A 55,866-nucleotide genomic window follows, 5' to 3' on the forward strand; every position below is an offset into this window, starting at 1 on the left:
TTTTCAGAGGGCCTACATGGTGAGTGTTGATTCCCCTCCAGGTCGCAGCGAACTTCCGTACGCGCGCACGCTCCTGCTGCCGGCCATACTGATGGCCGCGGCCACCGGGGCCGCCGTCGCCCTGGTGACGGAACCGGCCCGGCTCGCCGTCGGCCTCTGCGGCGTCCTCGCCACGCTGCTGGTGATCGTGGCGGCGTCGGAGACGGTGCGCCGCGGCCGTGCGCTGCGCACCCTGCGTGCCGAGCACGCCCGTCACACCGCGTATCTGGAACACCGGGTGGCGAGCCACCACGAGGAGATGGTGCACCTCGGCGAAGTGGTCCTGCCGGACATCCTGGACTTCATGCGCACGGGGAGCACACCGGAGGAGGTGATGCGCCGCCTGCCCGAGGTCAACCCGGCCTACGCCGAACTCGGCGAGCCCCAGCGCAAGCTGATCCGGATGGTGTGCGACATCGTCGACCACCAGGACTCCATGCGCGAGTCCGCCGAGCGCTCCTTCGTCGACATCGCCCGCCGCGTCCAGGCGATCGTGCACCAGCAGAACAAGGAACTCCGTGAGATGGAGGAGGACCACGGGCGCAACCCCGAGGTCTTCGACGACCTGCTGCGCATCGACCACGGCACCGCGCTGATCGGCCGCCTCGCCGACTCGATCTCCGTCATCGGCGGCGGCCGGCCCGGACGCCAGTGGCCCCAGCCGGTGGCGCTCTACAGCGTGCTGCGCGGCGCGATGTCCCGGATCCTCCAGTACGGCCGGATCAACCTGGCCTCCATCGCCAAGGTCAACATCAAGGGCACCGCCGTCGAACCGGTCATCCACGCCGCGGCGGAGCTCCTCGACAACGCCACCCGCTACTCACCGCCCGGCGCCAAGGTGCACGTCACGGCGACCGAGGTGCAGAGCGGCGTCTGCATCGAGATCGAGGACGCCGGCGTCAGCCTCAGCGAGGAGTCCCGGGCCCGCATCGAAGGCCTGCTGGAGGACGCCAAGCGCGGCACCGACGTGCAGGACCTCGCCCACCATCCGCGTCTGGGCCTGTCCGTCGTCGGCCGGCTGTGCACGCAGTTCGGCATGGACGTCTCGCTGCGCGCCTCCGCGTACGGCGGGGTCCGGGCCATCCTCATCGTGCCGAGCAAGATGATGACGACCGAGCCCGGCGTCGGACTCGCCCACGGCATCGGCGCCACCTCGATCCCCACCCCCGGCCCGGACGCCCTGCCCGGCCCCGAGCGCCGGCCCAAGAAGCGCCGCCCCACCAGCCCCCGTATCCCGGCCGGCGTCTCCCTGGAGGACGACGTTCCCGAGGTCACCGAGTGGACCGCCGGCGGCCTGCCGCAGCGCCGCAGCCGGGTCAAGATGCCGCTCAGCCAGCGCCTCGCCGAACAGGCGCAGTGGGAGCGGGAGGACGCCGAGCGCGAGGCCCGTCTGGCCGCCGAGCGGGTCCGCAAGGGCATCCCGGCCCCCGCGGCCCCGGAGCCCGCGCAGGAGGAGACCGAGCAACTCCCGCCGGGCCACTGGATCGGGGCCTTCTGGGAGGGCCTCAAGCAGTACCCGGGCATCACCCAGGCCCACCAGCAGTCCAGCAGCAACGAGCCGGCCCATGCCCCGGCCGACGACGAGGGGAACCTCAAGTGATCGAGCAGCAAGGCAAGTTCGACTGGATGCTCAAGGATCTCTATGACGGTGTTCCGGGCATCGAGATGATCGTGGTGCTGTCCGCCGACGGTCTGCGCATCGCGCGCTACTCCGGCGATCCGGACGCCGCCGACCGGGTCGCCGCCGCCTGCGCGGGCCTGCAGAGCCTGGCGGGCGCGGTCGCCCAGGAGATCCCGACCAGCGACGGCGACATGAAGATGGTTCTGATCGAGATGAACGGCGGCTACTTCTACCTGATGGCCGCCGGCCCCAACGCCTACCTCGCCGTGCTCTCCGACGTCCGCTGCGAGCCCGGCCGGATGGGCCTCAGCATGGCGGACCTGGTCGCCCGGATCGGGCCCCATCTCACCAGTCCCGCCCGGCGCAACGGGCAGACCGTATGACTCCTCCCCAACGCCAGAGGCGATCCCCGGGGCAGCAGCCGTCCGCCGCGGCCTCCGCCCCCGATCCGCCTCCCAAGGAAGGCGCGACACCCAACCCCGAGCGGCTGTTCGTCATCGGCGGCGAGGGGGGCGGCGAGCGCGCCGACCTCGACCTGGTGACCCTCATCGTGGCACGCGCCGAACCGCCGGTGTCCGCCACCCCGGAACAGGCCGCCCTGCTGCGGCTGTGCGTCGCCCCGCTGTCCGTAGCCGAGCTGTCGGCCTACCTGAGCCTGCCGTTCAGCGTGGTGTCCGTGCTGCTCACCGACCTCCTGGCCACCGAACTGGTGCAGGCCCGCGCCCCGATCGTCCGCCAGAAGGTCGCCGACCGAACCCTCCTCGAAGCGGTGATGCATGGACTTCAAAGACTCTGACACGATCCCGGGCCCGAGGACGGAGGACCGGCTGCCGCACACGGCCGAGGCCGCCGTGAAGATCGTCATCGTGGGCGGCTTCGGAGTCGGCAAGACCACCATGGTCGGCTCGGTCAGTGAGATCAGACCACTGACCACCGAGGAGACGATGACCCAGGCGGGCATCGGGGTCGACGACAACTACGGTTCCGCGTCCAAGACGGCCACCACGGTGGCCATGGACTTCGGCCGCATCAGCATCACCGACGAACTGGTGCTGTACCTCTTCGGCACGCCCGGCCAGGAGCGCTTCTGGTTCCTGTGGAACGGCCTGTTCGAAGGTGCCCTCGGTGCGGTGGTGCTCGTCGACACCCGCCGCCTGGAGGTCAGCTTCGACGTCATGGGGCGCCTGGAGGAGCGTGGCGTGCCCTTCGTGGTGGCCGTCAACACCTTTCCCGACGCGCCCCGTTATCCCGTCGCCGAGCTGCGGACGGCCCTGGACCTGCCCGAGGAGATCCCCATCCTCGACTGCGACGTACGGCGCCGGGCCTCCAGCCGCGACGTCCTGCTCACCCTGATGCGCTTCCTGCACGCCCTCGCCATGAAGGGCGCGCTCACCTGACCGGGCGCGGCCGACCCCACCCGGACCCCCACCCCTGAACCCACACCTCTGTTGCGGAGCGACACTGTGACGCCTGAACGCCACTCCCCGACCGGAACGGGCGAACCCCTGCTCGAACCGCCGCCCGGCTGTCCCGCGCACGGCCTCGGACCGGGCGGACTGCACCGGCTGCACGAGGCGGACGACCTGGAGGAACTGTACGAGAAGCTGCGCGAGCAGCACGGACCGGTGGCGCCGGCGCTGCTCCACGACGACGTGCCGATGTGGGTGGTGCTCGGCCACGCCGAGAACCTGCACATGGTGAGCACACCCGCCCAGTTCTGCCGCGACAGCCGCATCTGGACGCCGCTCAACGAGGGCATGGTCAAGCCCGACCACCCGCTCATGCCTCACATCGCCTGGCAGCCCATCTGCTCGCACGCCGAGGGCGAGGAGCACAAGCGGCTGCGCGGTGCCGTCATGGGCGCCATGTCCGGCCTCGACTACCGGGAGCTGCGCCGCCACATCAAGCGCTACACCCAGCGCCTCGTCAACCGGTTCTGCGAGGAGGGCCGCGCCGACCTCGTCGGCCAGTTCGCCGAGCACCTGCCGATGGGGGTGATGTGCCACCTCCTCGGCATGCCGGAGGAGTACAACGACCGGATGGTGGAGGCGGCGCGGGACACGCTCAAGGGCACCGACACCGCCATCGCCAGCCACGCCTACCTGATGGAGTCCCTGGGACGGCTCAGCACCGAGCGCCGGGAGCGGCCCGAGGACGACATCGCCGGCCGTCTCGTCACCCATCCGGCCGGGCTCAGCGACGACGAGGTCAGGGAGCACCTGAGGCTGGTGCTCCTCGCCGCCTACGAGGCGACCGTCAACCTCATCAGCAACGTGCTGCGCGTGGTGCTCACCCACCCGGGCTTCCGCGCCCAGCTCAGCGGCGGCCAGATGACGGTCTTCGAGGCGGTCGAGCAGTCCCTGTGGGACGAGCCGCCGTTCAGCACCGTCTTCGCCTACTTCGCCAAGCAGGACACCGAGCTGGGCGGCCAGCGCATCCGGGCCGGCGACGGGCTGCTGCTCGGCATCGCGCCCGGCAACGTCGACCCGCGCATCCGTCCCGACCTGGCGGCGAGCATGCAGGGCAACCGCGCCCACCTCGCCTTCGGCGGCGGCCCGCACGAGTGCCCCGGCCAGGACATCGGGCGGGCCATCGCCGACGCCGGCATCGACGCGCTGCTGATGCGGTTGCCGGACGTCCAGCTCGACTGCGCCGAGGACGAGCTCCAGTGGCGGTCGTCGATCGCGTCGCGGCACCTGGTGGAGCTGCCGGTACGGTTCGAGCCCAAGGCGCAGCAGGACATCAGGCAGCAGCCGAGCCACGCCCCGGCCCCGGCCCAGCGCACCGCCTGGCACGTCGGCACCCCGCGCCCGGAGGAGCGGCTCGCGCCGCAGGCCCCGCCGCGACAGCCCGAGCCCGTGTCGGTGGCGGCCGCGCAGCCCCAGCCGGTACCGGAGCCTCCCCGGCCGCGCGGTGCCTGGCAGCGCTTCCTGCTCTGGTGGCGCGGTTACTGACGGCCCGCCCAGTCCCCGTACGCGGTCCAGGCGTCGAGGGACCGGCCGCTGCGGAAGCGGTGCTCCCGCCCCGTGACCGGATCGGTGAAGCCCAGCTCTCGCGCCAGCAGTTGCAGCGGGCGCCGGAAGTCACCGGCCGGCACGGCGGCGGTCACCTCGGGGTAGAGGGGGTCGCCGAGGATCGGCACGCCGAGCGAGGTCATGTGGACGCGCAGCTGGTGGGTCTGCCCGGTGCCGGGCACCAGCCGGTACCGCCCCAGCTCCCCGTCCGGTCCCGGACGGTGGGCGATCAGCTCGACGCGGCTCACGGCGTTCGGCTCCCCCTCGATCTCCTGCGCGGCCAGGACCCCGCGCACCTTGAGGATGCGGCTGCGTACGGTCCGGGGGAGGGCGAGCGCGGGTTCGTACGGCGCGACGGCCTCGTACTCCTTGTGCACCCGCCGGTCACGGAACAGGCCCTGGTACGCGCCGCGCTCCTCGGGGCGGACCGTGAACAGGACGAGGCCGGCGGTGAGCCGGTCCAGGCGGTGCGCGGCGCCGAGCGCCGGGATGCCCAGCTCCCTGCGGAGCCGGGCGAGCGCGGTCTCGGTGACGTGGCCGCCGCGCGGAGTGGTGGCCAGGAAGTGCGGCTTGTCGACGACGACGATGTGCTCGTCGCGGTACACGATCTCCAGGGGGAACGGGACCGGCACCTCGGCCGGCCGGTCGCGGTGGAACCAGACGAACAGCCCCGGCTCGTACGGCGCGTCGGCCGGCACCGCCCGTCCGTCCGCCCCCACGAACAGCCCGGCGTCGAACATCCCGTCCACGACGTCGGCGCCCGCACCGGAGAGCCGCTCCGCCAGGTGCTCCCGCACCGTGGACCACGGCCCGGTCGGGGGCAGCCGCACCCGCACCGGATCGATTCCGTCGCGCTGCGGAAGGGGTGAGGGCGGGGGAGGTGTACGGCGTCTCATCGTCTGCCAGCGTACGAGGCGCCGGGCGGCACCGGAAAACTCCCGGCCAGGCGTCCGGAGTCTTGGCAGGATGCGGACCATGCCCTATCTGACCCGCCCGGTGCTGCCCGCCGGCACCCTCTCCCGTGACCCGCAGCCCACGATCCCCACCGGCGACGGACTGGTGCTGCGCCCCTGGCGCACCGAGGACGCGCCCGCCGTCCACGCGGCCTTCCAGGACCCGGTGATGCACCAGTGGCACATCCGTACCGCCGAGTCCGAGGAGGAGGTGCGCGGCTGGATCGCCGAGTGGCAGCAGGCCTGGGAGCACGAGCGGGCCGTCCAGTGGGCCGTCGCCGACGCGGCCGGTGAACGGCTGCTCGGCCGGGTCGCGCTGCGGGAGATACAGCTCGGCGACGGGGTGGCCGAGGTCGCCTACTGGACGACGGCGGCGGCCCGCGGCCGGGGCGTCGCCGCCCGCGCCACCCGGACGCTCGCCCGCTGGGCCCTGGACGGGATCGGCTTCCAGCGCCTGGAACTCAGCCACGCCGTCGCCAACGAGGCCTCCTGCCGGGTCGCCCGGAAGGCCGGTTTCGCCCTGGAGGGCACCAAGCGCAGCGCCCTGCTCCATCCCGACGGCTGGCACGACATGCACCTGCACGCGCGCGTACGCGGGGACTGAGCGCCGTGTCTCCCGGAATCCGGCGCGGGACGATCCGCCGGTGCTGCGCGCTGTCCTCGCCACGCGGCCGCCGGGCCGTGCGCCGGTCGCACCGGACGCCCTGCACGCCGGACGCGTCGAGCCCGTGCGGGCCGGGCGGTGCCATGAAGCGTGCGCCGCGCGACCGCGCCGGCAGGACCCCCGCGGCGAGGCGCCGTGCGGGGTGTCACGCGGCCGGAGCGGCGCCTTCCTGCTCGGCCTCGATACGGGCGTTCCAGTCCCGCTTGGAGGCCTGCCAGCCGTCCTCGTTGTGGCCGAGGCGCCAGTAGCCGGAGATGGAGAGGTCCTCGCGGGGGATCGCGCGCTCCACCCGCAGCAGCTTGCGCAGCTCCTTCACGCAGGCCGCCTCGCCGTGCACGAAGGCGTGCACCCGGCCCTCGGGGAAGTCCAGCGCGCGTACGGCCTCGACCAGGGCCTGCCCCACCGGACGGCCCCCGCGGTGCAGCCAGACGACCTCCACGTCGGAGTCGATCTTCTGCTCCTCCTCAGCGCCCTCGACCTCGATGAACGCGAAGGCGCGGGTGCCGTCGGGCAGTGCCTCCAGGGACCGGGCGATCGCGGGCAGCGCGCTCTCGTCACCGGCGAGCAGGTGCCAGTCGGCGGCGGGATCGGGGGCGTAGGCGCCACCGGGGCCCATGAAGCGGACGGTCTCGCCCGGCTGGACGCGCCGCGCCCAGGGGCCGGCCAGTCCCTCGTCGCCGTGGATCACGAAGTCCAGGGTCAGCTCGCGGTGCTCGGCGTCCCACTGGCGCACGGTGTACGTCCGGGTCACCGGCCACTGGTCCCGGGGGAACTCCTCGCGGATCCGCTCCATGTCGAAGGGCTCCGGGTAGGTCACGCCCTCGGCGGCGAACAGCAGCTTCACGTAGTGGTCGGTGCAGGTGTCCGCCGGCAGCCCGGCGAGCCCCTCACCGCCGAGCACCACCCGCTGCATGTGCGGGGTCAGCCGCTCGGTGCGGACGACCTGGGCGGTGTGCGGCGTGCGCGGCGTGCGTCCCGCTCGGTCTGCCATGACGGCCTCCCTGCTCCCTACGTGAGGGCATCGCGACTTAGGCTTACCTAAGTTAGCATCCCCACCCTCTTCGCCGCCTCGTGGACGGTGTCCCCGGGACCCGCGTACCCCGGACACGGCGTGCGGCCTCCCCGGCGGGCGGTCCGGTTCGCCGTACGCCCTGACGGCTCGGGCGCACGGCGGGCCCGGCTCAGCCCGCGAGCGTCGCCAGCAGCCGTTGCAGCGAGCCGCCCAGGCCCCAGCGGGCCGCGAGGCCGTCCAGTGCCTCGGCGTCGCGCGGGGCGTCGGGCAGCGTCGTGTCGACGTCCGGCAGCGGGACGTCGTCGGCGACCCGGACGACCTTCGGGGCCACGGCGAGATACGGTCGTGCCTCGGTCAGCCGCCTGCGCTGCGAGGGCGTGAGCTTCGCCCCCGGGTCGTCCACCGCGGCCTGGATGCCCGCCAGGTCGCCGAACTCGGCGAGCAGCTTGGCCGCCGTCTTCTCGCCGATGCCCGCGACGCCGGGCAGGCCGTCGCTCGGGTCCCCGCGCAGCAGTGCCAGGTCGGCGTATCCGCGGCCGTCCACGCCGTACTTCTCGCGCAGCAGGGCCTCGTCGGTGAGGGCGAGGGTGCCGACGCCCTTGATCGGGTACAGCACACGCACGCCCCGGGCGTCGTCGACCAACTGGTACAGGTCCCGGTCGCCGGTGACGATGTCCACCGGGCCCGTCGCCCGCGCGGTGTAGGTGCCGATGACGTCGTCCGCCTCGTACCCGGCCACGCCGACGCGGGCGATGCCGAGCGCGTCCAGGACGGCCTCGATGACCGGTACCTGCGGCGAGAGCGTGTCGGGCACCTCTTCGGTGTCCGGGCCCTGCGGGGTCTCCTCGGCCACCCGGTGCGCCTTGTAGCTGGGGATCAGCTCCACCCGCCAGTGCGGTCGCCAGTCGGCGTCCATGCAGGCGACCAGCTGGTCGGGCCGGTGGTCCTTCACCAGGCGGTCGATGAAGTCGAGGAGTCCGCGCACGGCGTTGACGGGCGTCCCGTCGGGGGCCCTCACCGAGTCGGGCATCCCGAAGTAGGCGCGGAAGTAGAGGGAGGCGGTGTCGAGGAGCATCAGTCGTCCGGTCACGCCTCGCATCATGCCGCAGGCGGTGCAGGTGCACGGTGGAGGCCGTGTGAGCTGGGTCACTCCTGTGTTTGGGTCGGGGGGAAGGGGGCAGGCGCGCTCCCGGGCCGAAGCTGGTTGATGCATTCAACTGTTAGCGGGTCTTCGGATCGATGAGTCCTCGGACCGACGGGCTCCCGTGTCGACGGGCGCCCGCTCCGACGGTTCCTTGTGCCGACGAGTCCTCGTGCCCCTGTCCCTGCCCCCGAGCCAAGAGGTAAGCGTGTCAGCGAGGCTAGAGGCCGAGAACCTGTACAAGGTCTTCGGCAGAAAACCGGACCAGGCGGTCGAACGACTGCGCCAAGGAGCCGACCGGGAGGAACTGCGGGCCGACGGCACCACGGCCGCCGTCATCGACGCGTCCTTCACCGTGGAGCCCGGCGAGATCTTCGTCGTCATGGGACTGTCCGGGTCCGGGAAGTCGACGCTGCTGCGCATGCTCAACGGTCTGCTGGAGCCGACCGCCGGGCACGTCCGCTTCGGCGGCCAGGACCTGACGGAACTCGGCGACCGCGGACTGCGCGAGGTCCGCTCCCAGCAGATCAGCATGGTCTTCCAGCACTTCGCGCTCTTCCCGCACCGCAGCGTCCGTGACAACGCTGCCTACGGCCTCGAAGTGCAGGGCGTGCCCCGCGCCGAGCGCGAACGCCGCGCCGACGAGGCGCTCGCCCTGTGCGGCCTGGCCGGCTGGGAGAAGTCCTGGCCGGACGAGCTGTCCGGCGGTATGCAGCAGCGCGTCGGTCTGGCCCGCGCGCTCGCCACGGACGCCGACCTGCTGCTCATGGACGAGTCCTTCAGCGCCCTCGACCCGCTGATCCGCCGGGACATGCAGGACCAGCTGCTCGACCTGCAGAAGACCCTGAAGAAGACCATCGTCTTCATCACCCACGACCTCAACGAGGCCATGCGCCTGGGCGACCGCATCGCCGTGATGCGCGACGGCAGCATCGTGCAGATAGGCACCGCGCAGGACATCCTGATACGCCCCGCCAATGACTACGTCGCCTCCTTCACCCAGGACGTCGACCGCTCGCGCGTCCTCACCGCCCGCGCGGTCATGGAGACCGACGTGCGCGGCGACGAGGCCGACTGCACGTGCGAGACGGCGACGCCCGACACGCCGTTCACCGAACTGTGCGCCATCAGCGCGCGGGTGCCGCACGCCGTCGCCGTCGTGAAGGACGGCGACCTCGTCGGAGTGGTCCCCTCCCGTCGCCTGGTCGGGTTCCTCGGCGACGAGCAGGCCGAGGCCGGCACCTGCGACTCCCCGCGCGACAAGGGCGGCGAGAAGGTGATGGCCCGTGCCTAGGATTCCGCTCGGCGACTGGGTCAACGACGCCGTCGACTGGCTGCTCGGCCACGTCTCCTGGCTCTTCGACTTCCTCAAGACCGTCTTCACCGGCACCTACGACGGCATCAACGCCGTCCTCCAGGCGCCCGAACCGCTGCTCCTCGTCGGCATCTTCGCGATCATCGCCTTCTGGCTGCGCGGCACGGTCGCCGGTGTCCTCACCTTCCTGGGATTCGCGTTCATCATCTCCATGGAGCTGTGGGAGAACGCGATGATCACCTTGGCGCTGGTGCTGGTGGCCACCATCATCGCGCTCGTCATCGCGGTGCCCGTCGGCATCTGGGCGGCCCGCTCCGCCCGGGTCAGCGGCCTGGTGCGGCCGGTGCTGGACTTCATGCAGACGCTGCCCGCGATGATCTACCTCATCCCGGCGATCCTGTTCTTCGGCACCGGTGCCTCCGCGGGCATCGTCGCCACCCTGATCTTCGCGCTCGCCCCGGGCGTGCGCATGACCGAGCTGGGCATCCGCCAGGTCGACAAGGAGCTGGTCGAGGCCGCCGAGGCCTTCGGCACCACTCCGCGCAACACCCTGCTGCGCGTCCAGCTCCCGCTGGCCCTGCCGACGGTGATGGCCGGCGTCAACCAGGTCATCATGCTCGGCCTGTCCATGGCGGCGATCGCCGGCATGGTCGGCACCGGCGGCCTCGGCGGCGACGTCAACGAGGCCATCGGCCAGCTCAACGTGGGCCTCGGTTCCGAGGCCGGTGTCGCCATCGTGATCCTGGCGATCTACCTGGACCGCATGACCAGCGCCCTGGGCACCCAGGTCTCGCCGCTGGGCCGGCGCGCCGCCGCCAAGGCGCGGGCCGCGGGCGGCCTCAAGATCTGGTCCTACCGTCCCCGCCCGCAGGTCGCCGTGGTCGGCGTCGTGATCCTGGCCCTGGTGGCCGGCGGCATGGGCATGTTCGGCGGCTCCGGCGACTCCGAGTCCGTCGCCGACGGCAAGAACGTCGGCCAGGGCAAGAAGGTCACCCTCGGGTACGTGCCCTGGGACGAGGGCGTCGCCTCCACGTTCCTGTGGAAGGAGATCCTCGAACAGCGCGGCTACGAGGTCGAGGCCAAGCAGTTCGACGCCGGCCCGCTCTACACGTCGCTCGCGCAGGGCGACATCGACATCGTCACCAACTCCTGGCTGCCGACCACCCACGAGCAGTACTGGAAGAAGTACGGCGACCGGCTCGACGACCTCGGCTCCTGGTACGACGAGACGTCGCTGGAGCTGACGGTCCCCGCGTACATGAAGGACGTCAACACGCTGGCGGACCTCAAGGGCAGGGCCGGCCTCTTCGGTGGCAAGATCACCGGCATCGAGTCCAGCGCCGGCGAGATGGCCCTGCTGAAGGACAAGGTCGCCAAGGCGTACGGCCTCGACAAGGAGTACAAGGTCGTCGACAGCTCGACGCCGGCGATGCTGGCCGAGCTGAAGCGGGCCATGAGCAAGAAGGAACCGATCGTCGTCACGCTCTGGTCCCCGCACTGGGCGTACAACGACCTGGACCTGAAGAAGCTCGAGGACCCGAAGGGCGCCTGGGGCGAGGGCGACGGCGTGCACACGCTGTCCCGCAAGGGCTTCGCCGGCGACGACCCGACGGCTGCGCAGTGGATGAAGGACTTCACGCTGGACGAGAAGCAGCTCACCAGCCTGGAGGCCGAGATCAACAAGGCCGGCAAGGGCAAGCAGCAGGACGCCGTCCGCACCTGGCTGAAGAGCAACCCGGGGCTGGTCGACAAGCTCGCCCCGGTGGAGGGCGCCGCCGGCGGCACCCCGGCCGAGGCGAAGCGCACCCTGGACGTGGCCTGGTTCCCCTGGGAGGAGGACGTCGCCGTCACCTACCTGTGGAAGAACGTCCTGGAGCGCCGCGGCTACAAGATGAACCTGAAGCAGATGGACGTCGGCCCGGTCTACACCGGCCTGGCCTCCGGCGACCTCGACCTCAACTTCGACGCCTGGCTGCCGCACGCCCAGAAGAACTACTGGGAGAAGAACAAGGACAACCTCACCGACCTCGGTACCTGGTACGAACCGACCTCCCTGGAGATCGCCGTCCCCTCCTACGTGAAGGACGTCAAGTCCCTCGCGGACCTCAAGGGCAAGGGCGACCTCTTCGACGGGAAGATCATCGGCATCGAGCCCGGCACCGGTGAGATGCAGCTCGCCAAGAACGAGGTGCTGCCGGGCTACGGCCTGGAGGACGAGTACGAGATCGTGGACGGCTCCACGCCGGCGATGCTGGCCGAGCTGAAGCGCGCCTACGCCAAGAAGGAGCCGGTCGCGGTCACCCTGTGGTCCCCGCACTGGGCCTACAGCGACTACGAGCTGACCAAGCTGAAGGATCCCAAGAAGGCCTTCGGCGAGGGCAACACGATCCGCACCATCTCCAGCAAGAAGTTCCCCGAGCAGTACCCGCAGCTCACCGAGTGGATCAAGGACTTCCGCATGACCGAGGACGAGCTCGGCACCCTGGAGGCCGAGATCAAGGACCGCGGGCAGGGCCACGAGGAGGAAGCCGTCGCGGCCTGGCTCGAGGAGCACCCGGACATGGTCGGCCGGATGACCCCGCAGTAGCACGTCGGCACGACACCGGCCCGGCACCGCCGTACCGGCCGCCCCGAGGGGTGGGTCCCGCCGCGCTCCGTCAGGAGACGCGACCGGACCCACCCCTCGGTCGGCTCCGCCGGGGCACGGCAAAGATTTGGCCAACCACGGAGCGCCACCCCCTGCCCTGGCCTTGGCACGCCGGGGCCGCGGGGGCTGGCGGGAACACGGAGGGCCGCCCGCGCCTTGAACCGGTAAGGCGTCCGCGACCGCGGACGGGCGGGCCGCGCGATGGCGAGAACTGTGAGGTCGCGGCCACCGCACCGTGACACCGATGTGACGGCCGCATGAAACGGTTTGCCGAACATGCGTAGGGTGCAGAGAACTCAACAGGAGAACGGTGCCCGGTCCGGGGCGCCGCGGTGGTACGGAGACGGGTGAAGGAGGGAGCCGGAGCGATGGGCGACCACAAAGATCAGCACCTGCGGGTGGGCGCGGCCGTGCGGCGTCGGCGCCGGGCCCTGGAGCTCACCCTCGCCGTCGTCTCCGAGCGCAGCGGTCTGTCCGTGCCCTTCCTCAGCCAGGTCGAGAACGACCGGGCGCGGCCCAGCCAGACCTCCCTGGAGAAGGTGGCCGACGCGCTGCGCACCACCGCCGTGGAGCTGCTCGCCGCCGCCGACCCCGCGTGCAGCGTGGACGTGGTGCGGGCCGAGGACCCCGATCCGGAGCTGGCGCCCCGGGTGCGCTCCCTGGTGCGCGGACACCACCAGATGCACGCCTCCGAGTTCACCGGCGACCATGACGCCGGACGCGAACTGCAGTACCGCAACGACCAGTTGATGTTCGTCACCGAGGGCGCCGTCGAGATCGAGGCGGAGGGCCGCGCGTACCGGTTGGGGCGAGGCGACACGCTGTACCTCACCGGTGGGGTGCGGCACCGGTGGCGGGCCACGGTGCCCGACACCCGGCTGGTCGTGGTCGCCGTGGCCGAGCACATCGAGGCGGTCCGGGAAGGGCCCCGCCGGTGAGGCCGTGCCGGTGAGGGCGGTCTCCCTGGTCCCGTCGCTGACCGAGGCCGTCGCCGTGACGCTCCCGGGCGTGCTGGTCGGGGCCACCGACTGGTGCACGCACCCGGCCGGGCTCGACGTCGTCCGGGTCGGCGGCACCAAGAACCCGAAGACCGACCGGGTCCTCGCCCTCGCACCCGACCTCGTGGTCGCCAACGAGGAGGAGAACCGTCCGGCCGACCTGGACACCCTGCGCGCGGCGGGCGTCGAGGTGCTGGTGACCGAGGTACGTACGGTGCCGCAGGCCCTCACCGAACTGGACCGGGTGCTGACGGCCTGTGGCGCGTCGTCCCGGCCCCGGTGGCTGGACGAGGCGGAGGCGGCCTGGGCGGCGCCGCCGGCCGCCTTCCGGGAGGGGCGCCGCCGCGCCGTCGTGCCGGTCTGGCGCAGGCCCTGGATGGTGCTGGGCCGCGACACCTTCGCCGGCGACGTGCTGGCCCGCCTCGGCGTCGACCACCTGTACGCGGGGCACGCCGAGCGCTACCCGAAGGTGCCCGTCGAGGAACTCCGGGCGGCCCGCCCGGACCTCGTGGTCCTGCCGGACGAGCCGTACCGCTTCACCGCCGAGGACGGACCCGAGGCCTTCCCCGGCCTGCCCTGCGCCCTCGTCGACGGCCGGTGCCTCACGTGGTACGGGCCGTCCCTGGCCGAGGCGCCCCGGGTGCTGGACGCGGCCCTGCGAGCAGCGCGCCGCTGACCACACCGCGCGCGGTGTGCGCGGCGGCGACGGCCCAGGCGACGACCAGGACCCCGTACAGGACGACGGTGAGGGCGTCGTAGGCGGCCAGTCCCGTGTGCCGGGCCAGCGCCTCGGAACCGGTGACGCAGGTGCCCACCGGAAAGGTGAACGACCACCACGTCATCGAGAACCGCATGCCCTCGCGCCGGGCCCGCACGACGTGCGCGGCGGCGAGCCCCAGCCACATCAGCGCGAAGCCCAGCACGGGAACGCCGTACAGGACGCCGAACACCTCGAATCCCGTGGCGTACGGGCCCGGGAGGACCCCCGGGGCCACCTCCGCGAACTGTCCCACCGCGGTCGTCGACTGCCCGAGCGGGCCCAGCACCAGGAAGAGTGTCGGGGTCAGCGCGAGCGGCAACGGACCGCCGGTGAGCAGCCGGCCGAAGATCAGGGGCAGCATCACCAGCGTCGCCAGCAGGCTCATGCCGAACAGGGCGACGCAGGCGAGCAGCAGCGTCGCGCGCGGCTGTCCCGGCGGAAGGTGCGGGACCAGGAGCGGTCCGACGGCCGCGGAGACCATCGGCGCGACCAGCGGCAGCAGCCACACCGGGTAGGCCTGACCGGGCTCGATCCGGTGGCGCACCGCCATCAGGTACGGCACGACGACCGCTGCCGCGAGCCCGACGACCGTACCGGAGGTGAACAGCACGGCGTCCAGGGCGACCGCCGCCGAGGTGCCGATCCAGTCCCGGCCGACCGTCAGGGCGCCGCCGCCGACGGCCAGCAGGGCCATCGCCAGGCAGCCGTAGAACGGGGCAGCGGCGGGGTCGAGCAGATGCGTCCGGGCCTGGTCCCAGTGGTGGTACCAGTGCAGTGAACGGGCCACGAGCAGCGCCGCGAGGAGGACGAGGGACAGGGCCCAGAACGCGGTGCATACGGGGCGCAGTCCGGGTATGCGTCCCGGCAGCGCGACTCCGGCGCTGCCGACGATCGCGGTGCCCATGACGCAGGAGTACCAGTTGGGCCCGAGATGCCGGACGGCCGGGACGGGCCGGGCAGGGGCCGTGGTGGGGGAGTGGGGCTGGGCGACGGTGACCATGCGTCCACGATCATCGTGGCCGAAGCCGCTGACCAGGGACCATGCTTCTATGAGGGCATAAGCTGGGGTTATGGGCAGGAGCAGTGCGGAGGCTGAGCAGGCAGGTCGGGGCGGACCGGGCGCGCTGGCACACCGGGTGCCGGATCTCGGCGCCTTGGAACTGCTGCTGGCGGTGGCGCGGCTCGGCAGCCTCGGCGGGGCGGCGCGCGAGCTGGGCATCACCCAGCCGGCCGCCAGCAGCCGCATCCGGTCGATGGAGCGCCAGCTGGGGGTCGCGCTGGTGGACCGTTCGCCGCGCGGCTCGCGGCTCACCGACGCCGGGGCTCTGGTCACGGACTGGGCGCGCCGGATCGTGGAGGCCGCCGAGGCGTTCGATGCGGGAGCGCAGGCGCTGCGGGACCGGCGGGACTCGCGGCTGCGGGTGGCGGCGAGCATGACGATCGCCGAGTACCTGTTGCCGGGCTGGCTGGTCGCGCTGCGCACCCAGCTGCCGGACACCGCGGTGTCGCTGCTCGCCGGGAACTCCGCGGCGGTGGCGGAGCGTCTGCTGTCCGGCGAGGCCGACCTGGGCTTCGTGGAGGGCGTGAGCGTCCCGGCGGGCCTCGACTCGGCCGTCATCGCCCACGACCGCCTGATCGTCGTGGCGGCACCGGGCCACCCCTGGGCCCGTCGCCGGCGCCCGCTGGAGGCGGCGGAGCTGGCCGCCACCCCGCTGATCCTGCGCGAGCAGGGCTCCGGCACCCGGCAGGTCCTGGACGCGGCGCTGGGCGGCCTGGCCCGCCCCCTGATCGAGCTGTCGTCGACCACCGCCGTCAAGGCGGCCGCGGTGAGCGGGGCCGGTCCCTCCGTCCTCAGCGAACTCGCCGTCGGCGAGGAACTCACGACCCGGCGCCTGGTGAGCGTGCCGGTGGCGGACGTCGCCCTGGCCCGCGACCTGCGGGCGGTCTGGCCCACGGGCCACCGCCCGACCGGCCCGGCCCGGCACCTGCTGTCGCTGACGCGGGCGTAGGCCGCGCGGGCGGCCGCGGGGCCCGGCGGCGGGCGCGGGGCCCGGTGGCAGGCGAGAAACCTGGTGGCAGGCCAGGACTTGCGGCGCGCGCCGTGGGTGCCGCCGCCGGGGCGGTGCGCTCCCGCCCGTGCGCGCCGGGGGAGCCGTCTCCGGAGGCGTACCGTCTCCGGGGAGTGCCGTCGCCGGGGCCGGGTGGCTCAGCCCGACGCCGCCGCGTTCACCAACGCCGCCATCACCCGCACGTCCTCGCCCATCTCCGGGTGCCACTGCACGCCGAGGACCCAGCCCCGGCCGGACGGCAGTTCGAGGGCCTCGACGGTGCCGTCCGCGGCGTGGGCCGAGGGGACCAGCCCGGTACCGAGCCGGTCCACCGCCTGGTGGTGGTAGGTCGGCACGAACACCTCCTCGGGCACGACACCGGCGTACAGCGTTCCCGGCACCGGCGTGACCGGGTGGCCGCCGAAGACCCCGACCGCCTCGGCGTGGCCCTCGATGTGCTGGACGAGGGTGCCGCCCAGGGCGACGTTCAGCAGCTGCATGCCCCGGCAGACGCCCAGCAGGGGGACGCCCGCGTCCAGGGCCGCCTCGATCAGCGCCAGTTCCCAGGTGTCCCGGGCGCGGGCGGGCGGTCCGGTGCGCGGGTCCCGTTCGGCGCCGTAGCGGACCGGCTCCACGTCCGGGCCGCCCGCGATCACCACCCCGTCCAGGCGGGCGACGGTGGCGGCGGCCCGCTCCGGCGCGTCCGGCGGGAGCATCACGGCCAGCCCGCCCGCCCGCTGCACGAGCCGCGGATACCCGGCGGGCAGCAGCGCCGCCTCCAGCTCCCACACGCCCCAGCGCGCCCCGGTCTCCAGGTACGTGCTGACGCCGACCAGCGGCATGCCCGCCATCCGACCTCCTTTGTCATGGCTCGTAATGGCTCGCTCCCATACCTTTGCCGGGCCCCGGTGTCACGGCAAGACGCGGACGCGCGTCAGGCCAGGAACCCGCGCAGCAGCGCCGCCGTCCCCGCGCAGTGCTCCCGCGCGATCTCCCGCGCCCCGTCGGCGTCCCCGTCGAGCACCGCCGCCACGAGCGCGGTGTGCTGCCGCTGCGAGTGCTCCAGGTTGCGCACCAGCAGCGGGATGCAGTCCAGCAGGTCGTTCAGACCGGCCCGGACGGCGGCGTACTGCCCGGCCAGGGCCGGTGAGCCGGACAGCTCGGCGAGGGTGAGGTGCAGCCTCGTGTCCAGCCGCCGGTAGGAGGCCAGCGGCGCGTCCCGCGTGCCGGCCAGCGCCTCGCGCAGCCGCGCCGCCCGCGGCTCCGTCAGCCCGTGCGCCGCGCACAGCCCGGCCGCGCCCACCTCCAGCACCTCCCGGAAGCGCAGCACGTCCTCGATGTCGACCCCGGCGACCCGGCGCCGCAGCTCGTCCTCGCCGCCGGCGTCGGCCCTCGCCCGCACGAACGTTCCGCCGTACCGGCCGCGCCGGGCCTCCACCAGCCCCTGGTCCTGGAGCACCCGCAGCACCTCGCGGAGCGTGACCCGGCTGATCCCCAGCCGCTCCGCCAGCTCCCGCTCGGCCGGCAGCCGCTCGCCCCCGGACACCAGGCCCAGCCGCACGACCTGGAGGATCTGCTCCAGTGCCTCCTCGAAGCCGTTGCCCGCCCGCACCGTCCGCAGCACCGGCGCGAGCCGGTCCGTCACGCTCCCCCCGTTTCCCTCCGGCATGCGGCCGCGCCCCCTTCCCAAGCAATGGTCGTCCGCAATACCTTATGGCTCCCGGTCACAAGGAGGCTCTCCCCGTGCCAGACCGCACACCCCCACTCGGGGTCGAGGAACTGCACGCACTCGTCGCCGGCGGTGAGATCGACACCGTCGTCCTGGCCTTCCCCGACATGCAGGGACGCCTCCAGGGCAAGCGGTTCGCCGCGCGCTTCTTCCTGGACGAGGTCCTCCGGCACGGCACCGAGGGCTGCAACTACCTCCTCGCCGTCGACGCCGACATGAACACCGTCGACGGCTACGCGATGTCCTCCTGGGACCGTGGTTACGGCGACTTCGCCATGCGCCCGGACAAGGAGACCCTGCGCCGCCTGCCCTGGAACGAGGGCACCGCGATGGTCGTCGCCGACCTCGCCTGGGAGGACGGCTCACCGGTGCCCGCCGCGCCCCGCCAGATCCTGCGCCGCCAGCTCGAACGCCTCGCCGGACACGGCCTGAGCGCGCTGGTCGGCACGGAGCTGGAGTTCATCGTCTTCCGGGACACCTACGAACAGGCCTGGGACGCGAACTACCGCGGGCTGACCCCGGCCAACCAGTACAACATCGACTACTCGGTCCTCGGCACCGGCCGCGTCGAGCCCCTGCTGCGCCGCATCCGCAACGAGATGGCCGGCGCGGGCCTCACCGTCGAGTCGGCCAAGGGCGAGTGCAATCCCGGCCAGCACGAGATCGTCTTCCGCTACGACGAGGCCCTGGTCACCTGCGACCAGCACGCCGTCTACAAGACCGGGGCCAAGGAGATCGCCGCCCAGGAGGGCATGTCCCTCACCTTCATGGCCAAGTACAACGAGCGCGAGGGCAACTCCTGCCACATCCACCTCTCCCTCGCCGACGAGAGCGGCGCCGGCGTCATGGCCGGGGACCGGGAGGGCGGCATGTCCGAGGTCATGCGGCACTTCCTGGCCGGGCAACTGATGGCGCTGCGCGAGTTCGCCTTGCTCTACGCCCCCCACATCAACTCCTACAAGCGGTTCCAGCCGGGCTCCTTCGCCCCGACCGCCGTCGCCTGGGGACGCGACAACCGCACCTGCGCCCTGCGGGTCGTCGGACACGGCCCTTCCCTGCGCTTCGAGAACCGCCTCCCCGGCGGCGACGTCAACCCGTACCTCGCGGTCGCCGGCATGGTGGCGGCGGGACTGCACGGGGTCGAGCAGCGGCTGGAGCTGCCCGAGCCGTGCCCGGGCAACGCCTACGCCGCGGACTACGCGCACGTGCCGACCACCCTGCGCGAGGCCGCCGAGCTGTGGGAGAACAGCGCCCTCGCCAAGGCCGCCTTCGGGGACGAGGTCGTCGCCCACTACCGCAACATGGCGCGGGTCGAACTCGACGCCTACGGCGCCGCCGTCACGGACTGGGAGCTGCGCCGCTCCTTCGAACGCATGTGAGGCCCCACGTGTCCCACCAGGCACCCGCAACAGAGGCAACGGGGGCACAGGACCTGCGGGTGCTGAACCCCGCCACCGAAGAGGTCGTCGCCACCGTCCCCGCGGCCACCGCGGCCGACGTCGACGCCGCCGTCGCACGGGCCGCGCGGGCGCAGCCGACCTGGGCCGCCCTGGCCCCCGGCGACCGCGCCCGGCTCCTGCGCCGGTTCGCCGCCACCGTCGACGACCACCTGGAGGAACTGGCCCGCCTGGAGGTCCGCGAGGCCGGGCACACCATCGGCAACGCCCGCTGGGAGGCCGGGAACGTCCGCGACCTGCTCGACTACGCCGCCGGGGGAGTGGAGCGGCTCACCGGCCGGCAGATCCCGGTCGCCGGCGGCCTGGACGTGACGTTCCTCGAACCGCTCGGCGTCGTCGGCGTCATCGCGCCCTGGAACTTCCCCATGCCGATCGCGGCCTGGGGCACGGCGCCCGCGCTGGCGGCGGGCAACGCGGTCCTCCTCAAACCGGCCGAGACGACCCCGCTGACCGCACTGCGCCTGGCCGAACTGGCCCTCGCGGCCGGGCTTCCCGACGGCCTCCTCCAGGTGCTGCCCGGACACGGGGCCGTCGCGGGCGACGCGCTCGTCACCCACCCGGGCGTCGCCAAGATCGTCTTCACCGGGTCGACAGCGGTGGGCCGACGGGTGGCGGCCAAGGGCGCGGCGCTCCTCAAACCGGTCACCCTGGAACTCGGCGGCAAGAGCCCCAACATCGTCTTCGCCGACGCCGACATCGAGGCCGCCGCCACCGCAGCGCCCCTGTCCTTCCTCGACAACTCCGGCCAGGACTGCTGCGCCCGCACCCGCATCCTGGTCCAGCGCACGGTGTACGACCGCTTCCTCGGCCTCCTCGCCCCGGCGATCGAGTCCGTCCTCGTCGGCGACCCGGCCGACGAACGCACCGACATGGGCCCGCTCATCTCCCGGGCCCAGCTGGAGCGCGTCCGCTCCTACGTCCCCGAGGGCGCCGACGGCATCCGGGGCAAGGCCCCCGAGGGCGGCCCCGGCTTCTGGTTCCCGCCCACCGTCCTCACCGGCGTCGACGCGCACGCGCGCGTGGCGGTCGAGGAGGTCTTCGGGCCCGTCGCCGTCGTCCTGCCCTTCGAGGACGAGGCCGACGCCGTCCGCCTGGCCAACGCCACCGAGTACGGGCTGTCCGGCTCGATCTGGACCCGGGACGTCGGCCGTGCCCTGCGCGTCTCCCAGGCGGTGCGGGCCGGGAACCTGTCCGTCAACTCCCACTCCAGCGTCCGCTACGGGACGCCGTTCGGCGGGTTCAAGCAGTCCGGTCTCGGCCGCGAACTCGGCCCGGACGCGCTGACCGCCTTCACCGAGACCAAGAACGTCTTCATCAGCACCGTCCCGTAACGTCCCGTCGAGCACGGAGGACTCCGCACAGTGAGCGAAGACATCGTCTGCCGCAGGCTCGTCGGCCGTACCGCCGTCGTCACCGGGGCCGGCAGCGGCATCGGCCTCGCCTCCGTCCGCCGGCTCGCCTCCGAGGGCGCGCACGTCGTCTGCGGCGACGTGGACGAGACCCGGGGCAAGGCGGCGGCCGACGAGATCGGCGGCACCTTCGTCAAGGCCGACGTCACCGACCCGGATCAGGTCGAGGCGCTGTTCGCGGCGGCGCACGACACCTACGGCAGCGTCGACGTCGCGTTCAACAACGCCGGCATCTCGCCGCCCGACGACGACTCCATCCTGGAGACCGGCCTGGAGGCGTGGAAGCGCGTCCAGGAGGTCAACCTGACCTCCGTCTACCTGTGCTGCAAGGCCGCCCTCCCCTACATGCGGCGCCAGGGCCGGGGGTCCATCATCAACACCGCCTCCTTCGTGGCCCGGATGGGCGCGGCCACCTCGCAGATCTCGTACACGGCCTCCAAGGGCGGTGTCCTCGCCCTGTCCCGGGAACTGGGCGTGCAGTTCGCGCGGGAGGGCATCCGCGTCAACGCCCTGTGCCCCGGACCGGTCAACACCCCGCTCCTCCAGGAACTGTTCGCCAAGGACCCGGAGCGGGCCGCGCGCCGCCTCGTCCACATTCCGCTCGGGCGCTTCGCCGAGGCCGAGGAGATCGCCGCCGCCGTCGCCTTCCTGGCCAGCGACGACTCCTCCTTCGTGAACGCCAGCGACTTCCTGGTGGACGGCGGGATCTCCGGGGCGTACGTCACACCGCTGTAGATCACCGAGGGCGGCGCCCTACAGTGCCGGGATGAGCATGACGCCGCCGCCCGGCTGGTACCCCGATCCGTCGGCCCCGCACCAGGAACGGTGGTGGGACGGAACGGCCTGGACAGAGCACCGGCGGGCACCCGGGCCCGCCGGGTACGGGGCGCCCCCGGCCCAGCAGCCGGTGCCGTCCGCGGCGCCCGGGCAGCCGTCGACCGTGCCGCTCCTCACGGGCGGCCACCCGGGGCAACGGCGGTCCGCGGACGGCACCGTGCGCGGCAGGGCCGTCGCCCTCACCGCCGCCGGGGCCGTGCTGGTCGCGGCGATCGTCGGCGGCGCGTTCTTCCTCGGCGAGGACGACGGCGGCCCGCGGACCGGGACCCCGCCGTCGTCCGCCGCTCCCACCGGCCCGTCGCCGACGACCGCGACGCCGACCCCCTCGCCGACCCCCACCGAGTCCCCGAACGCGGTCGAGGACCAGCTCAACGGCGTCACCTTCCCACTGCCGGACGGCTGGGTCCCGCCGAAGAACGTCGCCGAGAGCGACGTCGTGATGACCACGGACGGCACCTACGACTGTCCCGCCGACGGCGGGGTGTGCCGGCACGGTCTCGTCGTCTCGCGCACCGTCACGGCGAACGCCGAGTCCTCCCCGAAGGCCCTCGCCGAGCAGGACATCGAGGACGCGGCCGACGACGCCTACGACCGCGACCTGGTCGGCAACAAGCCCTTCGGCGGCATCGAGTCCCACGAGGAGGTCGCGTCCGGGCCGGTCGCCGTCGCCGGACGCGCCGGGTACTACGTGCGCTGGCGGGTGACGACGGCCGAGGGCCCCGGCGGCTACGTGCAGTCGATGGTGTTCCCCTCCACCGTGGGCACCGAGTCCCCGATCCTCGTCCGCTACGTGTTCGACGCCGGCGAGGACGGTCCGCCCCTGGCCGACATGGAGCGGATCACCCAGGGCATCCGGCCCGTCGGTGACGCGGACACGGGCGGCGGCGTGGGCAGCGGCATCGGCCCGTCGGACTGACCCGGCGCGCCTACAGGTAGGTGTGCCCCTCGCCCCGGTACGTCGGCACCGTCGCCGTCACCGCGTCCCCCTCGACCAGGTGCAGCGCGTCGAACCGCTCGCACAGCTCACCGGCCTTGGCGTGCCGGAACCACACCTTGTCGCCGATGAGGAGGTCGTCGGCGGGCGTGCCGAGCAGCGGCGTCTGCACCTCGCCGGCCCCCTCCTGGGAGTCGTAGCGCAGCCCTTCGGGCAGGTACGGCTCCGGCAGCCGGTCGGCGCCGGGCGCGCCGGAGGCCGGATAGCCGCCGCCGAGCACGGCCACGACGCCGACCCCCGGACGCCGGACCACGGGCTGGGCGAACAGCGCCGCCGGACGCCCGCGGAACGACGTGTAGTTGTCGAACAGCCGCGGCACGTACAGCCCGGAGCCGGCGGCGATCTCCGTGACCGCGTCCTCCGCGGCGGTGTGCTGCACGCTGCCCGTGCCACCGCCGTTGACGAACTCCAGGCCGGGCACCACGGCCCGGACCGCCCGCACCACCGCTCCACGCCGCTCGGCGAGTTCCCGACGGGCGGCCCCCTGCATCAGCCGCACCGCCCGCGACCGCAGCGGCCGCCCCGCCACCGCGTCCCCGACCCCGGCGACATGCCCCTCGTACGCCATGATGCCGACGACGTCGAACCCAGGCCGGCGGACCACCGCGCGGGCCAGGTCGGCGACCTGGGCGGGGGAGTGCAGCGGGGAGCGCCGGGCCCCGACCCGCACGCGCCCGCCGAGCAGCCGCAGCGAGGTGTCCAACTCCAGGCACACGCGCACGACTTCCCGGCCGCCGTCGCGTGCCGCGTCGATGAGGTCCAGCTGCGCCGGATCGTCGATCATCACGGTCACGGCGGAGGCGAGCTTGGGATCGGCGGTCAGTTCGGCGTACCGGGCGCGGTCCGCCGACGGGTAGGCGAGCAGCACGTCCTCGAACCCTGAGCGTGCGAGCCACAGGGACTCGGCCAGGGTGAACGACATGACACCCGCGAAACCGTCCCTCGCCAGGACCCGTTCGAGCAGGGCCCGGCAGCGTACGGACTTGCTGGCGACCCGGATCGGCTTCCCTCCGGCCCGGCGGACCAGGTCGTCCGCGTTCGCGTCGAAGGCCTCCAGGTCCACGATCGCCACGGGGGCGTCCAGATGGGCGGTGGCCCGGTCGTAACGGGCCCGGTCGGCGGCGCGCGCAGTCATGGACGCAGCCTGCCAGACAGGATTACCGCAGGGTAGGGGGACGTTCCGGGCCAATGCCACGGGGGCGCGGACTGGTTCCCCGCCGGGCGGGGTCACGCCGTAGAGTGACGCGCACGCACGGCGGCACGGCCCCCGGGGCAGGGCTCCGGAGCCCGCGCCGGGTGGCGGTCCTCCCGTGCGGGTATGCGTGCCCGGGACGGATCGCTCCACGCCGGGCCGGGCAGGAGACCACATCACCGGCCCGCGTCGGAGAAACGGCCCGGGCCCGAGGAAACGGGGGGTGCATGAGCACGGAAGCGCGCCGCGCCTCCCTCCCCCCGCACCCGGGGACCCCGCCCCACCCGGAGACCCCACCGACCCCCGGCGCCCCGCCCCGTCCCGCCACGCCGCCTCCCCCGTCCGCCCCACCGCACCCCGGCAGCCCGCCGGACCCGGCGCGGCGCACCGGCACCCGGCCGTCCCCGGAGCCCCAGCCGCACCCCGGCACCCCGCCCCGCCCCGAGCCTCGGCCGCACCGGGACACACCACCGCTCGCGCCGGAGGCGGGAGGTTCGCCCCGCCCTGGTACTCCGCCGCACCCCGGCGCCCCGCCGCTCGCGTCGGACGCGGGCGTCCCGCGACGTCCCGCTGCTCCGCCGCGCCCCGTCGGCCCGCCCCGGCCGGCACAGCCGTCGGCGGCCGGTGGCGAGCTGGCCGGGACGGACCGGCACACGCCGGTCGCGCCGCCTCTCCCCGCTCCCCGGCACACGGGGGCACGCGACGCGAACACCCGGCGCTTCGACGTGTCCCGCGACGCCGACGCGCCCCGGGACGCCGACGTGTCCCCGTCGGCCGCCGACGACGGCGTCCCCGGACCGGGCACGGCGAGGGAGCAGGACCCGGGAGACGGACCCGGCAGCCGGGACGCCGGCTGGGCCGCCCCGCGTCGGGAGGGCGACCGGGGGGCCCCGGACTCCGGTGCCGGGCCGCGTCTCCCGCGCCTGCGGCCCGTCGACTCCCGGGCCACCGAGCCCGCGCCCCCGCCTCCCCGCGCCTCCGCCCGTTTCCCGGACACCCCGCCCACCGTCGGCCGCGGTGGCCCGGTGGAGGGCGGGGCGCAGCGGGCACACCGTCCTGCGCCACCTTCACCGCGCCGTCCCGGCACACCCGTCCCCGGCGCCCCCACCCCCCGCGGCGCCGACGCCCCCGCGGGGACTTCGCCAGGCGCCGGCGCGGCGCGGCCGTCCCGTCGCGGCCCGATGACGCCCCCGCCCACCGGCGGCCCCGGCACGCCCGCCGACGCCCCGCGCGACGGCACCACGGCACCCCCGGAGGCTCCGCGCAACCACAACTCGGCGCCCCCGGAGGCCCCGTCCGAGACGACCCGGCGCCTCCGCCCCCTCCCGGCGGAACCGGAACCGGAAGCGGAACGGCCGGCGGCGCCGCGCCCCGCGTCCGGCCCGACGGGCACGGTCGCCGCCCCCGACCCCGTGCGGTCCTGGAGCGCTCCGACGGCGACCGGCGAGGGGCGGCCCCGGGTGTCGTTCGGGGAGCCCGAGGGGTACGACGAGCACGCCCGGCCGCATCCGTTCGGTGAGCGGGGGCGGGGCCGGGGGCGGGCGCAGGCCCTCGCCGCGGCCGTCTGCCTCGTGCTGGGGCTGGGACTGGTGACGGGCGCCGTCACCGGCAGCTGGCTCGCCGGGGACTCGGGCGACGACGGTGCGCGCGGCGCGTTCGCCGAGGCGGGAGACCTGTGGCACAGCGTGCCGGTCGACCAGCTGTTCCCGCCCACCGTGCGGGGACAGGGCGCCGGACCCGGCGGCGCCGACCGCACCTGGACGCGGGTCGCCGTCGCGCCGGACAGCGGCTGCGAGGGCGCCTTCGACCCCCTGCTGGCCAAGCTCCTCGACCCCGTCGGCTGCCGGCGTCTGCTGCGCGCCACCTACACCGACGCCACCCAGAGCCACGTCACCACCGTCGGCCTGCTCTTCACCAAGGCCGACGCCGCCGCCATGACCTCGCTGGCGGGCCGGTTCGAGAAGGAGGGCCTGGGCCGTCGGGAGGACCTCATGCCGCTGCCGTACGCCGCCGAGGGCACCGTCGCCGCCGGCTTCGGCGCGCGGCAGCGGGCCTCGTGGACCGTCTCCGTCCTCACCGACGGCCCCGTCGTCGTCTACGCCGTCTCCGGCTGGGCCGACGGCCGCGGCGTCGACGAGCCCGAGCCCGCCGAGGAGGCCATGGAGTCCGGCGCGGGCTCGGCCCCCGCCCAGGCCGGCCTCGGCCACGAGGCGCAGGGCCTCGCCGACCGCGTCGAACGTGCCCTGCGCAAGAACGTCGGCCCGGCCACGGAGCGTCCCTCGTGAAGACCGTCGACCCCGCCGCGGGGCCCGCCGCCCCCGTGCCGCACACCGGCGTCCGCGGGAAGGGCGCCCTGGGCCTCCTCCTCGCCGCCGCCCTGGTCCTCGTCCCGGCGCCCGCCGCGCACGCCGACGGCATCCGCGCCCAGCAGTGGGCCCTGGACGCCCTGCACACCGACGAGGCCTGGCGCACCACCAAGGGCGCGGGCGTCACCGTCGCCGTCCTGGACACCGGGGTCGAGGCCGACCACCCCGACCTGGCGGGCAACGTCCTCGACGGCAAGGACCTGGTCGGCTTCGGCGCGAGCGAGGGGGACCGCGCCTGGGCCCGGCACGGCACTGCCATGGCCGGGATCATCGCCGGTCACGGCCACGGCGCCGGCAACGCGGAGGGCGCCATGGGCGTCGCCCCGGAGGCGAAGATCCTGCCCCTGCGCGTCATCCTGGAGGACGGTGACCCCTCCCGCGCCAAGGCCCGCAAGACCCGCGGCAACGCCCTCGCCGACGGCATCCGCTGGGCCGCCGACCACGGCGCCGACATCATCAACCTCTCCCTGGGCGACGACTCCGCCTCCGCCCACCCCGAACCCGCCGAGGACGAGGCCATCCAGTACGCCCTGAGGAAGGGCGTGGTCGTCGTCGCCTCGGCCGGCAACGGAGGGGAGAAGGGCGACCACGTCTCCTACCCGGCCGCCTACCCGGGCGTGATCGCCGCGACCGCCGTCGACCGCTACGGCACCCGCGCCTCCTTCTCCACCCGCCGCTGGTACGCCACGGTCAGCGCCCCCGGCGTCGACGTGATCATCGCCGACCCGGACCACCGCTACTACGAGGGCTGGGGCACCAGCGCCGCCTCGGCCTTCGTCTCCGGGGCCGCCGCCCTGGTCAAGTCGGCCCACCCCGACCTCACCCCGGCCCAGGTCAAGTCCCTTTTGGAGGACACGGCCCGCAACGCCCCCGCCGAGGGCCGCGACGACTCCCGCGGCTACGGCTTCGTCGACCCCGCCGCGGCCATCGAGGCGGCGGGACGCCTGGAGCCGCGTGGCCTGAAGCCGGCTGCCTACGGCGACGAGTACTTCGGCTCCGGACCGGAGGCCGCCGCCTCCGACGACGGCACCGCAGCCTGGGCGGCGCCCCTCGCGGGCGGCGCGGGCGGCGTCATGATCGTCGCGGCCGTCGTCCTGTGGCGGGGCCGCCGCGGACGCTACGAGGACTTCTGACCAGAGGCCGCGTCGTCCTCGCCGGGCGGGACCGCCCCGCGGAAGACGGACACCGCCGCCCGCGCCGCCGCCTCGGTGAGCGCGATCCCCTCCGCCCGGCTCGCACCTCCGCGGGACACGACCGCCACCAGACGGTCGCGGCCGCCCGTCGTGACCCTCCCGATGCTGCCGACCACCCACAGCCCGGTGGTGCCACGCCGCAGCCAGCCGTTCTTCAGCGCCCACGCCGAGCCACCGGCGGTGTCGGCCGCGGCCGACACACCCCACCGCTGACCTTCGGTGATCCGACCCATCAGCCCACCCACGTAGGCCCGCGAGGCCTCGCTCAGCTCCGAGCCGTCCGCCACGAACACCTGCCGCAACAGCGCGACCTGGTCGGCGGCCGTGGTCCGCGTCAGTCCCCACAGAGGTCCGTCGCCTCCCCGGGTCCGCGTCAGTCCGAAGCGCGCGTTCCCGGCGTCGAGCCCGTCCGCGGCCCCGATCGCCCGCCACAGCGCCGAGGCCGAGTCGTTGTCGCTCCGCTCGATCATCGCGACGGCGTGCGCCTCCTCCTCGGCGGTCGGCGCACGCCCCGCGTCCTGTGCCTGGAGCAGCAGCACCGCCAGGATGTCGACCTTGACGATGCTCGCCGTCTCGTAGCGGCCCGAGCCGTACGAGGCGCTCCCGCCCGAGGCCGGGTCGAACACCGCCACCGACACCTCCGCGCCGCCCGCCACGTGCACGGACGCCATGGCCGTGGCCAGCAGCGCGTCACGGTCCTCGACCGGTTCGCCCGACCGGACGCCCGTCCTCACGGAGCGGGGACCGGACCGCCGGGCCGGAACCGCTCCACCCCGACGATGTGCCGCACCTTCACCGGACGCACGACGACCGCGATCCGACGCTCCCCGGGCATGAGCCACTCGAAGCGCTCGCTGCCCAGGTACTTGCGGGCCAGCCGGTCCATCCGGTCGTGTGCCTCCGGGCCCTCGACGAAGCGGGACACCACCCCGCTGATCTGCACGCGGTCGAAGGGGTCGGCGGCGTCCGCGTGCGAGAGGTAGACCCGGGGGTCGCGGCGCAGGTTCTCCTCCTTCACCCGGCCCACCGAGGTGTTGAAGGTCAGCTCGTTCTCCCCTTCCAGGTCCACCCACATGGGGCTGACCTGCGGCGCTCCGTCGGCGAACACCGTGCCGACGTACCAGATGTGCGGAGCGCGCAGTCGAGCGCGGACGGCGTCGTCGAAGGTCGCGGTCATCCGGCGAGGCTACCAACCATGATCGCCGGGCCGGTCCGCACGTCCGCGAGGTGGGCCTCGGCGACCTGTCCGGGCCCCTGGACTAGGGTCGGGACCGTGGCGAACAAGAACATTCCCGACTCCGGCTACTCCGACGACGACGGCTCCGCCGACCCCCGGCTGAGCGCGGCGCTCGCCGCCTGGGCCGAGGACCGCACCGCCCTGCCTCCCGTGCTGGAGGCCCTCAAGGGAGCCCGGCTGCTCGTACCCGTGGTGGCCGTTCTCGGTGATGTGGAAGAGGACGAGAACGGGCTGCGGCGGGAGAAGACCAGTGACATGGCGGTCCCGACGCTGAAGGCCGGCGACCGCACCGCCCTGCCCGCCTTCACCTCCACCGAGTCGCTGGCCCGCTGGGACCCCGCGGCCCGTCCCGTCGCCGTACCCGTGCACCAGGCCCTGCAGGCCGCCGCTCACGAGAAGGCGGACACGGTGGTCCTGGACCTGGCCGGGCCGGTGCCCTTCGAGCTGACCGGTGCGGTGCTGCTGGCGCTGGCCGAGGGGCGTACGACGACCGATCCGCTGGCCGACCCGGCCGTCGCCGAGGCGGTGCGCACCGCGGTGGCCGCCGAGCCCGCCGTGCTCCGGGCCCACCTCGGGCCGGGACGGGCCGACGGCACGCTCGCGCTGCAACTGGACCCCGGGGCCGACCCGGCCACGGCCGCCCGGGCCGTCGCCGAGCGCCTCGCCGCCGACGAGACGCTGAGGGCCCGCCTGGTGCGCGGCCTCGACCTGGCACTGCTGCCGGCCGGGGCGACGCCGCCGGGCGAGCCCTTGTACGTGCGGGGGTAGCTCGGCTGCGTACGGGACAGCTCGGCCACGCAGGGGACAGCTCAGCCGTAGACCCGGCCGGTGTACTTCTCGCCCGGACCCTGGCCCGGCTCGTCGGGGACGAGCGAGGCCTCGCGGAAGGCCAGCTGGAGCGACTTCAGCCCGTCGCGCAGCGGGGCCGCGTGGAACGAGCTGATCTCCGTCGCCGACGCGTCCAGCAGACCGGCCAGCGCGTGCACCAGCTTGCGGGCCTCGTCCAGGTCCTTGTGCGCGTCGCCCTCCTCGGTCAGCCCCAGCTTCACGGCGGCGGCGCTCATCAGGTTGACGGCGACCGTCACGATCACCTCGACCGCGGGGACCTCGGCGATGTCGCGGGTCATGGCGTCGAAGTCGGGCGTCTCAGGAGGGGTCTCACTCATGCGCCCACGATAGGCGCAGCGCGCGACCCGGCCCCACCCGGTCTCGGTTAGCCCTTCCCCTGCCGAGCTGCTAACCTTGTGTAACGACCGGTCGGACACGCACGCCCACGGCAGCGAGTCCGGCCCACAAGTGGAGGCTCCGAACTCCCACCTGGCCGTCCTCAGGACGGCGGGTCACCGGTCAGGCGGTCCCGTCCAGCGACGGTGACCAGCCCGAGATCGCGCCCCGCGGCCATCGCGGCGGTGCTCCGGTAGCAGTTCAAGGAGCCCCGCCTGTGATCGTCCGGGGCATTTTTGTTGCGCCGTCGCGGTTAGGTCTATCGAACACAGACGTTACGCGGCTGTCCGCCAGACCGTCGCGTGGTGCTACCGAGGAGGATCCATCAGCGCCGAGCCCCGCATCAACGACCGGATTCGCGTTCCCGAGGTGCGACTTGTCGGTCCCAGCGGCGAGCAGGTCGGGATTGTCCCGCTTGCCAAGGCCCTGGAGCTTGCGCAGGAGTACGACCTCGATCTCGTAGAGGTCGCGGCGAACGCCCGTCCGCCCGTGTGCAAGCTCATGGACTACGGGAAGTTCAAGTACGAGTCGGCCATGAAGGCCCGTGAGGCGCGCAAGAACCAGGCGCACACGGTCATCAAGGAGATGAAGCTCCGGCCGAAGATCGACCCGCACGACTATGACACCAAGAAGGGTCACGTCGTTCGGTTCCTCAAGCAGGGCGACAAGGTCAAGATCACGATCATGTTCCGTGGTCGCGAGCAGTCCCGGCCGGAGCTCGGCTACCGACTGCTGCAGCGTCTCGCGGAGGACGTGGCCGACCTCGGGTTCGTGGAGTCGAACCCGAAGCAGGACGGCCGCAACATGATCATGGTCCTCGGTCCGCACAAGAAGAAGACCGAGGCGATGGCCGAGGCTCGCCAGGCGCAGGAAGCCCGCAAGGCGGACGCGAAGGCCAACCCCGGCAAGTCGCAGAACGCCGCGGAGGCCGACGACGTCGACGAGGTGGATGCCGAGGCTCCGGCCGAGGCTCCCGCCGAGGCGTGACTCCGGGGGGCCCAGGTCCCCAGGACGTAACCGATACAAGCGACGCTCCACCGTGCCCGGTTTCACGACCGGGCACCGGAGCGCCACCGACGAGGAGAGAACGGCGCTATGCCGAAGAACAAGTCGCACAGCGGTGCCAGCAAGCGCTTCAAGATCACCGGCTCCGGCAAGGTGCTCCGTGAGCGCGCCGGCAAGCGCCACCTGCTCGAGCACAAGTCGTCCCGCGTGACGCGTCGCCTCACCGGCAACGCCGAGATGGCCCCGGGCGACGCCGCGAAGATCAAGAAGCTTCTCGGCAAGTGACGTCACGGCGCCCTCTCTGAGCGCCGTACGTCTGGACCGGGACCCCATCGATACCGGGCCGCGTGAGCATCCCCGCGGCCCCGCTACAAGGAGTTAACAAGTGGCACGCGTCAAGCGGGCAGTCAACGCCCACAAGAAGCGCCGGGCGATCCTCGAGCAGGCCTCCGGTTACCGCGGTCAGCGTTCGCGCCTGTACCGCAAGGCCAAGGAGCAGGTCACCCACTCGCTGGTCTACAACTACAACGACCGCAAGAAGCGCAAGGGTGACTTCCGCCAGCTGTGGATCCAGCGCATCAACGCCGCTGCCCGCGCCAACGGCATCACGTACAACCGCTTCATCCAGGGTCTGAAGGCCGCCAACATCGAGGTGGACCGCAAGATCCTGGCCGACCTGGCCGTCAACGACGCCGCCGCGTTCGCCGCGCTCGTCGAGGTCGCCCAGAAGGCGCTGCCGAGCGACGTCAACGCGCCGAAGGCCGCGTGACGCTGCGCCGGCTGTGAGCCGACGTCGAAGGACCCGCAGGCTTCGAGCCTGCGGGTCCTTCGATTGCCGCCCGGCGCACCGTCCTCGTCCGCGGGTGCGTCGTGGCTGGTCGCGCAGTTCCCCGCGCCCCCGAGGGGCGCGCCCGCACCCGGCGACTACTTGTGAAGGTGAAGAATCGCATGCGCCCCGCCGCTCCCGAGCTGATCTCCCCCCGTTCCCCCCGGGTCGTCGCCGCGCGGCGGCTGGCGAAGCGGAACTTCCGGGGGAAGGAGCGGCTGTTCCTCGCCGAGGGGCCGCAGGCCGTGCGGGAGGCCGCGGGGTACGAGGACACCCTCGTCGAGGTGTTCGCCACCGTCGAGGCCGCCGAGCGCTACGCCGACATCATCGGCGCCGCCCGCGAGGCGGGCGCCCGGGTCCACCTCGCCGCCGAGCAGGTGATCGAGGACATCTCCACCACCGTCACCCCGCAGGGCCTGGTCGGGGTCTGCCGGTTCCTGGACACCCCCTTCGACGAGATCCTCGCCGCCCGCCCGAAGCTGGTCGCCGTCCTCGCCCACGTCCGCGACCCCGGCAACGCCGGCACCGTACTGCGCTGCGCCGACGCCGCCGGCGCCGAGGCGGTCGTCCTCACCGACGCCTCCGTCGACCTGTACAACCCCAAGGCCGTCCGTGCCTCCGTCGGCTCCCTGTTCCACCTGCCGGTCGCCGTCGGCGTACCCGTCGAGCACGCCGTCGCCGGCCTCCGGGACGCCGGTGTGCGGATCCTCGCCGCCGACGGCGCGGGCGAGCACGACCTCGACGCCGAACTGGACGAGGGCACCATGGGCGGCCCCACCGCCTGGGTCTTCGGCAACGAGGCCTGGGGGCTCCCGGAGGAGACCCGGGCGCTCGCCGACGCCGTGCTGCGCGTCCCGATCCACGGGAAGGCCGAGAGTCTGAACCTCGCGACCGCCGCCGCCGTATGTCTCTACGCGTCGGCGCGTGCACAGCGCGCCGCCGGAGGGTGCCGCTCCGTCACCAAGGACTAGTAGGGTGACCAGCTCAAGGCCCCTGAGCGGTTGAGAGGTGGGGTACGGGGATGAGCGTCGGCACGAGCAGTGCACCGGGAGCACGCCAGGCGCCGCGTCCGCCCGCGCCCCGCGCACCCGGCGACCTCGCCGACCTCGGCATCGGCTCCGACCAGCTGCCCGACGGCCTCGTCGTCGCGGACGAGCGGGGCCGCGTCGTCTGCTTCAACGCCGCCGCCGCGCGCATCACGGCGGTCGCCGCGGCCGACGCCCTCGGACAGCCGCTGGAGAAGGCCCTCCCCCTGGAGGACCTGGAGGGCCGCCGCTGGTGGCAGCTGACCGACCCCTACGGCGGCCTCGCCATCCGCGTGGGCCAGCCCGAACGCAATCTCCTGCTGCCCGGCGGCCGGGAGGTCCTCGTCTCCGCCCGCTACGTCCGTACCGAGCCCACCGGGCCCGTCCACCGCGTCGTCGTCACCCTGCGCGACACCGAGGCCCGCCGCCGTACCGAACGCAGCCACGCCGAGCTGATCGCCACCGTCGCCCACGAACTGCGCTCGCCGCTCACCTCCGTCAAGGGCTTCACGGCCACCCTGCTGGCCAAGTGGGAGCGGTTCACCGACGATCAGAAGCGGCTGATGCTGGAGACCGTGGACGCCGACGCCGACCGCGTCACCCGGCTCATCGCCGAGCTGCTGGACATCTCCCGCATCGACTCGGGCCGGCTGGAGGTCCGCCGCCAGCCCGTGGACATCGGCGCCGCCGTCGGCCGCCACATCCAGGCGTACGTCGCCGCAGGCCAGGAGGCCGACCGCTTCCTGCTCCGCGTCTCCCAGCCGCTGCCCGACCTGTGGGCCGACCCCGACAAGGTCGACCAGGTGCTGGGCAACCTGCTCGAAAACGCGGTGCGCCACGGCGAGGGAACCGTCACCATTGACGTCACGCCCACGGCGTCCCCCCGCGAGGGAGAGGACATCGGCACGTCGGTCACGGTGAGCGACGAAGGGGCCGGCATCCCGGAGGAGTCCATGAACCGCGTCTTCACCCGCTTCTGGCGGGGCAGCAAGCGCGGTGGCACCGGCCTCGGGCTGTACATCGTCAAGGGCATCGTCGAGGCCCACGGCGGCACCATCACGGTCGGCCGCGCCCCCGGCGGCGGCGCCGAGTTCCGATTTACGTTGCCCGTGGCGGCCCCGGCCTACCTGGCCTGAGCGGCCCCACGGGCGCGGTCGCGTTCCACAGCCCCGTTAGACTCGGTCTTTGGCACCTTTGCGTCCAGCTCCGCAGACCATCGTCTCCGGACCGTAGACGGGGCGTCCCAGCCAGCCAATCGGAAGCACGGGAAGAGATGTCGGCACCGAATAAGTCGTACGACCCTGTCGAGGTCGAGGCGTTGAAACCGGAAGAGATCGAGCGCATGCGGGACGAGGCGCTCGCCGCCTTCGCCGCAGCGGGCTCCCTCGACGCGCTCCAGGAGGCGAAGGTCGCCCACACCGGCGGCACCTCCCCGCTGGCGCTGGCCAACCGCGAGATCGGCGCCCTGCCGCCGCAGGCCAAGGCCGAGGCCGGCAAGCGCGTCGGCATGGCCCGCGGCGCCGTGAACAAGGCCCTCGCGGCCCGCCAGGAGGAGCTGGAGGCCGAGCGGGACGCGCGGGTCCTGGTCGAGGAGGCCGTGGACGTCACGCTGCCCTACGACCGGGTGCCGGCCGGCGCCCGGCACCCCCTCACCACGCTCTCCGAGCGCATCGAGGACGTCTTCACGGCCATGGGCTACGAGGTCGCCGAGGGCCCCGAGGCCGAGGCCGAGTGGTTCAACTTCGACGCCCTCAACATCGGCCCGGACCACCCGGCCCGCGGCGAGGCCGACACCTTCTTCGTCCAGGGTCCGGACGGCGGCGGCGACTCCTGCGTCGTGCTGCGCACCCACACCTCGCCGGTGCAGATCCGCTCCGCGCTCGACCGCGAGCTGCCGGTCTACGTGATCTGCCCCGGCCGCGTGTACCGCACCGACGAGCTGGACGCCACGCACACCCCCGTCTTCCACCAGGTCGAGCTGCTCGCCATCGACGAGGGCCTGACCATGGCGGACCTCAAGGGCACCCTGGACCACATGGTCCAGTCACTGTTCGGCGCGGAGATGAAGACCCGGCTGCGGCCGAACTTCTTCCCCTTCACCGAGCCGTCCGCCGAGATGGACATGCTCTGCTACGTCTGCAAGGGCGCGTCCGTCGGCAATCCCGACCGGCCCTGCCGCACCTGCTCCAGCGAGGGCTGGATCGAGCTGGGCGGCTGCGGCATGGTCAACCCGCGGGTGCTCACCGCCTGCGGCGTCGACCCGGAGAAGTACAGCGGCTTCGCCTTCGGGTTCGGCATCGAGCGGATGCTGATGTTCCGCCACAACGTCGAGGACATGCGAGACATGGTCGAGGGTGACGTCCGGTTCACCCGGCCGTTCGGGATGGAGATCTGATGCGGGTCCCGCTTTCCTGGCTGCGGGAGTACGTCGACCTGCCGGCCACGCAGACCGGCCGCGACGTGCAGGCCAAGTTGATTTCGGCCGGCCTGGAGGTCGAGACCGTCGAGCACCTCGGCGCCGACCTCAAGGGCCCCCTCGTCGTCGGCCAGGTCCTCACCATCGAGGAGCTGGAGGGCTTCAAGAAGCCGATCCGCTTCTGCACCGTCGACGTCGGACAGGCCAACGGCACGGGTGAACCGCAGGAGATCGTCTGCGGCGCCCGCAACTTCGCCGTCGGCGACAAGGTCGTCGTGGTCCTCCCCGGCGCCACCCTGCCGGGCGGCTTCTCGATCTCCGCCCGCAAGACGTACGGCAAGACGTCCCACGGCATGATCTGCTCCGGCGACGAGCTGGGCATGGGCGACGACGGCAGCCACGGCATCATCGTGCTGCCGCCCGAGACCGAGGTCGGCAAGGACGCCATCGAGCTGCTCGAACTGGTCGACGAGGTGCTGGACATCGCCGTCACCGCCAACCGCGGCGACTGCCTGTCCATCCGCGGCGTCGCCCGCGAGACCGCCATCGCCTACGGCCTGCCGCTGCGCGACCCGGCGCTGCTCGACGTGCCCGCCCCGAACGCCTACGGCTACCCGGTGAAGATCGCCGACCCGACCGGCTGCGACCGCTTCACCGCCCGCACGGTCACCGGGCTCAGCGCCGAGGCGCGCTCCCCGATCTGGCTCCAGCGCCGGCTCCAGAAGGTCGGCATGCGCCCGATCTCGCTCGCCGTCGACGTCACCAACTACGTGATGATGGAGCTCGGCCAGCCCCTGCACGCCTACGACCGCTCCCTGGTCCAGGGCACCATCGGTGTGCGCCGTGCCGAGGAGGGCGAGAGGATCGTCACCCTCGACGGCGTCGAGCGGAAGCTGCACACCGAGGACCTGGTCATCACCGACGACCGCGGCCCGATCGGCCTCGCCGGTGTCATGGGCGGCGCCCACACGGAGATCGCCGACCACGGGGACGCCGACAGCGCGACGAGTGACGTGGTCATCGAGGCCGCCCACTTCGACCAGGTGGCCATCGCGCGCACCGCCCGCCGGCACAAGCTGTCCTCCGAGGCGTCCCGCCGCTTCGAGCGCGGCGTCGACCCGCAGGCCGCCGCCGCTGCCGCGCAGCGCACCGTCGACCTGCTGGTGCTCCTCGCGGGCGGCACCGCCGAGTCCGGCGTCACGGAGCTCAGCGCCCCACCGGTGCCGCACACCATCAGCGTCCCGGCCGACCACCCGGACAAGGTCGCGGGTGTGACCTACGGCCGCGAGACCGTCGTACGCCGCCTCCAGGAGGTCGGCTGCGACGTGTACGGGCAGGACGAGCTGATCGTCACCGTCCCGTCCTGGCGGCCGGACCTCGCCGACCCCAACGACCTCGCCGAGGAGGTCATCCGCCTGGAGGGCTACGAGAACCTGCCCGCCACGCTGCCGAGGCCCTCCGCCGGCCGCGGCCTCACCGCCCGCCAGCGCCTGCACCGCCGCGTCGGACGCGCCCTGGCCGGCGCCGGGTACGTCGAGGCGCCGAACTACCCGTTCGTCAGCGAGCAGGTCTTCGACCAGCTCGGACTGGACGCCGACGACCCGGCCCGCCGCGTCGTGAAGCTGGTCAACCCGCTCAGCGACGAGGAGCCCGCGCTGCGGACCTCGCTGCTGCCGGGCCTGCTCGGCGCGCTGCGGCGCAACGACGGCCGGGGCTCGCACGACCTCGCGCTGTTCGAGACCGGCCTGGTCTTCCACCCGCGCGACGAGCGGCGCGTCGCCGCGAACCTGCCCGTGGACCGACGGCCCGACGCCGACGACCTCGCCGCGCTGGACGCCGCGCTGCCCGACCAGCCGCGGCACGTCGCCGTCGTCCTGGCCGGCGCCCGTGAGCAGGCCGGCTGGTGGGGCAAGGGCCGCCCGGCCGACTGGGCCGACGCGGTCGAGGCCGCCCGCACCGTCGCCCGCGAGGCCGGCGCCGAACTGGGCACCCGCAAGGGCCAGTACGGGCCCTGGCACCCGGGCCGCTGCGCCGAGCTGACCCTCACGGTGGACGGTGCGGAGCGGGTCGTCGGGCACGCCGGTGAGCTGCACCCGCGCGTGCTGAAGACGCTCGGACTGCCCGCGCGCAGCTGCGCGATGGAACTCGACCTCGACGCGGTGCAGCGGGCCGGGGACGACACCCCGCAGGCGCCGGGCATCTCCACGTTCCCGGTCGCCACGCAGGACGTCGCCCTGGTCGTCGACGCCTTCGTGCCGGCGGCCGACGTCGAGGCGGCGCTGCGCGAGGGCGCCGGCGAACTGCTGGAGTCGATCCGGCTGTTCGACGTCTACGACAACGCGGAGCAGCTCGGCGAGGGGCGCAAGTCCCTCGCGTACGCGCTGCGCTTCCGCGCGCAGGACCGGACGCTGACGGTCGACGAGGCGTCGGCTGCCCGCGATGCGGCGGTCGCCCTCGCGGGCGAGCGGGTCGGAGCGGCGCTGCGCAGCTAGGCGGTGCCCCCAAGGAGCGGGGGGCTTCCGCCGGTCCGGCGGCCGCGGGTACGCCGTGGTCGCCCGCGCAGTTCCCCGCGCCCCTCACAGGGCGCGGGGAACTGCGCGACCAGCCGCAGCGGACCTGCGGCCGACAACGCACCGCAATCCTCCACGCGACCGGCGGAGCCGTCCGCCCCGCCACGGAGTGTCGGGCAGGCAACGGGGCGGACGGCGGTAGCGGGCCGCCGCACTGTACGAGGGGGAGCCGGCGGCCCGGCCGGCCTCTTTCGAGGCAGCTCAGTCAACCGGCCCGGAACTCTCCGCGACAGCGCGCACACGGTACGGATGCGCGTACTCCGTTCACACCCCGTGTGAGTACCGACGCACTACGCTGTCGGCACCGAATCACCGGGGGGCATCCATGCAGCCCAACACCCTGCTCGACGCGATCCTGGACGAGGCCGGAATCTCGCACGCGGGACTGGCCGCGCACGTCAACCAGGCGGGGCGGGCACGCGGGCTCGCCCTGAGATACGAACACACCGCCGTCGCGCGGTGGTTGAAGGGCCAGCGTCCGCGCGGCCAGGTGCCCGACCTGATCTGCGAGGTCCTCGCGTCCCGGCTGCACCGCCCCGTCACCCTGGACGACATCGGGCTCGGCGTGCCCGGGGAACCGGCCGCCCCGCACACCGGCTCCCTCTCCGGGTTCGTGGAGCGCGCGACCGCCCTGTGGCGCTCCGACCAGCAGCAGCGCCCGCACATCCTCGGCGCCCCCGCGCTCACCGGCACACCGGCCGTGATGCCCGTGTGGGAGTGGGAGAACCCGCCCGAGGACGTGGACGTCTCCCGCGGGGGCCGGCACCGGGTCACCCCGGCCGACCTGGAGATGCTGCGCTGCGCGCGCGCCCACTACGAGCAGCTCTACCGCAAGGCCGGCGGCATAGCGACCCGCGCCCGCATCGTCGGCTTCCTCAACTCCGAGGCCGCCCCCCTGCTGCGCGGCGGCTACACCGACGCCACCGGCCGCCAGCTCCACCGGGCCACCGGAGGACTGGTCGCGGTCGCCGGCATCTGCGCGTACGACTCCGACGCGCACGGGCTGGCCCAGCGCTACTTCCACCAGGCCCTGCGGCTCGCCAAGGCCAGCGGGGACCGGGGCCTGGGCGCCTACGTCATCGCGCTGCTGGTCAACCAGGCGCTGTTCATGCGGGAGTACCGCCAGGCCGTCGCCTTCGCCGAGGCCGCCCTGCGCGCCGCCGGCCGGCACATCACCCCCGCCCTCGCCTCCGACCTCTACGCGATGCAGGCCAAGGCGTACGCTCACCTCGGCGACGGCACGAGCGCCCTGTCCTGCATCCGGCGGGCCGAGCAGGCCGCCGAGCGCATCCGCCGCGGGTACGAACCCGACGAGACCGGCTATGTCCAGCCCGGCCTGGTCAACGTGCAGGTGGCCGAGGCCCTGTTGAGCCTCGGGGAACTCGCGGCGGCCGGCGAGCACGCCGCGGCGGCCGTCGACAACCCCGCGCACGACCGGGGCCGAGTGCACCGGCTCGCCATGCTCAGCACCATCGAACTGCGCCGGGGCAACGCCGACAAGGCGGTGGCCACCGCGGTGCAGATGGCCGAACAGGCCCGGGGCATGGAGTCCCAGCGCCTGCGCGACCGACTCCGCGCGGTGCGCGAGCACCTGGTGCGCAGCGGCGGCGCGGGCACGGCCGAGGCCGCCGAACTCATCGACGGAGCCCTGCGCGTACCGCTCTGACACCCCCGCCCGGGGCCCGCTGCGCCACCCCTGCGCCCCGAGCGGCCGCCGTGCGCCTGCTGTCGAGCCGTTCCTGCTGCGATATTGCCACCTACTCAAGGAAAGGTGGCAGAACCGTGCAGTGGACGAAACAGAGCGAACAAAATGTGTACGCAAACCGCTGGTTCAGCGTCAACCTCGCTGATGTCGCGCTCCCGGACGGCCGGCATCTCGACCACTTCCTCATACGCATGCGCCCGGTGGCCGTGGCCACGGTCGTGAACGCCGCGGGCGAGGTGCTCCTGCTGTGGCGGCACCGCTTCATCACCGACAGCTGGGGCTGGGAACTCGCGGCCGGCGTCGTCGAGGAGGGCGAGGACGTCGCGGCGGCGGCGGCCAGGGAACTGGAGGAGGAGACCGGCTGGCGGCCGGGACCGCTGCGCCACCTCATGAGCGTGGAGCCGGCCAACGGGCTCACCGACGCCCGGCACCACATCTACTGGGCCGAGGAGGGCACGTACGTCGGACACCCCGTGGACGACTTCGAGTCGGACCGCCGCGAGTGGGTCCCTCTCAAGCTCGTTCCCGACCTGGTCGCCCGGGGGGAGGTCCCGGCCGCGAACATGGCGGCCGCGTTACTCCTGCTGCACCACCTCAGGCTCGGGCAGGACGGCCCGCCCGGCCCGGACGGCATGGCCTGACGTCCGGGGCTCAGCGGCCGAGGGCCTGCCAGACCGCCACCACCAGGGAGCCCACGGCCGTGACGACCGCGACCGAGGGCAGCGGCCAGCGGGCGTGCTCCAGGGTGGTCAGCCGTGCGTTCAGCTCGCTCAGCTCCTTGGCGGTCTCCTCGGTGCGGTGGGAGAGCAGAGCCAGCCCGCCCTCGACGCGGGCGTAGGCCACGTCCAGCCGGCGTCGTAACTCCGCGAGTTCTCCCTGGGCGACGGAATGCTCGGGATCGGCGGTCACGAAACCGCTCCTTTCCGTAGTCGTCTCACGTCCCTTGCATGTGCATGGTGAGTCAACCCGCCTGGTGGGCGCATGGGGAGAGTGTGCGAAAGGCATATGCGGGCCCGGAGCGCACACGCCGTGTGAACGCCGCGGGCCCGGCACCTCGTCAGGTGCCGGGCCCGCGCAGCGTCACTCTGCGTGTCAGCCGTACAAGCGTGTCAGCCGTAGGAGTAGAAGCCCGAGCCGCTCTTGCGGCCGAGGCGGCCCGCGTCGACCATGCGCTGGAGCAGCGGGGGAGCGGCGTACAGCGGCTCCTTGTACTCCTCGTACATCGAGTACGCGACCGAGGCGACCGTGTCCAGGCCGATCAGGTCCGACAGCTTCAGCGGGCCCATCGGGTGGGCGCAGCCCATCTCCATGCCGTTGTCGATGTCCTCGCGGCTGGCGATGCCCGACTCGAACATCCGGATCGCGGAGAGGAGGTACGGGATCAGCAGCGCGTTGACCACGAAGCCCGAGCGGTCCTGGGCCCGGATCGCGTGCTTGCCGAGCACCTTCTCCGTGAAGAGCTGCGCCCGGCTGAGCGTGCCCTCGGAGGTGGTGAGCGCCGGGATCAGCTCGACGAGCTGCTGCACCGGGGCCGGATTGAAGAAGTGGATGCCGATCACGTGGTCGGGCCGCGAGGTGGCGACCGCCAGCTTCACCAGCGGGATCGAGGAGGTGTTGGAGGCGAGGATCGCGTCCGGCCGGGTCACCACCTGGTCGAGGACCTGGAAGATCTCGGTCTTGACCTGCTCGTTCTCGACGACGGCCTCGATCACCAGATCACGGTCGGCGAACTCGCCGAGGTCGGTGGTGAAGCTCAGGCGCGCCTGCGTCGCGTCCCGCTCCTCGTCGGTGATCTTGCCGCGCTCGGCGGCCTTGGTGAGCGAGTTGTACAACCGGGTCCGGCCGATCTCCAGCGCCTCGCCGGTGGTCTCGGCGACCATCACGTCCAGACCGGAGCGGGCGCACACCTCGGCGATGCCCGCTCCCATCTGACCGCAGCCCACCACGCCGACGCGTGTGATATCTCCCGAGATGCCGGTCACATCGTCCCTTTCGCTGACTCCACGGCTGTGGCAGCAGACGTGCCGGGGTCCCCGTCGTCTGCTCCGATCGAGCACGTTACCCCCGAATGGTCACGGATCCGTCTCCCGGGTCGGGCATGCTGAGGGCCCGTGCACGATCCGTGACCGTACGGATCCACAGCGTTCAGGAGGTTTCCCATGGGCCGTGTCTCGCGTCGGGCGTTCGCGGTGGCGGCGTTGTCGGCGTTCACCATGGCGCCGCGCGCGTCGGCGGCGCCGGACTCACCGGTCGCTTCCACCCCGCCCGCGGCGCCGGTGCCGCTCGCGGGAGCGCCCGCGAGCCGCGCCGTCACCGGGATGCGCGGGATGTGGCTGGCCACCGTCGCCAACCGCGACTGGCCCACCCGCGCGGGGCTGCGCGCGGGCGAGCAGCGCGCCGAACTGGTCGCACTGCTCGACGCGGCGGTCCGGCAGGGACTCAACACGGTCATCTTCCAGGTGCGTCCCACGGCCGACGCGCTGTGGCCGTCCGCCCATGAGCCGTGGTCGGAGTACCTGTCCGGCAGCCAGGGCCGCGACCCGGGCTGGGACCCGCTGGGCACGGCCGTCGAGGAGGCCCACGCCCGGGGGCTGGAGCTGCACGCCTGGTTCAACCCCTACCGCGTCGCCACCCACGACAACCCGGCGCACCTGGTGCCCTCCCACCCCGCGCGGAAGAACCCGGGCTGGGTGGTGCCCTACGGCGGGAAGCTCTACTACAACCCGGGGCTGCCCGAGGTCCGGGCCTTCGTCCAGGACGCGATGATGGACGCGGTGGAGAAGTACGCCGTGGACGGCGTCCACTTCGACGACTACTTCTACCCCTATCCGGTGGCGGGCCAGAGCTTCGCCGACGGCGGCACCTACAGCACCTACGGCGGTGACTTCGCCACCAAGGCCGCCTGGCGCCGACAGAACATCGACCTGCTGGTGCGCGAGACGGCCGCCCGGGTCAAGAAGATCCGGCCGACCGCCCGCTTCGGGGTCAGCCCGTTCGGGGTGTGGCGCAACGCGGCCACCGACGCGAAGGGCTCCGACACCAGGGCCGGCGTGCAGACGTACGACGACCTGCACGCCGACACCCGCAAGTGGGTGCGCGAGGGCTGGATCGACTACATCGTGCCGCAGCTGTACTGGCACACCGGCCTCGCGGCCGCCGACTACGCGAAGCTGGTCCCCTGGTGGGCGGAGGTCGCCAAGGGCAGCCGCACCCAGCTGTACATCGGCGAGGCGCTGTACAAGGCCGGCGATCCGGCGCAGCCCGCCGCCTGGCAGGATCCGGCCGAGCTGTCCCGCCACCTCACGCTGGCGCGGAACCATCCCGAGGTGCGCGGGCACGTCTTCTTCTCGGCGAAGGAGGTGGCCGAGGACCGGATCGGGGCGATGGCGCGGGTGAGCGCCGACCACTACGGCACGCCGGCGGCACGCCACCGGCCGCACCGGCCGGGAATCCCGGCCGGCCGGTTCTAGAGCTGGATCTCCCGGTGCCGGATCTCGGAGTCGGGGCCGGGTGAGCACACGGCCTCGTGGCCGTCCTCGAAGCGGACCCGGTACGGGGGAGCGCCTTGCGCGCCCATGACTTCCACGATCTCCGCGACCTTGTCGTGCTCACCCACCACCCTGCCGTGCTGGATCAGCTGGTCGCCCTTGGTTGCGTGCATCCGTGAGGCCTCCTCACCTGTGTGCCGCTCAACCCCGGGCCCGCTGGGTGACCGCGATGCACACCAGGACCGCCGCGGCCGTCAGGGGAGCGGCCACCGTCAGGTGCTCGCCCAGGAGAAGTACCGACCACACCAGTGTGAGCAGCGGCTGGGCCAGCTGCAACTGGCTGGCCTTCGGGATACCGATGGCCGCCATGCCCCGGTACCAGACGACCAGGCCGAGGAACTGCGAGCCGACCGCCACCCAGAGCAGCCCGCTCACGCTGTGCGCGGTCAGGTGCACCGGTTCGAACGACAGGGCCACGGCGGCCATGGGCACGGTCAGCGGCAGGCACAGCACCAGCGCCCAGCCGATGACCTGCCACCCCGGCATCACCCGGGCCAGCCGGCCGCCCTCCGTGTAGCCGGCCGCGCACACCAGCAGCGCCGCGAACAGGTACGCGTCCGCCGCCGTGAGGGCGCCCCCGCTCTGCTGCACGGTGAAGGCGACCACGGCCGCCGCGCCGGCCAGCGCGGCCAACCAGAAGCCGCGCGAGGGCCGGCTGCCGGTGCGCAGCGCGGACAGCAGGGCGGTGGTCAGCGGGAGCAGGCCGACCACGACGGCGGCGTGCGCGGTGGTCGAGGTCCGCAGGGCGAGCGTGGTCAGCAGGGGGAAGCCCAGGACGACCCCCGCGCCCACCACCGCGAGCCCGAACCAGTGCCGCCGCTCCGGCAGTCGTACCCTGCCCCACGCTCGGCTTCGCTCGCGCGGGGGGACCCCCACCGCCAGCAGGCAGCCACCGGCGATCACCGCGGCGAGGATGCTGCGCACGGCGATCAGCGACCACGGGCCGAAGCCCTCCAGGCCCCAGGCGGTGGCGGGGAAGGTGAGGGAGAAGGCCACGACGCCGAGGGCGGCCTGGAGCGTGCCGAGGGACCTGGTGCCGACGGCCCGGTCCGGATCGCCGACAGTCGGCTGTGAATCGCCGACTGCTATCGGTGACGATGCGGTAGCGCTACTCTGTGCTCTCATGCACGAGCGTAGCAGTACCTCTGAGCTGGTGAACAAGCTGCGACGGGAACTCGACCGCTACTCACCCGGCGGAAAGCTCCCGTCCAGCCGGGTCCTGGTCGACCGGTTCCGGGTGAGCCCGGTGACCGTCTCCCGCGCCCTGGCGCAGCTGGCCGCCGAGGGGCTCGTGGTCACCCGCCCCGGCGCCGGCGCCTACCGGGCCGGGCCGCGCCCCTCGGCCGCACCCGCCGGGGACACCTCCTGGCAGGAGGTCACGCTCAGCGCCGACGGCGCCGCCGACCTCGTACCGCGCTCGGTCGACGCCTCCGGGGTCCTGGTCTCGCTGGCCGCGCCGCCGCCCGGGGTGGTGGAGTTCAACGGCGGTTATCTGCACCCCTCGCTCCAGCCGGAGCGGGCGATGGCGGCGGCCCTGTCCCGGGCCGGACGGCGTCCCGGTGCGTGGGGCCGGCCGCCCATGGAAGGACTGCCGGAGCTGCGGGAGTGGTTCGCGCGCAGCGTCGGCGGGGCCATCACGGCGGCCGAGGTGCTGATCACGGCGGGCGGCCAGTCCGCCCTGACCACCGCCCTGCGCGCGCTCGCCCCGCCCGGCGCCCCCGTCCTCGTCGAGTCCCCGACCTACCCCGGCATGCTGGCCATCGCGCGGGCGGCCGGCCTGCGCCCGGTGCCGGTCCCGGTGGACGCGGACGGTGTGCGGCCGGCCCTGCTCGCCGACGCCTTCCGGGCGACCGGCGCCCGCGTCTTCGTCTGCCAGCCCCTGTTCCAGAACCCGACCGGTGCCGTGCTCGCCCCCGAGCGGCGCGGCGAGGTGCTGCGCATCGCCCGCGAGGCCGGCGCCTTCGTCGTCGAGGACGACTTCGTACGGCGGCTGGTGCACGAGGACGCGGGCCCGCTTCCCGCCCCGCTCGCCGCCGACGACCCCGACGGCGTCGTCGTCCACGTCTGCTCGTTGACGAAGGCGACCTCGCCCAGTTTCCGGGTGAGCGCCCTGGCCGCGCGGGGGCCGGTGCTGGAGCGGCTGCGGGCCATCCAGATCGTCGACACCTTCTTCGTGCCCCGCCCGCTCCAGGAAGCGGCGCTGGAGCTCGTCGGCTCGCCCGCCTGGCCCCGCCACCTGCGGGCCATCTCGGCGGAGTTGAAGGCCCGCCGGGACGCGATGACCTCCGCGCTGCGGCTGCACCTGCCCGAGGTGTCCCTGCCCCACGTCCCCTCCGGCGGCTACCACCTGTGGCCGCGCCTGCCCGAGGGCACGGACGAGGCCGCGCTCACCTCGGCGGCCCTGCGCGCGGGCGTCGCCATCACCCCGGGCCGCCCGTACTTCAGCGCCGAACCGCCCGCCGCCCATCTCCGGCTGAGCTTCGCGGCGGTCGCGGGCACCGGGGAGATCGCGGAAGGGGTGCGGCGGCTGCGCACGGCCTGTACCGAGGTGTGGGGCTGACGGGCCGGGGCCGGGGCCGGCCGGTGCGACCTCTTCGACGACCCGCAGGTAACACCTCTTGACCTGCGCACCCGTGCGCAGCACCATCACCGCATGGCGCTTCGGGTCACGTTCGTGGCGGCCGCACGCGGCTCACCGCTGCTCGCGGAGCGGTTCGAGGACGACCGGCCCCTGGACCAGGCCGGCTGGGACGAGGTGCTGCGCGTCGCCGGCGATCTGCTGCCGCTCGCGGCGGCCGAGCTGCGCTACTGCTCGCCCACGCCCCGCAGCCGTGCCACCGGGGATGCCCTGGGCTGTGCTCCGCTGGTGCAACTCGCCCTGCGCGACTGCGACATGGGCCGCTGGCGCGGGATGACCCTGGGCGAGGCCATGGCGCGTGAGCCGGGGACCGTCGACGCCTGGCTCGCCGACCCCCGCGCGGCCCCGCACGGCGGGGAATCGCTCCTCGCGTTCATCACCCGGGTCGGCGGCTGGCTCGACACGCGTCCCGGCGAGGACGGCGACCGCATCGTCGCGGTGGCCGAACCGTCCGTGATCCGGGCCGCGCTGGTGTACGTGCTGAGGGCGCCGCCCGCGACGTACTGGAACCTGGACGTCCGCCCGCTGTCCGCGAGCACCGTCACCGGTCGTGCGGGCCGCTGGAACCTCCGCTTCGAAGGGGGCCGCGCCCCGTGGCCGGGGAACGCGGACCCGCCCGGACGTAGTCCGTGGTGAGCAGCAGGTCCTTGGCCGGGCCGCCCACCCGCCACACGGTCCGCCAACGGTCCCGGTCCCGGACGGTGAACTCGCCCCGGTAGAGGTCGGCGGCGCACGGGTGGTCGGCCACGTGGCGTCCCGTGGTCAGGTCCAGGTCGTGGAAGGGCCGGCCGTCCGCGAAGCGCACGTCGGCGGTGCCCGGAGCGGCTCCCGGCTCGTAGCGCAGGGTCCGCTCGGCGGGGCGGGTCACGCCCTGCCAGGTGAAGGCGCCGGACTCCCGGCTCAGCAGACCGCCGCCGGCCAGTGCGCCGAAATCCGTGTCCCCCTCGAAGCGGCCCTCCGCGCCGCTCGCCAGGTCGCGCACCGACCGCTCGGTGCGCCACCGGCCCGCGAGATACGCCAGCACATCCGGTACCGGCCACAACTCGCCCATTTCCACCCGCTTTCCGTCTCCAGGCCCCTGGTGTGCCGCGCGACCCATTGACGCGCCCCCACCCCCTCCCTATCTTGCCGTTCGAAGTGCTGACCAATGTCCGATATTTCGAACGACCTAAGAGAGTCGCGGAGCATCCATGTCACGCACCCGCTGGAGACTCGGTCTCAGCGTCACCGCCCTCCTGGCGGCCTCGGCCCTGCTGCCGTCGCCGGCCCACGCGGAGGCCGTCACCGACTACGCGATCACCGTCGACCCGTCCGCCGAGGGCGCCGCGATCGACGACTCGATGTACGGCGTCTTCTACGAGGACATCAACCGGGCGGCCGACGGAGGTCTGTACGCCGAGCTCGTGCAGAACCGGTCCTTCGAGTACACGACCGCCGACAACGCCTCCTACACGCCGCTCACCTCCTGGACGGTCGACGGCCCGGCCGAGGTCGTGAACGACGCCGGACGCCTCAACGAGCGCAACCGCACCTACCTCTCCCTCGGAGCCGGTTCGTCCGTCACCAACGCCGGCTACAACACCGGCGTCCGGATGGAGAAGGGCGAGAGGTACGACTTCTCGGTGTGGGCCCGCGCCGAGGGCGGCACCACGCTCACCGTCACCCTGCGGGACGCCGCCGGCACCCTCGCGAAGGTGCGTCAGGTGGCCGCCGAGGGGGAGTGGCGCAAGTACACCGCCACCTTCACCGCGACCCGCACCAGCAACCGCGGCCGGCTCGCCGTCGCCACCACCGCCCCCGCCGCACTCGACATGGTGTCCCTCTTCCCCCGCGACACCTACAAGGGGCAGCCAGGCGGCCTGCGCAGGGACCTCGCGGAGAAGATCGAGGCCCTGAACCCCGGCTTCCTGCGCTTCCCCGGCGGCTGCCTGGTCAACACCGGCTCGATGGAGGACTACAGCGAGGAGAGCGGCTGGCAGCGCGAGCGCAGCTACCAGTGGAAGGACACCATCGGGCCGGTCGAGGAACGCGCCACCAACGCCAACTTCTGGGGCTACAACCAGAGCTACGGCCTCGGCTACTACGAGTACTTCCGCTTCGCCGAGGACATCGGCGCCATGCCGCTGCCCGTGGTCCCCGCCCTGGTCACCGGCTGCGGCCAGAACAAGGCCACCGACGACGCCGCACTCCTGAAGCGGCACATCCAGGACACCCTGGACCTCATCGAGTTCGCCAACGGCCCCCGCACCAGCGAGTGGGGCGCCAAGCGGGCCGAGATGGGCCACCCGCGGCCCTTCGGCCTCACCCACGTCGGCGTCGGCAACGAGGAGAACCTGCCCCGGGAGTTCATGGCCCGCTTCAAGGAGTTCCGCACCGCGATCGAGGCGCGGTACCCGGACATCACGGTCGTCTCCAACTCCGGCCCGGACGACACCGGCGCCACCTTCGACACCGCCTGGCAGCTGAACCGCGAGGCCGGCGTCGACCTGGTCGACGAGCACTACTACAACAGCCCGCAGTGGTTCCTGCAGAACAACGACCGCTACGACACGTACGACAGGAACGGCCCGAAGGTCTTCCTCGGCGAGTACGCCTCCCAGGGCAACGCCTGGAGGAACGCGCTGTCCGAGGCCGCCTTCATGACCGGCCTGGAGCGCAACGCCGACATCGTCAAGCTCGCCTCGTACGCCCCGCTGCTCGCCAACGAGGACTACGTGCAGTGGAGCCCGGACATGATCTGGTTCAACAACCACGCGTCCTGGAACTCGGCCAACTACGAGGTCCAGAAGCTCTTCATGAACAACACCGGCGACCGCGTCGTCCCCTCGCGCGCGACCGGTACGCCGGCCGTCAGCGGCCCCATCGCCGGCGCCGTCGGCCTCTCGACCTGGGCGACCAGCGCGGCCTACGACGACGTCGAGGTGACGTCGGCGGACGGCCGAACGCTCCTGTCCGACGACTTCTCCGGTGACGCCTCGCGGTGGACCCACACGGGCGCGGGCAGCTGGAGCGTGCGGGACGGCGAGTACGTCCAGACGGACGACGCCGCCGAGAACACCCTCGTCACGGCGGGCGACCCGGCCTGGCAGGACTACGACCTGCACGTGAAGGCCACCAAGAAGTCCGGCAAGGAGGGCTTCCTCGTCGCCTTCGGCGTCAAGGACACCGGCAACTACTACTGGTGGAACCTGGGCGGCTGGAACAACACCCAGTCCGCCGTGGAACAGGCCTCGGACGGCGGCAAGTCCACCCTCCTGTCGAAGGCCGGCTCGATCGAGACGGGCCGCGCCTACGACATCGACGTGAAGGTGCGGGGCCGCCAGGTGACCCTGTACCTCGACGGCCAGGAGTGGGGCAGCTTCACCGACGACAAGCCGGCCGAGCCCTTCCGCCAGATCGTCACCGAGGACGAGCGGACGGGTGAGCTGATCGTGAAGGTCGTCAACGCCCAGGACGCCGCGGCCCGCACCGCCGTCGACCTCGGCGGCGCGCAGGTCGCCTCCCGGGCCCGGGTCACCACGCTCGCCGCCGACCAGGACGCGGTGAACACGGAGACGGACACGCCGGTCACCCCGGTGACGTCGACCTTCTCGGGGGTGGCGGGGAAGTTCACGTACACCTTCCCGGCGAACTCGGTGACCTTCCTGCGGATCAGGCAGCGGTAGCGGTTCGTGCGGCCCCGGGACGGCCTCACCGGCACGCGAGGTCGTCCCGGGTCCCGCGCCCGGCGCAGTCCCGCGCGACCGCCGTGCCGTCAGGCGGTCAGCGCCGCCAGTTCCGCGTCGGCCCGTTCCGTGACCAGGGCGAGCACGCGGCACGCGGCCGTCAGTTCCTCGGCCGGGATTCCGCCCCGGATGCGGGCGGAGGCGGGGGCGACCTCCGTGGCGACGGCCGTGGGCAGTGCGCGCCCGGAGCCCGCGGGGCGCAGGTGCGCCCGTCCGCGACGAGCAGCCGCGCGGCCAGCAGCTCGTCGGCGGTGGTGCGGAGGCCCGCCGGATCGGCCTTGAGGCTCTTGCGGACCTGGACGACGAGGTCCTCCGGTGTCCTGGGGCTGCCGCGGTGACGGCCGCGCGGAGGGTGACCTGCTGCTGGAAGGTGATGCCGTGCCGGGCCAGGACGTGCTCCGGCACGGCGCGGGCTGCGTAGTGGACCAGGCCGAGGGTGCGGGCGTCCGCGACGGGGGCGGTGGTGGGTGCGTCGGTGGTCATGGTCTCGTCCCCTGAGCGCTCTGGTGATGCGGTACGGGTGGATCCAGAGGTGTGCCGAGCAGGGTCTCCAGCTCCTCGGTGAACACCCGCGTGCGCGGTGCGTCCAGGCCGCCGAGCGGCTCCGGCAGCTGCTGGGGCCGATCCCGCACGACCGTGACGGCCTGCCGGGCACGTCCCGCCCCTGCTCGGTGCGGGCCGGCTGCACGGCCCTCGGGTCGCGGGGGTCGCGGGTGCGTTCGATCAGGCCGGCCGCTTCCAGGGCGCGCGCCGGCTTGGAGACGTACCGGGCCTCCAGGCCGGAGTGGTCCGCGAGCCGGCGCTGACCGGGCCGCTCGCCCTCGCGTTGCATGCCGTACAGCGACGCCACCACCGAGTGCTGCGCGTGGGTGAGGCCCAGCGGGGCCACCGCGCGGTCGACCGCGGCCCGCCACTTGGTGAGCCGCCGCACCAGGAAGCCGGGGGTGGCCGGCGTACGGGGTGCGTTGCATAAACGTGCGCCTCTACGTATAGTCATGCCATCGAGGATGGAGGACATCATGGCGGTACGTGCGGCGGTGGCCGGAGCGAGCGGGTATGCGGGCGGTGAGCTGCTGCGCCTGCTCCTCGCGCACCCCGAGGTCGAGATCGGCGCTCTGACCGGCAACTCCAACGCGGGCCAGCGGCTCGGCACACTGCAGCCGCACCTGCTGCCGCTGGCCGACCGGGTCCTGGAGGCGACCTCCCCCGAGGTGCTGGGCGGGCACGAGGTCGTCTTCCTCGCGCTGCCGCACGGGCAGTCCGCCGCCGTCGCCGAGCAGCTCGGGCCGGACGTGCTGGTCGTGGACATGGGAGCCGACTTCCGGCTGGCGGACGCCGGTGACTGGGAGCGGTTCTACGGCTCCCCGCACGCCGGCACCTGGCCCTACGGCCTTCCCGAACTGCCGGGTGCCCGCGCCGCGCTGGAGGGGTCCAAGCGTGTCGCGGTGCCCGGTTGCTACCCGACCGCCGTGTCGCTCGCGCTCTTCCCGGCGTACGCCGCGTCGCTGGCCGAGCCGGAGGCCGTGATCGTCGCCGCGTCCGGCACCTCCGGCGCCGGCAAGGCGGCCAAGCCGCACCTGCTGGGCAGCGAGGTCATGGGCTCCATGTCGCCGTACGGGGTCGGCGGTGCCCACCGGCACACCCCCGAGATGATCCAGAACCTCGGCGCGGTCGCCGGCGAGCCCGTCACCGTCTCCTTCACCCCGACTCTCGCGCCGATGCCCCGCGGCATCCTCGCCACCTGCACCGCCAAGGCGAAGCCCGGCGTCACCGCGGACGCCGTCCGCGCGGCCTACGAGAAGGCCTTCGCCGACGAGCCCTTCGTGCACCTGCTGCCCGAGGGCCAGTGGCCCGCCACCGCGTCCGTCCACGGTTCCAACGCCGTTCAGGTCCAGGTCGCGTACGACGCCGCGGCGGGCCGCATCATCGCCATCAGCGCCATCGACAACCTGGCCAAGGGCACCGCGGGCGGTGCCGTCCAGAGCATGAACCTCGCCCTGGGTCTCGACGAGACCACGGGACTGACGACGATCGGAGTTGCGCCGTGAGTGTGACGGCAGCGAAGGGATTCACGGCGGCGGGCATCGCGGCCGGGCTCAAGGAGAGTGGCAACCCCGACCTGGCCCTCGTGGTCAACACCGGCCCCCGCCGCGCCGCCGCGGGCGTCTTCACCTCCAACCGCGTCAAGGCCGCCCCGGTCCTCTGGTCCGAGCAGGTGCTGAAGGGCGGGCAGGTGTCCGCCGTGGTCCTCAACTCCGGCGGCGCCAACGCCTGCACCGGCCCCCAGGGCTTCCAGGACACCCACGCCACCGCCGAGAAGGTCGCCGAGGTGCTCGGGACCGGGGCGGGCGAGGTCGCCGTCTGCTCGACGGGACTGATCGGCGTACTGCTGCCCATGGACAAGGTGCTGCCGGGCGTCGAGGCCGCCGCCGGGCAGCTCTCCGAGCACGGCGGCGAGAAGGCCGCCATCGCCATCAAGACCACCGACACCGTGCACAAGACGTCCGTCGTCACCAAGGACGGCTGGACCGTCGGCGGCATGGCCAAGGGCGCCGGCATGCTCGCGCCGGGCCTCGCCACCATGCTGGTCGTGCTCACCACCGACGCCGACGCCGACACCGCCGTGCTCGACCGCGCCCTGCGCGACGCCACCCGGGTCACCTTCGACCGGATCGACTCCGACGGCTGCATGTCCACCAACGACACCGTGCTGCTGCTGGCCTCCGGTGCCTCCGGCGTCACCCCCGAGTACGACGACTTCGCCGAGGCCGTGCGCACCGTCTGCGACGACCTCGGGCAGCAGCTCATCCGGGACGCCGAGGGCGCCAGCAAGGACATCAAGGTGGAGGTGGTGAACGCCGCGACCGAGGAGGACGCCGTCCAGGTGGGCCGCACCATCGCCCGCAACAACCTCCTCAAGTGCGCCCTGCACGGCGAGGACCCGAACTGGGGTCGCGTGCTCTCCGCGATCGGCACGACCTCCGCCGCCTTCGAGCCCGACCGGCTCAACGTCGCCATCAACGGCGTCGAAGTCTGCAAGAACGGCGGCGTCGGCGAGGACCGCGAACTGGTCGACATGCGCTACCGCGAGGTCCACATCGTCGCCGACCTCGCCGCCGGTGACGCCACCGCCACCATCTGGACCAACGACCTCACCGCCGACTACGTCCACGAGAACAGCGCGTACTCGTCATGAGCCAAGGACCCACGCGGAAGCACACCGCGCTCCCCAAGGCCCAGATCCTCATCGAGGCGCTGCCCTGGCTCACCCGCCACCACGGGAAGACGGTCGTCATCAAGTTCGGCGGCAACGCGATGGTGGACGAGGACCTGAAGGCCGCCTTCGCCCAGGACGTGGTCTTCCTGCGCCACGCCGGCCTCAAGCCCGTCGTCGTGCACGGCGGCGGCCCCCAGATCAGCGCCGCCCTCGACAAGCACGGCATCGTCAGCGAGTTCAAGGCCGGTCTGCGCGTCACCACCGAGGACGCCATGGACGTCGTACGGATGGTGCTGGCCGGACAGGTGCAGCGCGAACTGGTCGGCCTGCTCAACCAGCACGGACCGCTCGCCGTCGGCCTCACCGGCGAGGACGCGCACACCATCACCGCCACCAGGCACCGGCCCGAGATCGACGGCGAGCCCGTCGACATCGGCCGGGTCGGCGAGATCACCGAACTCGACACCGGTGCCATCGAGGCGCTCCTGGCCGACGGCCGCATCCCGGTCGTCTCCTCGATCGCCCGCTCCCAGGACGACGGACATGTCTACAACGTCAATGCTGATACGGCGGCTGCGGCACTCGCTGCGGCGCTCGGCGCCGAGACTCTCATGGTCCTCACCGACGTCGAGGGCCTCTACGAGGACTGGCCGAACTCCGACGAGGTGATCAGCCGCCTCACCGCGTCCCAGCTGGAGAAGCTGCTGCCGGACCTGTCCTCGGGCATGGTGCCGAAGATGGAGGGCTGCCTGCACGCCGTGCGCGGTGGCGTCACCACCGCCCGCGTCATCGACGGCCGGGTCCAGCACTCGATCCTGCTGGAGATCTTCACCGACGAGGGCATCGGCACGATGGTCGTGCCGGACGAACAGGGGGAGTCGTGAGCGACACAGGGGGAGCCGTGGGCAACGAAGAGCTGACCGAGCGCTGGCGGAGCGCGCTCATGGACAACTACGGCACACCGCGCCTGCCCCTGGTGCGCGGCGAGGGCCCCCGGCTCTGGGACGCCGACGGCAGGGAGTACCTGGACTTCGTCGGCGGCATCGCGGTCAACGCGCTCGGCCACGCCCACCCCGCGGTGGTCGAGGCGGTGAGCCGGCAGATCTCCTCCCTCGGCCACGTCTCCAACCTCTTCATCGCCGAGCCGCCCGTCCTGCTCGCCGAACGGCTGCTCCAGCGCTTCGGCCGCGACGGCAAGGTCTACTTCTGCAACTCGGGCGCCGAGGCCAACGAGGGCGCCTTCAAGATCGGCCGGCTCACCGGCCGGCCGCACATGGTCGCCACCCAGGGCGGCTTCCACGGCCGCACCATGGGCGCCCTCGCGCTGACCGGCCAGCCCGGGAAGCGGGAGCCCTTCCTGCCGCTGCCCGGTGACGTCACGCACGTGCCCTACGGCGACCCGCAGGCGCTGGCGGCCGCGGTCACCGAGGAGACCGCCCTCGTCGTCATCGAGCCGATCCAGGGCGAGAACGGTGTCGTCGTCCCGCCCCCCGGCTACCTGAAGGCGGCCCGGGCCATCACCGCCGCGACCGGTGCGCTGCTCGTCCTGGACGAGGTGCAGACCGGCATCGGCCGCACCGGGCACTGGTTCGAGTACCAGGCCCACGAGGGCGTGCTGCCGGACGTCGTCACCCTCGCCAAGGGGCTCGGCGGCGGGCTGCCGCTGGGCGCGACGGTCGCCTTCGGGCGGGCCGCCGAGTTCCTGCGTCCCGGCCACCACGGGACCACGTTCGGCGGCAACCCGGTGGCCTGCGCCGCCGGACTCGCCGTGCTCGACACCATCGCGGACGAGGGCCTGCTGGACAACGTCAAGCGGCAGAGCGAGAAGATCCGCGGCGGCGTCGAGGCGCTCGGCCACCCCTTGATCGGCCACGTCCGGGGCGCCGGACTCCTCCTGGGTATCGTGCTCACCGAGCCGCTCGCCGCGCAGGTGCAGCAGGCGGCTCAGGACGCCGGAATCCTGGTGAACGCGCCCGCGCCCGATGTCGTACGGCTGATGCCGCCGCTGAACGTCGGCGACGACGTGGTGGACGCGTTCCTCGGGGCCCTGCCCGGCATCCTTGACCAGGCCGCCCCGGCGGCCCACGGGGACGGACGATCCGGAGAATGAGACGACGATGAACCAGGCGCAGGAGCACGAGCAGACCGGCGGGGCTGCCGTACCGCAGACCCGCACCGCGCGTCACCGCCGGATCGTGGACATCCTCAACCGGCAGGCGGTGCGCTCGCAGAGCCAGCTCGCGAAACTGCTCGCCGACGACGGGCTGACCGTCACGCAGGCGACGCTCTCCCGGGACCTGGACGAGCTGAACGCGGTGAAGATCCGCAACACCGACGGCGACCTCATCTACGCGGTGCCCAGCGAGGGCGGCTTCCGCACCCCGCGGGCGCCGCTCGGGGAGTCGGCGAAGGAGGAGCGGATGCGGCGGCTCTCCGCGGAGCTGCTGATCTCCGCGGAGGCGTCGGCGAACCTCGTGGTCCTGCGGACCCCTCCGGGGGCGGCGCAGTTCCTGGCCTCCGCGATCGACCAGGCGGAACTCCACGACATCCTGGGCACGATCGCGGGTGACGACACGCTGATGCTGATCAGCCGGGAGCCGACGGGTGGGCAGGCGCTCGCGGACCATCTGCTGCGGTTGGCTCAGAACGGGCCCTGATGCGCTGCGCCGTCGCGGCCGGGTGGCGCCGGCGCCGATGCCCGACCGCGGCGGGGGTGGCTGTCGGACGCAGGGGGCGGGTGGTGCGCGGCTGGTCGCGCAGGTCCCCGCGCCCCTGAGGCGTTGCGGTCACGCCTCTGCGACGACGCACCCCGAGCCAGCCTCCCGAGGGGCCCCACCCGGGGCACCCGGGAATCCCCACCTGCGTCGTCCTGGGGCCCGCGCCGGAGTCACGGTGAGCCCGCGCCGGAGTCACCCGCGGGCCCGCGCCAGGGGCGTCCGCCCCCGGGTTTCGCCGGGGCGCCCCGCGGTCTCAGCCGAGCCACCTCGCCAGGCCCCCCGTGCACCGCACCTCGTCCTCCGAGGTCACCAGCAGCGCCTCGACCCCGTCGAGGGACTCCAGCCACCGCAGCCCCTCCCGCGCCCCCCTCGCGAAGGCCGCCGTCGCCCAGCAGTCGGCCCAGGTCAGCCGGGGGGCGACCACCGTCACCGACACCAGGTCGGTCACCGCGGAGCGCCCCGTGCGCGGATCGACGATGTGTGCGCCCCGCTCCGCCGTACCGGACGTCGCGACGGCCAGCTCGGCCGCCGCCGCGGAGACGACCGCCGCCAGCCCTCCCGGGCGCAGCGGGTCCGCCACCCCGACCCGCCACGGCCGCCCCGCGCCCGGGGTCCCGAGCACCT

52 protein-coding genes and 2 pseudogenes (1 of these 54 only partly in view) are annotated in these 55,866 nt (G+C 73.3%); 36 read left to right on the forward strand and 18 right to left on the reverse strand.

Annotation, left to right across the window (positions count from 1 at the left end):
- Positions 1-16: 16 nt before the first annotated feature.
- The 5 genes from ACZ6EG_RS20820 to ACZ6EG_RS20840 all read left to right on the forward strand — a co-directional run bounded on the left by ACZ6EG_RS20820 (position 17) and on the right by ACZ6EG_RS20840 (position 4,614).
- Complete coding sequence (locus ACZ6EG_RS20820; RefSeq protein ID WP_469606435.1) at positions 17-1,639, forward strand: sensor histidine kinase; 1,623 nt, start codon at positions 17-19, stop codon at positions 1,637-1,639.
- Positions 1,640-1,665: 26 nt separating this feature from the next.
- Positions 1,666-2,043: a roadblock/LC7 domain-containing protein gene (locus ACZ6EG_RS20825; RefSeq protein ID WP_370466402.1), complete on the forward strand. Its 378-nt coding sequence runs from the start codon at positions 1,666-1,668 to the stop codon at positions 2,041-2,043.
- Positions 2,040-2,456, forward strand: a complete 417-nt coding sequence (locus ACZ6EG_RS20830) for a DUF742 domain-containing protein (RefSeq protein WP_391970240.1) — start codon at positions 2,040-2,042, stop codon at positions 2,454-2,456. The genes ACZ6EG_RS20825 and ACZ6EG_RS20830 overlap by 4 nt, the downstream gene beginning before the upstream one ends.
- The gene (locus ACZ6EG_RS20835) at positions 2,437-3,057 is read left to right on the forward strand and encodes a GTP-binding protein (RefSeq protein ID WP_391970241.1); all 621 of its coding nucleotides are present in this window, start codon (positions 2,437-2,439) and stop codon (positions 3,055-3,057) included. The genes ACZ6EG_RS20830 and ACZ6EG_RS20835 overlap by 20 nt, the downstream gene beginning before the upstream one ends.
- Before the next feature lie 66 nt (positions 3,058-3,123).
- On the forward strand, positions 3,124-4,614 hold the full coding sequence (locus tag ACZ6EG_RS20840) for a cytochrome P450 (RefSeq protein WP_469606440.1): 1,491 nt from the start codon (positions 3,124-3,126) through the stop codon (positions 4,612-4,614).
- On the opposite strand, the gene ACZ6EG_RS20845 is transcribed toward ACZ6EG_RS20840, so the two are convergent.
- Complete coding sequence (locus tag ACZ6EG_RS20845) at positions 4,608-5,570, reverse strand: RluA family pseudouridine synthase (RefSeq protein WP_469606444.1); 963 nt, start codon at positions 5,568-5,570, stop codon at positions 4,608-4,610. The genes ACZ6EG_RS20840 and ACZ6EG_RS20845 overlap by 7 nt on opposite strands.
- A 79-nt stretch (positions 5,571-5,649) precedes the next feature.
- Between ACZ6EG_RS20845 and ACZ6EG_RS20850 the strand changes: the two genes are divergently transcribed.
- A complete protein-coding gene (locus tag ACZ6EG_RS20850; RefSeq protein WP_391970244.1) occupies positions 5,650-6,231 on the forward strand; it encodes a GNAT family N-acetyltransferase in 582 nt (193 codons plus the stop codon).
- A gap of 205 nt (positions 6,232-6,436) precedes the next feature.
- Here ACZ6EG_RS20850 and ACZ6EG_RS20855 read toward each other — a convergent pair whose 3' ends face one another.
- The gene (locus ACZ6EG_RS20855) at positions 6,437-7,282 is read right to left on the reverse strand and encodes a siderophore-interacting protein (protein ID WP_391970245.1); all 846 of its coding nucleotides are present in this window, start codon (positions 7,280-7,282) and stop codon (positions 6,437-6,439) included.
- Between the two features lie 190 nt (positions 7,283-7,472).
- Positions 7,473-8,378 carry a 5'-3' exonuclease gene (locus tag ACZ6EG_RS20860; protein ID WP_391970409.1) on the reverse strand — a complete coding sequence of 302 codons (906 nt, stop codon included), beginning with the start codon at positions 8,376-8,378 and terminating at the stop codon, positions 7,473-7,475.
- Between the two features lie 274 nt (positions 8,379-8,652).
- On the opposite strand from ACZ6EG_RS20860, the gene ACZ6EG_RS20865 reads away from it, so the two are divergent.
- The 4 genes from ACZ6EG_RS20865 to ACZ6EG_RS20880 all read left to right on the forward strand — a co-directional run bounded on the left by ACZ6EG_RS20865 (position 8,653) and on the right by ACZ6EG_RS20880 (position 14,080).
- A complete protein-coding gene (locus ACZ6EG_RS20865; RefSeq protein ID WP_391970246.1) occupies positions 8,653-9,738 on the forward strand; it encodes a quaternary amine ABC transporter ATP-binding protein in 1,086 nt (361 codons plus the stop codon).
- Entirely contained in the window at positions 9,731-12,346 is a 2,616-nt protein-coding gene (locus tag ACZ6EG_RS20870) for an ABC transporter permease/substrate binding protein (protein ID WP_469606451.1), read from the forward strand. The genes ACZ6EG_RS20865 and ACZ6EG_RS20870 overlap by 8 nt, the downstream gene beginning before the upstream one ends.
- A 428-nt stretch (positions 12,347-12,774) precedes the next feature.
- Positions 12,775-13,344, forward strand: coding sequence for a helix-turn-helix domain-containing protein (locus ACZ6EG_RS20875; protein ID WP_356605885.1), 570 nt, complete (start codon positions 12,775-12,777; stop codon positions 13,342-13,344).
- A 10-nt stretch (positions 13,345-13,354) separates the two neighbouring features.
- On the forward strand, positions 13,355-14,080 hold the full coding sequence (locus ACZ6EG_RS20880) for a helical backbone metal receptor (RefSeq protein WP_469606456.1): 726 nt from the start codon (positions 13,355-13,357) through the stop codon (positions 14,078-14,080).
- On the opposite strand, the gene ACZ6EG_RS20885 is transcribed toward ACZ6EG_RS20880, so the two are convergent.
- Positions 14,007-15,164 (reverse strand): TDT family transporter, encoded by a 1,158-nt coding sequence (locus ACZ6EG_RS20885; protein WP_469606459.1) that lies wholly within the window; start codon positions 15,162-15,164, stop codon positions 14,007-14,009. The genes ACZ6EG_RS20880 and ACZ6EG_RS20885 overlap by 74 nt on opposite strands.
- Positions 15,165-15,234: 70 nt before the next feature.
- Between ACZ6EG_RS20885 and ACZ6EG_RS20890 the strand changes: the two genes are divergently transcribed.
- The gene (locus ACZ6EG_RS20890; protein WP_469606462.1) at positions 15,235-16,173 is read left to right on the forward strand and encodes a LysR family transcriptional regulator; all 939 of its coding nucleotides are present in this window, start codon (positions 15,235-15,237) and stop codon (positions 16,171-16,173) included.
- 197 nt (positions 16,174-16,370) lie between these two features.
- Here ACZ6EG_RS20890 and ACZ6EG_RS20895 read toward each other — a convergent pair whose 3' ends face one another.
- Positions 16,371-17,063, reverse strand: coding sequence for a gamma-glutamyl-gamma-aminobutyrate hydrolase family protein (locus ACZ6EG_RS20895; protein ID WP_391970250.1), 693 nt, complete (start codon positions 17,061-17,063; stop codon positions 16,371-16,373).
- 83 nt (positions 17,064-17,146) lie between these two features.
- Positions 17,147-17,881, reverse strand: a complete 735-nt coding sequence (locus ACZ6EG_RS20900) for a FadR/GntR family transcriptional regulator (RefSeq protein WP_391970251.1) — start codon at positions 17,879-17,881, stop codon at positions 17,147-17,149.
- Positions 17,882-17,955: 74 nt separating this feature from the next.
- On the opposite strand from ACZ6EG_RS20900, the gene ACZ6EG_RS20905 reads away from it, so the two are divergent.
- Genes ACZ6EG_RS20905 through ACZ6EG_RS20920 form a run of 4 tightly spaced genes read left to right on the forward strand, consistent with a single transcriptional unit; the run spans position 17,956 to position 22,560 of the window.
- Entirely contained in the window at positions 17,956-19,320 is a 1,365-nt protein-coding gene (locus tag ACZ6EG_RS20905; RefSeq protein WP_469606469.1) for a glutamine synthetase family protein, read from the forward strand.
- Positions 19,317-20,729 carry an aldehyde dehydrogenase family protein gene (locus tag ACZ6EG_RS20910; RefSeq protein ID WP_391970253.1) on the forward strand — a complete coding sequence of 471 codons (1,413 nt, stop codon included), beginning with the start codon at positions 19,317-19,319 and terminating at the stop codon, positions 20,727-20,729. Before ACZ6EG_RS20905 ends, ACZ6EG_RS20910 begins: the two co-directional genes overlap by 4 nt.
- 30 nt (positions 20,730-20,759) lie before the next feature.
- Complete coding sequence (locus ACZ6EG_RS20915; protein WP_469606472.1) at positions 20,760-21,542, forward strand: 3-oxoacyl-ACP reductase; 783 nt, start codon at positions 20,760-20,762, stop codon at positions 21,540-21,542.
- A gap of 37 nt (positions 21,543-21,579) precedes the next feature.
- Positions 21,580-22,560, forward strand: a complete 981-nt coding sequence (locus tag ACZ6EG_RS20920; protein WP_391970411.1) for a DUF2510 domain-containing protein — start codon at positions 21,580-21,582, stop codon at positions 22,558-22,560.
- Positions 22,561-22,570: 10 nt separating this feature from the next.
- Here ACZ6EG_RS20920 and ACZ6EG_RS20925 read toward each other — a convergent pair whose 3' ends face one another.
- A complete protein-coding gene (locus tag ACZ6EG_RS20925) occupies positions 22,571-23,773 on the reverse strand; it encodes an amino acid deaminase/aldolase (protein WP_391970255.1) in 1,203 nt (400 codons plus the stop codon).
- Between the two features lie 1,238 nt (positions 23,774-25,011).
- Here ACZ6EG_RS20925 and ACZ6EG_RS20930 point away from each other — a divergent pair.
- Together ACZ6EG_RS20930 and mycP are read left to right on the forward strand one after the other, a co-directional pair.
- Positions 25,012-26,115 carry a hypothetical protein gene (locus tag ACZ6EG_RS20930; RefSeq protein WP_469606476.1) on the forward strand — a complete coding sequence of 368 codons (1,104 nt, stop codon included), beginning with the start codon at positions 25,012-25,014 and terminating at the stop codon, positions 26,113-26,115.
- Positions 26,112-27,329: a type VII secretion-associated serine protease mycosin gene (gene mycP / locus ACZ6EG_RS20935; protein WP_391970257.1), complete on the forward strand. Its 1,218-nt coding sequence runs from the start codon at positions 26,112-26,114 to the stop codon at positions 27,327-27,329. The genes ACZ6EG_RS20930 and mycP overlap by 4 nt, the downstream gene beginning before the upstream one ends.
- On the opposite strand, the gene ACZ6EG_RS20940 is transcribed toward mycP, so the two are convergent.
- On the reverse strand, positions 27,314-28,060 hold the full coding sequence (locus ACZ6EG_RS20940; protein ID WP_391970258.1) for a serine hydrolase: 747 nt from the start codon (positions 28,058-28,060) through the stop codon (positions 27,314-27,316). The two genes, mycP and ACZ6EG_RS20940, sit on opposite strands and share 16 nt — an antisense overlap.
- A 59-nt stretch (positions 28,061-28,119) precedes the next feature.
- Complete coding sequence (locus ACZ6EG_RS20945) at positions 28,120-28,566, reverse strand: TIGR03618 family F420-dependent PPOX class oxidoreductase (protein WP_391970259.1); 447 nt, start codon at positions 28,564-28,566, stop codon at positions 28,120-28,122.
- 96 nt (positions 28,567-28,662) lie between these two features.
- On the opposite strand from ACZ6EG_RS20945, the gene ACZ6EG_RS20950 reads away from it, so the two are divergent.
- The gene (locus tag ACZ6EG_RS20950) at positions 28,663-29,394 is read left to right on the forward strand and encodes an SseB family protein (RefSeq protein ID WP_391970260.1); all 732 of its coding nucleotides are present in this window, start codon (positions 28,663-28,665) and stop codon (positions 29,392-29,394) included.
- 41 nt (positions 29,395-29,435) lie between these two features.
- Here the strand turns inward: ACZ6EG_RS20950 and ACZ6EG_RS20955 are convergent, their stop codons facing one another.
- A complete protein-coding gene (locus tag ACZ6EG_RS20955) occupies positions 29,436-29,792 on the reverse strand; it encodes a DUF1844 domain-containing protein (RefSeq protein ID WP_053128235.1) in 357 nt (118 codons plus the stop codon).
- Between the two features lie 382 nt (positions 29,793-30,174).
- Between ACZ6EG_RS20955 and infC the strand changes: the two genes are divergently transcribed.
- From infC to ACZ6EG_RS21000, 9 genes are all read left to right on the forward strand, one after another.
- Positions 30,175-30,837 (forward strand): translation initiation factor IF-3, encoded by a 663-nt coding sequence (gene infC, locus ACZ6EG_RS20960; protein WP_356606209.1) that lies wholly within the window; start codon positions 30,175-30,177, stop codon positions 30,835-30,837.
- 108 nt (positions 30,838-30,945) lie between these two features.
- On the forward strand, positions 30,946-31,140 hold the full coding sequence (rpmI, locus tag ACZ6EG_RS20965; RefSeq protein WP_003977225.1) for a 50S ribosomal protein L35: 195 nt from the start codon (positions 30,946-30,948) through the stop codon (positions 31,138-31,140).
- 100 nt (positions 31,141-31,240) lie between these two features.
- On the forward strand, positions 31,241-31,624 hold the full coding sequence (gene rplT / locus ACZ6EG_RS20970; protein ID WP_053128232.1) for a 50S ribosomal protein L20: 384 nt from the start codon (positions 31,241-31,243) through the stop codon (positions 31,622-31,624).
- 179 nt (positions 31,625-31,803) lie between these two features.
- On the forward strand, positions 31,804-32,652 hold the full coding sequence (locus ACZ6EG_RS20975; protein WP_469606483.1) for a TrmH family RNA methyltransferase: 849 nt from the start codon (positions 31,804-31,806) through the stop codon (positions 32,650-32,652).
- Positions 32,653-32,702: 50 nt separating this feature from the next.
- The gene (locus ACZ6EG_RS20980) at positions 32,703-33,842 is read left to right on the forward strand and encodes a sensor histidine kinase (protein ID WP_391970262.1); all 1,140 of its coding nucleotides are present in this window, start codon (positions 32,703-32,705) and stop codon (positions 33,840-33,842) included.
- A gap of 137 nt (positions 33,843-33,979) precedes the next feature.
- Positions 33,980-35,101: a phenylalanine--tRNA ligase subunit alpha gene (pheS, locus tag ACZ6EG_RS20985; protein ID WP_469606487.1), complete on the forward strand. Its 1,122-nt coding sequence runs from the start codon at positions 33,980-33,982 to the stop codon at positions 35,099-35,101.
- A complete protein-coding gene (gene pheT, locus ACZ6EG_RS20990; RefSeq protein ID WP_469606490.1) occupies positions 35,101-37,614 on the forward strand; it encodes a phenylalanine--tRNA ligase subunit beta in 2,514 nt (837 codons plus the stop codon). Before pheS ends, pheT begins: the two co-directional genes overlap by 1 nt.
- A gap of 403 nt (positions 37,615-38,017) precedes the next feature.
- On the forward strand, positions 38,018-39,358 hold the full coding sequence (locus ACZ6EG_RS20995; RefSeq protein WP_356605853.1) for a transcriptional regulator: 1,341 nt from the start codon (positions 38,018-38,020) through the stop codon (positions 39,356-39,358).
- 116 nt (positions 39,359-39,474) lie between these two features.
- Complete coding sequence (locus ACZ6EG_RS21000) at positions 39,475-40,038, forward strand: NUDIX domain-containing protein (RefSeq protein ID WP_469606495.1); 564 nt, start codon at positions 39,475-39,477, stop codon at positions 40,036-40,038.
- A gap of 10 nt (positions 40,039-40,048) precedes the next feature.
- Here the strand turns inward: ACZ6EG_RS21000 and ACZ6EG_RS21005 are convergent, their stop codons facing one another.
- Positions 40,049-40,306, reverse strand: coding sequence for a hypothetical protein (locus ACZ6EG_RS21005; protein ID WP_356605849.1), 258 nt, complete (start codon positions 40,304-40,306; stop codon positions 40,049-40,051).
- A 200-nt stretch (positions 40,307-40,506) separates the two neighbouring features.
- On the reverse strand, positions 40,507-41,379 hold the full coding sequence (locus ACZ6EG_RS21010; RefSeq protein WP_391970266.1) for a 3-hydroxybutyryl-CoA dehydrogenase: 873 nt from the start codon (positions 41,377-41,379) through the stop codon (positions 40,507-40,509).
- Positions 41,380-41,556: 177 nt separating this feature from the next.
- On the opposite strand from ACZ6EG_RS21010, the gene ACZ6EG_RS21015 reads away from it, so the two are divergent.
- Positions 41,557-42,867, forward strand: coding sequence for a glycoside hydrolase family 10-like protein (locus ACZ6EG_RS21015; protein WP_391970267.1), 1,311 nt, complete (start codon positions 41,557-41,559; stop codon positions 42,865-42,867).
- Here ACZ6EG_RS21015 and ACZ6EG_RS21020 read toward each other — a convergent pair.
- Together ACZ6EG_RS21020 and ACZ6EG_RS21025 are read right to left on the reverse strand one after the other, a co-directional pair.
- The gene (locus tag ACZ6EG_RS21020; RefSeq protein ID WP_356605843.1) at positions 42,864-43,058 is read right to left on the reverse strand and encodes a DUF1918 domain-containing protein; all 195 of its coding nucleotides are present in this window, start codon (positions 43,056-43,058) and stop codon (positions 42,864-42,866) included. The two genes, ACZ6EG_RS21015 and ACZ6EG_RS21020, sit on opposite strands and share 4 nt — an antisense overlap.
- Before the next feature lie 28 nt (positions 43,059-43,086).
- A complete protein-coding gene (locus ACZ6EG_RS21025; RefSeq protein WP_391970268.1) occupies positions 43,087-44,070 on the reverse strand; it encodes a DMT family transporter in 984 nt (327 codons plus the stop codon).
- Here ACZ6EG_RS21025 and ACZ6EG_RS21030 point away from each other — a divergent pair.
- The gene (locus ACZ6EG_RS21030; RefSeq protein ID WP_391970269.1) at positions 44,069-45,505 is read left to right on the forward strand and encodes an aminotransferase-like domain-containing protein; all 1,437 of its coding nucleotides are present in this window, start codon (positions 44,069-44,071) and stop codon (positions 45,503-45,505) included. The two genes, ACZ6EG_RS21025 and ACZ6EG_RS21030, sit on opposite strands and share 2 nt — an antisense overlap.
- 93 nt (positions 45,506-45,598) lie before the next feature.
- Positions 45,599-46,219: a histidine phosphatase family protein gene (locus ACZ6EG_RS21035; protein ID WP_391970270.1), complete on the forward strand. Its 621-nt coding sequence runs from the start codon at positions 45,599-45,601 to the stop codon at positions 46,217-46,219.
- Here the strand turns inward: ACZ6EG_RS21035 and ACZ6EG_RS21040 are convergent.
- A complete protein-coding gene (locus ACZ6EG_RS21040) occupies positions 46,125-46,634 on the reverse strand; it encodes a DUF6314 family protein (RefSeq protein WP_391970271.1) in 510 nt (169 codons plus the stop codon). The genes ACZ6EG_RS21035 and ACZ6EG_RS21040 overlap by 95 nt on opposite strands.
- 139 nt (positions 46,635-46,773) lie before the next feature.
- Between ACZ6EG_RS21040 and ACZ6EG_RS21045 the strand changes: the two genes are divergently transcribed.
- Positions 46,774-49,248 (forward strand): alpha-L-arabinofuranosidase C-terminal domain-containing protein, encoded by a 2,475-nt coding sequence (locus ACZ6EG_RS21045; protein WP_469606504.1) that lies wholly within the window; start codon positions 46,774-46,776, stop codon positions 49,246-49,248.
- Between the two features lie 89 nt (positions 49,249-49,337).
- On the opposite strand, the pseudogene ACZ6EG_RS21050 reads toward ACZ6EG_RS21045, so the two are convergent.
- Positions 49,338-49,791: pseudogene (locus ACZ6EG_RS21050) on the reverse strand (MarR family transcriptional regulator).
- Positions 49,788-50,305: pseudogene (locus ACZ6EG_RS21055) on the reverse strand (MarR family winged helix-turn-helix transcriptional regulator). Before ACZ6EG_RS21055 ends, ACZ6EG_RS21050 begins: the two co-directional pseudogenes overlap by 4 nt.
- A gap of 22 nt (positions 50,306-50,327) precedes the next feature.
- Between ACZ6EG_RS21055 and argC the strand changes: the two are divergent.
- The 5 genes from argC to ACZ6EG_RS21080 are packed head-to-tail and all read left to right on the forward strand — an operon-like array spanning position 50,328 to position 55,182.
- On the forward strand, positions 50,328-51,356 hold the full coding sequence (argC, locus tag ACZ6EG_RS21060) for an N-acetyl-gamma-glutamyl-phosphate reductase (protein ID WP_469606507.1): 1,029 nt from the start codon (positions 50,328-50,330) through the stop codon (positions 51,354-51,356).
- A complete protein-coding gene (argJ, locus tag ACZ6EG_RS21065; protein ID WP_391970274.1) occupies positions 51,353-52,504 on the forward strand; it encodes a bifunctional glutamate N-acetyltransferase/amino-acid acetyltransferase ArgJ in 1,152 nt (383 codons plus the stop codon). The genes argC and argJ overlap by 4 nt, the downstream gene beginning before the upstream one ends.
- Positions 52,501-53,409: an acetylglutamate kinase gene (argB, locus tag ACZ6EG_RS21070; RefSeq protein ID WP_361012392.1), complete on the forward strand. Its 909-nt coding sequence runs from the start codon at positions 52,501-52,503 to the stop codon at positions 53,407-53,409. Before argJ ends, argB begins: the two co-directional genes overlap by 4 nt.
- Before the next feature lie 17 nt (positions 53,410-53,426).
- Complete coding sequence (locus ACZ6EG_RS21075; protein ID WP_391970412.1) at positions 53,427-54,635, forward strand: acetylornithine transaminase; 1,209 nt, start codon at positions 53,427-53,429, stop codon at positions 54,633-54,635.
- Positions 54,636-54,642: 7 nt separating this feature from the next.
- The gene (locus tag ACZ6EG_RS21080; RefSeq protein ID WP_391970275.1) at positions 54,643-55,182 is read left to right on the forward strand and encodes an arginine repressor; all 540 of its coding nucleotides are present in this window, start codon (positions 54,643-54,645) and stop codon (positions 55,180-55,182) included.
- Positions 55,183-55,495: 313 nt separating this feature from the next.
- Here the strand turns inward: ACZ6EG_RS21080 and ACZ6EG_RS21085 are convergent, their stop codons facing one another.
- Positions 55,496-55,866 carry the 3' portion of an FAD:protein FMN transferase gene (locus tag ACZ6EG_RS21085; protein ID WP_469606761.1) on the reverse strand. The gene runs 364 nt beyond the window's last position, so 371 of the gene's 735 nt are visible here — the last part of the coding sequence; its start codon lies off the right edge, out of view; the stop codon is at positions 55,496-55,498.

It is taken from the genome of Streptomyces sp. NPDC041968, from assembly GCF_055589025.1.

Bases quoted from the DNA above. Each gene is read 5' to 3' on its own strand.
- ACZ6EG_RS20875 (WP_356605885.1), top strand. From the start codon at position 12,775: ATGGGCGACCACAAAGATCAGCACCTGCGGGTGGGCGCGGCCGTGCGG.
- ACZ6EG_RS20900 (WP_391970251.1), bottom strand. From the start codon at position 17,881: ATGCCGGAGGGAAACGGGGGGAGCGTGACGGACCGGCTCGCGCCGGTG.
- ACZ6EG_RS20920 (WP_391970411.1), top strand. From the start codon at position 21,580: ATGACGCCGCCGCCCGGCTGGTACCCCGATCCGTCGGCCCCGCACCAG.
- ACZ6EG_RS20850 (WP_391970244.1), top strand. From the start codon at position 5,650: ATGCCCTATCTGACCCGCCCGGTGCTGCCCGCCGGCACCCTCTCCCGT.
- ACZ6EG_RS20890 (WP_469606462.1), top strand. From the start codon at position 15,235: ATGGGCAGGAGCAGTGCGGAGGCTGAGCAGGCAGGTCGGGGCGGACCG.
- ACZ6EG_RS20830 (WP_391970240.1), top strand. From the start codon at position 2,040: ATGACTCCTCCCCAACGCCAGAGGCGATCCCCGGGGCAGCAGCCGTCC.
- argC (WP_469606507.1), top strand. From the start codon at position 50,328: ATGGCGGTACGTGCGGCGGTGGCCGGAGCGAGCGGGTATGCGGGCGGT.
- ACZ6EG_RS20940 (WP_391970258.1), bottom strand. From the start codon at position 28,060: ATGGCGTCCGTGCACGTGGCGGGCGGCGCGGAGGTGTCGGTGGCGGTG.
- ACZ6EG_RS21015 (WP_391970267.1), top strand. From the start codon at position 41,557: ATGGGCCGTGTCTCGCGTCGGGCGTTCGCGGTGGCGGCGTTGTCGGCG.
- ACZ6EG_RS21035 (WP_391970270.1), top strand. From the start codon at position 45,599: ATGGCGCTTCGGGTCACGTTCGTGGCGGCCGCACGCGGCTCACCGCTG.
- ACZ6EG_RS20885 (WP_469606459.1), bottom strand. From the start codon at position 15,164: ATGGTCACCGTCGCCCAGCCCCACTCCCCCACCACGGCCCCTGCCCGG.
- ACZ6EG_RS20945 (WP_391970259.1), bottom strand. From the start codon at position 28,566: ATGACCGCGACCTTCGACGACGCCGTCCGCGCTCGACTGCGCGCTCCG.
- ACZ6EG_RS21045 (WP_469606504.1), top strand. From the start codon at position 46,774: ATGTCACGCACCCGCTGGAGACTCGGTCTCAGCGTCACCGCCCTCCTG.
- ACZ6EG_RS20855 (WP_391970245.1), bottom strand. From the start codon at position 7,282: ATGGCAGACCGAGCGGGACGCACGCCGCGCACGCCGCACACCGCCCAG.
- ACZ6EG_RS20995 (WP_356605853.1), top strand. From the start codon at position 38,018: ATGCAGCCCAACACCCTGCTCGACGCGATCCTGGACGAGGCCGGAATC.
- ACZ6EG_RS20825 (WP_370466402.1), top strand. From the start codon at position 1,666: ATGCTCAAGGATCTCTATGACGGTGTTCCGGGCATCGAGATGATCGTG.
- ACZ6EG_RS21030 (WP_391970269.1), top strand. From the start codon at position 44,069: ATGCACGAGCGTAGCAGTACCTCTGAGCTGGTGAACAAGCTGCGACGG.
- ACZ6EG_RS20820 (WP_469606435.1), top strand. From the start codon at position 17: ATGGTGAGTGTTGATTCCCCTCCAGGTCGCAGCGAACTTCCGTACGCG.
- ACZ6EG_RS21025 (WP_391970268.1), bottom strand. From the start codon at position 44,070: ATGAGAGCACAGAGTAGCGCTACCGCATCGTCACCGATAGCAGTCGGC.
- pheS (WP_469606487.1), top strand. From the start codon at position 33,980: ATGTCGGCACCGAATAAGTCGTACGACCCTGTCGAGGTCGAGGCGTTG.
- ACZ6EG_RS20895 (WP_391970250.1), bottom strand. From the start codon at position 17,063: ATGGCGGGCATGCCGCTGGTCGGCGTCAGCACGTACCTGGAGACCGGG.
- ACZ6EG_RS20975 (WP_469606483.1), top strand. From the start codon at position 31,804: ATGCGCCCCGCCGCTCCCGAGCTGATCTCCCCCCGTTCCCCCCGGGTC.
- ACZ6EG_RS20925 (WP_391970255.1), bottom strand. From the start codon at position 23,773: ATGACTGCGCGCGCCGCCGACCGGGCCCGTTACGACCGGGCCACCGCC.
- ACZ6EG_RS20860 (WP_391970409.1), bottom strand. From the start codon at position 8,378: ATGCTCCTCGACACCGCCTCCCTCTACTTCCGCGCCTACTTCGGGATG.
- ACZ6EG_RS21080 (WP_391970275.1), top strand. From the start codon at position 54,643: ATGAACCAGGCGCAGGAGCACGAGCAGACCGGCGGGGCTGCCGTACCG.
- rpmI (WP_003977225.1), top strand. From the start codon at position 30,946: ATGCCGAAGAACAAGTCGCACAGCGGTGCCAGCAAGCGCTTCAAGATC.
- ACZ6EG_RS21040 (WP_391970271.1), bottom strand. From the start codon at position 46,634: ATGGGCGAGTTGTGGCCGGTACCGGATGTGCTGGCGTATCTCGCGGGC.
- ACZ6EG_RS20955 (WP_053128235.1), bottom strand. From the start codon at position 29,792: ATGAGTGAGACCCCTCCTGAGACGCCCGACTTCGACGCCATGACCCGC.
- ACZ6EG_RS20930 (WP_469606476.1), top strand. From the start codon at position 25,012: ATGACGCCCCCGCCCACCGGCGGCCCCGGCACGCCCGCCGACGCCCCG.
- ACZ6EG_RS20835 (WP_391970241.1), top strand. From the start codon at position 2,437: ATGGACTTCAAAGACTCTGACACGATCCCGGGCCCGAGGACGGAGGAC.
- ACZ6EG_RS20845 (WP_469606444.1), bottom strand. From the start codon at position 5,570: ATGAGACGCCGTACACCTCCCCCGCCCTCACCCCTTCCGCAGCGCGAC.
- argB (WP_361012392.1), top strand. From the start codon at position 52,501: ATGAGCCAAGGACCCACGCGGAAGCACACCGCGCTCCCCAAGGCCCAG.
- ACZ6EG_RS21020 (WP_356605843.1), bottom strand. From the start codon at position 43,058: ATGCACGCAACCAAGGGCGACCAGCTGATCCAGCACGGCAGGGTGGTG.
- pheT (WP_469606490.1), top strand. From the start codon at position 35,101: ATGCGGGTCCCGCTTTCCTGGCTGCGGGAGTACGTCGACCTGCCGGCC.
- ACZ6EG_RS20980 (WP_391970262.1), top strand. From the start codon at position 32,703: ATGAGCGTCGGCACGAGCAGTGCACCGGGAGCACGCCAGGCGCCGCGT.